This is a genomic window from Anaerococcus cruorum (genome assembly GCF_046365495.1).
Taxonomy (GTDB): domain Bacteria; phylum Bacillota; class Clostridia; order Tissierellales; family Peptoniphilaceae; genus Anaerococcus; species Anaerococcus cruorum.
On record NZ_JBGMEH010000006.1, the window covers coordinates 1 to 56,790 of the forward strand.

General features: G+C 32.3%; 70 protein-coding genes, 1 tRNA gene and 1 other RNA gene (1 of these 72 only partly in view). 66 read left to right on the top strand and 6 right to left on the bottom strand.

Translation table 11 applies throughout. The annotated features are described in order from the left end of the window. Positions 1-241 precede the first annotated feature (241 nt). Entirely contained in the window at positions 242-1,537 is a 1,296-nt protein-coding gene (locus tag ACCQ40_RS04580; protein WP_410032803.1) for a putative glycoside hydrolase, read from the top strand. Between the two features lie 110 nt (positions 1,538-1,647). After that, positions 1,648-2,991 carry a DUF438 domain-containing protein gene (locus ACCQ40_RS04585; protein WP_410032804.1) on the top strand — a complete coding sequence of 448 codons (1,344 nt, stop codon included), beginning with the start codon at positions 1,648-1,650 and terminating at the stop codon, positions 2,989-2,991. Between the two features lie 47 nt (positions 2,992-3,038). Here ACCQ40_RS04585 and ACCQ40_RS04590 read toward each other — a convergent pair whose 3' ends face one another. Further along, a complete protein-coding gene (locus ACCQ40_RS04590) occupies positions 3,039-3,893 on the bottom strand; it encodes an AraC family transcriptional regulator (protein ID WP_410032805.1) in 855 nt (284 codons plus the stop codon). Between the two features lie 225 nt (positions 3,894-4,118). Between ACCQ40_RS04590 and ACCQ40_RS04595 the strand changes: the two genes are divergently transcribed. The 11 genes from ACCQ40_RS04595 (at position 4,119) to ACCQ40_RS04645 (ending at position 16,947) form a co-directional block, all read left to right on the top strand. Next, positions 4,119-4,805, top strand: a complete 687-nt coding sequence (locus ACCQ40_RS04595; RefSeq protein WP_394011630.1) for a DeoR/GlpR family DNA-binding transcription regulator — start codon at positions 4,119-4,121, stop codon at positions 4,803-4,805. Continuing rightward, positions 4,805-5,710 carry a 1-phosphofructokinase gene (gene pfkB / locus ACCQ40_RS04600; RefSeq protein WP_394011629.1) on the top strand — a complete coding sequence of 302 codons (906 nt, stop codon included), beginning with the start codon at positions 4,805-4,807 and terminating at the stop codon, positions 5,708-5,710. The genes ACCQ40_RS04595 and pfkB overlap by 1 nt, the downstream gene beginning before the upstream one ends. After that, positions 5,700-7,625, top strand: a complete 1,926-nt coding sequence (locus ACCQ40_RS04605) for a PTS fructose transporter subunit IIABC (protein WP_410033147.1) — start codon at positions 5,700-5,702, stop codon at positions 7,623-7,625. The genes pfkB and ACCQ40_RS04605 overlap by 11 nt, the downstream gene beginning before the upstream one ends. 115 nt (positions 7,626-7,740) lie before the next feature. After that, on the top strand, positions 7,741-9,411 hold the full coding sequence (gene dnaG / locus ACCQ40_RS04610; protein WP_410024281.1) for a DNA primase: 1,671 nt from the start codon (positions 7,741-7,743) through the stop codon (positions 9,409-9,411). Then, positions 9,404-11,224 (top strand): RNA polymerase sigma factor RpoD, encoded by a 1,821-nt coding sequence (gene rpoD, locus ACCQ40_RS04615; protein WP_410032806.1) that lies wholly within the window; start codon positions 9,404-9,406, stop codon positions 11,222-11,224. Before dnaG ends, rpoD begins: the two co-directional genes overlap by 8 nt. After that, entirely contained in the window at positions 11,224-11,907 is a 684-nt protein-coding gene (locus ACCQ40_RS04620) for a tRNA (adenine(22)-N(1))-methyltransferase (RefSeq protein WP_410032807.1), read from the top strand. Before rpoD ends, ACCQ40_RS04620 begins: the two co-directional genes overlap by 1 nt. After that, positions 11,898-12,668, top strand: a complete 771-nt coding sequence (locus ACCQ40_RS04625) for a Nif3-like dinuclear metal center hexameric protein (RefSeq protein WP_410032808.1) — start codon at positions 11,898-11,900, stop codon at positions 12,666-12,668. The genes ACCQ40_RS04620 and ACCQ40_RS04625 overlap by 10 nt, the downstream gene beginning before the upstream one ends. 42 nt (positions 12,669-12,710) lie before the next feature. Beyond that, positions 12,711-13,048, top strand: an RNA gene (gene rnpB / locus ACCQ40_RS04630) — RNase P RNA component class A. A gap of 239 nt (positions 13,049-13,287) precedes the next feature. Continuing rightward, complete coding sequence (locus ACCQ40_RS04635) at positions 13,288-15,120, top strand: NlpC/P60 family protein (RefSeq protein ID WP_410032809.1); 1,833 nt, start codon at positions 13,288-13,290, stop codon at positions 15,118-15,120. A 45-nt stretch (positions 15,121-15,165) separates the two neighbouring features. Next, on the top strand, positions 15,166-15,951 hold the full coding sequence (locus ACCQ40_RS04640; protein ID WP_394011622.1) for a bifunctional 5,10-methylenetetrahydrofolate dehydrogenase/5,10-methenyltetrahydrofolate cyclohydrolase: 786 nt from the start codon (positions 15,166-15,168) through the stop codon (positions 15,949-15,951). A gap of 9 nt (positions 15,952-15,960) precedes the next feature. Continuing rightward, complete coding sequence (locus ACCQ40_RS04645; protein ID WP_410032810.1) at positions 15,961-16,947, top strand: lipid II:glycine glycyltransferase FemX; 987 nt, start codon at positions 15,961-15,963, stop codon at positions 16,945-16,947. Positions 16,948-16,979: 32 nt separating this feature from the next. Here the strand turns inward: ACCQ40_RS04645 and tpx are convergent, their stop codons facing one another. Beyond that, complete coding sequence (gene tpx / locus ACCQ40_RS04650) at positions 16,980-17,501, bottom strand: thiol peroxidase (protein ID WP_410032811.1); 522 nt, start codon at positions 17,499-17,501, stop codon at positions 16,980-16,982. Positions 17,502-17,627: 126 nt separating this feature from the next. Here tpx and ACCQ40_RS04655 point away from each other — a divergent pair, with 126 nt between their 5' ends. The 6 genes from ACCQ40_RS04655 (at position 17,628) to ACCQ40_RS04680 (ending at position 21,191) form a co-directional block, all read left to right on the top strand. Next, the gene (locus ACCQ40_RS04655) at positions 17,628-18,287 is read left to right on the top strand and encodes a 50S ribosomal protein L25 (RefSeq protein ID WP_410032812.1); all 660 of its coding nucleotides are present in this window, start codon (positions 17,628-17,630) and stop codon (positions 18,285-18,287) included. Between the two features lie 68 nt (positions 18,288-18,355). Further along, entirely contained in the window at positions 18,356-18,979 is a 624-nt protein-coding gene (gene tmk, locus ACCQ40_RS04660) for a dTMP kinase (RefSeq protein ID WP_410032813.1), read from the top strand. Next, entirely contained in the window at positions 18,980-19,309 is a 330-nt protein-coding gene (locus ACCQ40_RS04665; protein ID WP_394011617.1) for a cyclic-di-AMP receptor, read from the top strand. Then, the gene (locus ACCQ40_RS04670; protein ID WP_394011616.1) at positions 19,306-20,091 is read left to right on the top strand and encodes a DNA polymerase III subunit delta; all 786 of its coding nucleotides are present in this window, start codon (positions 19,306-19,308) and stop codon (positions 20,089-20,091) included. The genes ACCQ40_RS04665 and ACCQ40_RS04670 overlap by 4 nt, the downstream gene beginning before the upstream one ends. After that, positions 20,091-20,903, top strand: coding sequence for a PSP1 domain-containing protein (locus ACCQ40_RS04675; protein WP_410032814.1), 813 nt, complete (start codon positions 20,091-20,093; stop codon positions 20,901-20,903). The genes ACCQ40_RS04670 and ACCQ40_RS04675 overlap by 1 nt, the downstream gene beginning before the upstream one ends. Positions 20,904-21,017: 114 nt before the next feature. Further along, positions 21,018-21,191, top strand: a complete 174-nt coding sequence (locus ACCQ40_RS04680; protein ID WP_262122347.1) for an indolepyruvate ferredoxin oxidoreductase subunit alpha — start codon at positions 21,018-21,020, stop codon at positions 21,189-21,191. 235 nt (positions 21,192-21,426) lie between these two features. On the opposite strand, the gene ACCQ40_RS04685 is transcribed toward ACCQ40_RS04680, so the two are convergent. From ACCQ40_RS04685 to ACCQ40_RS04700, 4 genes are all read right to left on the bottom strand, one after another. Next, positions 21,427-22,518 carry a tyrosine-type recombinase/integrase gene (locus tag ACCQ40_RS04685; RefSeq protein WP_410032815.1) on the bottom strand — a complete coding sequence of 364 codons (1,092 nt, stop codon included), beginning with the start codon at positions 22,516-22,518 and terminating at the stop codon, positions 21,427-21,429. Positions 22,519-22,769: 251 nt separating this feature from the next. Next, positions 22,770-23,516: a type II toxin-antitoxin system PemK/MazF family toxin gene (locus ACCQ40_RS04690; protein ID WP_410032816.1), complete on the bottom strand. Its 747-nt coding sequence runs from the start codon at positions 23,514-23,516 to the stop codon at positions 22,770-22,772. Positions 23,517-23,630: 114 nt separating this feature from the next. Further along, positions 23,631-24,269: a hypothetical protein gene (locus tag ACCQ40_RS04695; RefSeq protein ID WP_410032817.1), complete on the bottom strand. Its 639-nt coding sequence runs from the start codon at positions 24,267-24,269 to the stop codon at positions 23,631-23,633. Positions 24,270-24,282: 13 nt separating this feature from the next. Next, positions 24,283-24,894, bottom strand: coding sequence for a LexA family protein (locus ACCQ40_RS04700; protein WP_410032818.1), 612 nt, complete (start codon positions 24,892-24,894; stop codon positions 24,283-24,285). Positions 24,895-25,022: 128 nt separating this feature from the next. Here ACCQ40_RS04700 and ACCQ40_RS04705 point away from each other — a divergent pair, with 128 nt between their 5' ends. The 47 genes from ACCQ40_RS04705 to ACCQ40_RS04935 all read left to right on the top strand — a co-directional run. Further along, positions 25,023-25,268: a helix-turn-helix transcriptional regulator gene (locus ACCQ40_RS04705; protein ID WP_410032819.1), complete on the top strand. Its 246-nt coding sequence runs from the start codon at positions 25,023-25,025 to the stop codon at positions 25,266-25,268. 67 nt (positions 25,269-25,335) lie between these two features. After that, positions 25,336-25,557, top strand: a complete 222-nt coding sequence (locus ACCQ40_RS04710; RefSeq protein WP_410032821.1) for a hypothetical protein — start codon at positions 25,336-25,338, stop codon at positions 25,555-25,557. 13 nt (positions 25,558-25,570) lie between these two features. Continuing rightward, complete coding sequence (locus ACCQ40_RS04715) at positions 25,571-25,741, top strand: hypothetical protein (protein WP_410032822.1); 171 nt, start codon at positions 25,571-25,573, stop codon at positions 25,739-25,741. Positions 25,742-25,827: 86 nt separating this feature from the next. Next, positions 25,828-26,016 carry a hypothetical protein gene (locus ACCQ40_RS04720; protein ID WP_410032823.1) on the top strand — a complete coding sequence of 63 codons (189 nt, stop codon included), beginning with the start codon at positions 25,828-25,830 and terminating at the stop codon, positions 26,014-26,016. Beyond that, a complete protein-coding gene (locus ACCQ40_RS04725) occupies positions 26,000-26,272 on the top strand; it encodes a hypothetical protein (RefSeq protein WP_410032824.1) in 273 nt (90 codons plus the stop codon). Before ACCQ40_RS04720 ends, ACCQ40_RS04725 begins: the two co-directional genes overlap by 17 nt. Then, a complete protein-coding gene (locus ACCQ40_RS04730; RefSeq protein WP_410032825.1) occupies positions 26,269-26,472 on the top strand; it encodes a hypothetical protein in 204 nt (67 codons plus the stop codon). The genes ACCQ40_RS04725 and ACCQ40_RS04730 overlap by 4 nt, the downstream gene beginning before the upstream one ends. A 21-nt stretch (positions 26,473-26,493) precedes the next feature. After that, entirely contained in the window at positions 26,494-26,961 is a 468-nt protein-coding gene (locus ACCQ40_RS04735) for a siphovirus Gp157 family protein (protein WP_410032826.1), read from the top strand. Further along, positions 26,961-27,593 (top strand): ERF family protein, encoded by a 633-nt coding sequence (locus tag ACCQ40_RS04740; protein WP_410032827.1) that lies wholly within the window; start codon positions 26,961-26,963, stop codon positions 27,591-27,593. Before ACCQ40_RS04735 ends, ACCQ40_RS04740 begins: the two co-directional genes overlap by 1 nt. 15 nt (positions 27,594-27,608) lie before the next feature. Then, on the top strand, positions 27,609-28,652 hold the full coding sequence (locus tag ACCQ40_RS04745; RefSeq protein ID WP_410032828.1) for a hypothetical protein: 1,044 nt from the start codon (positions 27,609-27,611) through the stop codon (positions 28,650-28,652). Between the two features lie 5 nt (positions 28,653-28,657). Continuing rightward, on the top strand, positions 28,658-29,392 hold the full coding sequence (locus ACCQ40_RS04750) for an ATP-binding protein (RefSeq protein WP_410032829.1): 735 nt from the start codon (positions 28,658-28,660) through the stop codon (positions 29,390-29,392). Positions 29,393-29,633: 241 nt separating this feature from the next. Beyond that, positions 29,634-30,023: a nucleotide modification associated domain-containing protein gene (locus tag ACCQ40_RS04755; protein WP_410032830.1), complete on the top strand. Its 390-nt coding sequence runs from the start codon at positions 29,634-29,636 to the stop codon at positions 30,021-30,023. Next, positions 30,020-30,478, top strand: a complete 459-nt coding sequence (locus ACCQ40_RS04760; protein ID WP_410032831.1) for a hypothetical protein — start codon at positions 30,020-30,022, stop codon at positions 30,476-30,478. Before ACCQ40_RS04755 ends, ACCQ40_RS04760 begins: the two co-directional genes overlap by 4 nt. Next, positions 30,478-30,894 carry a DUF7448 domain-containing protein gene (locus tag ACCQ40_RS04765; RefSeq protein WP_410032832.1) on the top strand — a complete coding sequence of 139 codons (417 nt, stop codon included), beginning with the start codon at positions 30,478-30,480 and terminating at the stop codon, positions 30,892-30,894. The genes ACCQ40_RS04760 and ACCQ40_RS04765 overlap by 1 nt, the downstream gene beginning before the upstream one ends. Positions 30,895-30,903: 9 nt before the next feature. Next, a complete protein-coding gene (locus ACCQ40_RS04770) occupies positions 30,904-31,092 on the top strand; it encodes a hypothetical protein (protein WP_410032833.1) in 189 nt (62 codons plus the stop codon). Further along, the gene (locus ACCQ40_RS04775) at positions 31,089-31,253 is read left to right on the top strand and encodes a hypothetical protein (protein WP_410032834.1); all 165 of its coding nucleotides are present in this window, start codon (positions 31,089-31,091) and stop codon (positions 31,251-31,253) included. Before ACCQ40_RS04770 ends, ACCQ40_RS04775 begins: the two co-directional genes overlap by 4 nt. 10 nt (positions 31,254-31,263) lie before the next feature. Further along, positions 31,264-31,386 carry a hypothetical protein gene (locus tag ACCQ40_RS04780; RefSeq protein ID WP_410032835.1) on the top strand — a complete coding sequence of 41 codons (123 nt, stop codon included), beginning with the start codon at positions 31,264-31,266 and terminating at the stop codon, positions 31,384-31,386. Then, entirely contained in the window at positions 31,383-31,871 is a 489-nt protein-coding gene (locus ACCQ40_RS04785) for a hypothetical protein (protein ID WP_410032836.1), read from the top strand. The genes ACCQ40_RS04780 and ACCQ40_RS04785 overlap by 4 nt, the downstream gene beginning before the upstream one ends. Then, entirely contained in the window at positions 31,861-32,370 is a 510-nt protein-coding gene (locus ACCQ40_RS04790) for a MazG-like family protein (protein ID WP_410032837.1), read from the top strand. Before ACCQ40_RS04785 ends, ACCQ40_RS04790 begins: the two co-directional genes overlap by 11 nt. After that, positions 32,360-32,542 carry a hypothetical protein gene (locus ACCQ40_RS04795; protein ID WP_410032838.1) on the top strand — a complete coding sequence of 61 codons (183 nt, stop codon included), beginning with the start codon at positions 32,360-32,362 and terminating at the stop codon, positions 32,540-32,542. The genes ACCQ40_RS04790 and ACCQ40_RS04795 overlap by 11 nt, the downstream gene beginning before the upstream one ends. Continuing rightward, positions 32,539-32,979, top strand: a complete 441-nt coding sequence (locus ACCQ40_RS04800) for a single-stranded DNA-binding protein (protein WP_410032839.1) — start codon at positions 32,539-32,541, stop codon at positions 32,977-32,979. Before ACCQ40_RS04795 ends, ACCQ40_RS04800 begins: the two co-directional genes overlap by 4 nt. Before the next feature lie 8 nt (positions 32,980-32,987). After that, positions 32,988-33,359 carry a RusA family crossover junction endodeoxyribonuclease gene (locus tag ACCQ40_RS04805; RefSeq protein ID WP_410032840.1) on the top strand — a complete coding sequence of 124 codons (372 nt, stop codon included), beginning with the start codon at positions 32,988-32,990 and terminating at the stop codon, positions 33,357-33,359. Between the two features lie 30 nt (positions 33,360-33,389). Further along, the gene (locus tag ACCQ40_RS04810; protein ID WP_410032841.1) at positions 33,390-33,881 is read left to right on the top strand and encodes a hypothetical protein; all 492 of its coding nucleotides are present in this window, start codon (positions 33,390-33,392) and stop codon (positions 33,879-33,881) included. A 260-nt stretch (positions 33,882-34,141) separates the two neighbouring features. Then, positions 34,142-34,747 (top strand): ParB N-terminal domain-containing protein, encoded by a 606-nt coding sequence (locus ACCQ40_RS04815; protein ID WP_410032842.1) that lies wholly within the window; start codon positions 34,142-34,144, stop codon positions 34,745-34,747. After that, the gene (locus ACCQ40_RS04820; RefSeq protein ID WP_410032843.1) at positions 34,723-35,430 is read left to right on the top strand and encodes a Mom family adenine methylcarbamoylation protein; all 708 of its coding nucleotides are present in this window, start codon (positions 34,723-34,725) and stop codon (positions 35,428-35,430) included. The genes ACCQ40_RS04815 and ACCQ40_RS04820 overlap by 25 nt, the downstream gene beginning before the upstream one ends. A gap of 415 nt (positions 35,431-35,845) precedes the next feature. Next, complete coding sequence (locus ACCQ40_RS04825; RefSeq protein WP_410032844.1) at positions 35,846-36,031, top strand: hypothetical protein; 186 nt, start codon at positions 35,846-35,848, stop codon at positions 36,029-36,031. 104 nt (positions 36,032-36,135) lie between these two features. Continuing rightward, on the top strand, positions 36,136-36,654 hold the full coding sequence (locus ACCQ40_RS04830) for a hypothetical protein (protein ID WP_410032845.1): 519 nt from the start codon (positions 36,136-36,138) through the stop codon (positions 36,652-36,654). Then, entirely contained in the window at positions 36,644-37,942 is a 1,299-nt protein-coding gene (locus tag ACCQ40_RS04835) for a PBSX family phage terminase large subunit (RefSeq protein WP_410032846.1), read from the top strand. Before ACCQ40_RS04830 ends, ACCQ40_RS04835 begins: the two co-directional genes overlap by 11 nt. Positions 37,943-37,960: 18 nt before the next feature. After that, positions 37,961-39,337: a phage portal protein gene (locus ACCQ40_RS04840; RefSeq protein ID WP_410032847.1), complete on the top strand. Its 1,377-nt coding sequence runs from the start codon at positions 37,961-37,963 to the stop codon at positions 39,335-39,337. Next, positions 39,337-40,479, top strand: a complete 1,143-nt coding sequence (locus tag ACCQ40_RS04845) for a phage minor capsid protein (protein WP_410032848.1) — start codon at positions 39,337-39,339, stop codon at positions 40,477-40,479. Before ACCQ40_RS04840 ends, ACCQ40_RS04845 begins: the two co-directional genes overlap by 1 nt. A 15-nt stretch (positions 40,480-40,494) precedes the next feature. Then, complete coding sequence (locus ACCQ40_RS04850; protein ID WP_410032849.1) at positions 40,495-41,067, top strand: WDGH domain-containing protein; 573 nt, start codon at positions 40,495-40,497, stop codon at positions 41,065-41,067. 45 nt (positions 41,068-41,112) lie between these two features. Further along, a tRNA-Trp gene (locus ACCQ40_RS04855) sits at positions 41,113-41,188 on the top strand. 84 nt (positions 41,189-41,272) lie between these two features. After that, complete coding sequence (locus tag ACCQ40_RS04860) at positions 41,273-41,842, top strand: phage scaffolding protein (RefSeq protein ID WP_410032850.1); 570 nt, start codon at positions 41,273-41,275, stop codon at positions 41,840-41,842. A 9-nt stretch (positions 41,843-41,851) separates the two neighbouring features. Further along, positions 41,852-42,940, top strand: a complete 1,089-nt coding sequence (locus tag ACCQ40_RS04865; RefSeq protein WP_410032851.1) for a phage coat protein — start codon at positions 41,852-41,854, stop codon at positions 42,938-42,940. A 20-nt stretch (positions 42,941-42,960) separates the two neighbouring features. Further along, a complete protein-coding gene (locus ACCQ40_RS04870; RefSeq protein WP_410032852.1) occupies positions 42,961-43,371 on the top strand; it encodes a head-tail connector protein in 411 nt (136 codons plus the stop codon). A 29-nt stretch (positions 43,372-43,400) separates the two neighbouring features. Beyond that, positions 43,401-43,721 carry a hypothetical protein gene (locus ACCQ40_RS04875; protein ID WP_410032853.1) on the top strand — a complete coding sequence of 107 codons (321 nt, stop codon included), beginning with the start codon at positions 43,401-43,403 and terminating at the stop codon, positions 43,719-43,721. Beyond that, complete coding sequence (locus ACCQ40_RS04880; RefSeq protein WP_410032855.1) at positions 43,721-44,071, top strand: hypothetical protein; 351 nt, start codon at positions 43,721-43,723, stop codon at positions 44,069-44,071. Before ACCQ40_RS04875 ends, ACCQ40_RS04880 begins: the two co-directional genes overlap by 1 nt. Continuing rightward, entirely contained in the window at positions 44,068-44,496 is a 429-nt protein-coding gene (locus tag ACCQ40_RS04885; protein WP_410032856.1) for a hypothetical protein, read from the top strand. The genes ACCQ40_RS04880 and ACCQ40_RS04885 overlap by 4 nt, the downstream gene beginning before the upstream one ends. Beyond that, the gene (locus tag ACCQ40_RS04890; protein WP_410032857.1) at positions 44,496-45,122 is read left to right on the top strand and encodes a hypothetical protein; all 627 of its coding nucleotides are present in this window, start codon (positions 44,496-44,498) and stop codon (positions 45,120-45,122) included. The genes ACCQ40_RS04885 and ACCQ40_RS04890 overlap by 1 nt, the downstream gene beginning before the upstream one ends. Positions 45,123-45,270: 148 nt before the next feature. Next, positions 45,271-45,708, top strand: a complete 438-nt coding sequence (locus ACCQ40_RS04895) for a hypothetical protein (RefSeq protein WP_410032858.1) — start codon at positions 45,271-45,273, stop codon at positions 45,706-45,708. Then, the gene (locus ACCQ40_RS04900) at positions 45,683-46,312 is read left to right on the top strand and encodes a Gp15 family bacteriophage protein (protein ID WP_410032859.1); all 630 of its coding nucleotides are present in this window, start codon (positions 45,683-45,685) and stop codon (positions 46,310-46,312) included. The genes ACCQ40_RS04895 and ACCQ40_RS04900 overlap by 26 nt, the downstream gene beginning before the upstream one ends. Positions 46,313-46,406: 94 nt before the next feature. Continuing rightward, positions 46,407-47,027 (top strand): phage tail tape measure protein, encoded by a 621-nt coding sequence (locus ACCQ40_RS04905; RefSeq protein ID WP_410032860.1) that lies wholly within the window; start codon positions 46,407-46,409, stop codon positions 47,025-47,027. A 263-nt stretch (positions 47,028-47,290) separates the two neighbouring features. Then, entirely contained in the window at positions 47,291-53,323 is a 6,033-nt protein-coding gene (locus ACCQ40_RS04910; RefSeq protein ID WP_410033148.1) for a phage tail tape measure protein, read from the top strand. Beyond that, positions 53,320-53,985 (top strand): hypothetical protein, encoded by a 666-nt coding sequence (locus tag ACCQ40_RS04915; RefSeq protein ID WP_410032861.1) that lies wholly within the window; start codon positions 53,320-53,322, stop codon positions 53,983-53,985. The genes ACCQ40_RS04910 and ACCQ40_RS04915 overlap by 4 nt, the downstream gene beginning before the upstream one ends. Next, positions 53,979-56,279: a phage tail protein gene (locus tag ACCQ40_RS04920; protein WP_410032862.1), complete on the top strand. Its 2,301-nt coding sequence runs from the start codon at positions 53,979-53,981 to the stop codon at positions 56,277-56,279. Before ACCQ40_RS04915 ends, ACCQ40_RS04920 begins: the two co-directional genes overlap by 7 nt. 58 nt (positions 56,280-56,337) lie before the next feature. Further along, entirely contained in the window at positions 56,338-56,466 is a 129-nt protein-coding gene (locus tag ACCQ40_RS04925; protein WP_410032864.1) for a hypothetical protein, read from the top strand. Beyond that, a complete protein-coding gene (locus tag ACCQ40_RS04930; RefSeq protein WP_410032865.1) occupies positions 56,456-56,629 on the top strand; it encodes a hypothetical protein in 174 nt (57 codons plus the stop codon). The genes ACCQ40_RS04925 and ACCQ40_RS04930 overlap by 11 nt, the downstream gene beginning before the upstream one ends. A gap of 61 nt (positions 56,630-56,690) precedes the next feature. Beyond that, positions 56,691-56,790, top strand: partial view of a hypothetical protein gene (locus tag ACCQ40_RS04935; protein ID WP_410032866.1) — the 5' end (the start) only. The gene runs 2,042 nt beyond the window's last position; the window shows 100 of its 2,142 coding nt (coding positions 1-100); it begins with the start codon at positions 56,691-56,693; its stop codon lies beyond the right edge, outside the window.

Here is a 56,790-nt window from a genome sequence, read left to right on the forward strand (position 1 = left end):
TGAGTCCGAAAAACTAAGCGAGAAGAGTTGCAGACTCATCAAGAGGAAAGCATCACAGATGAAAAATCTCTCGGATTTTTCATTTTCGAGATGAGAACCTCATTTAGCCGAAAAGGCTTTGTAATGAGTCCGAAAAACTAGGCTCAAAGAGCTAAAACCATTTAAGTATATTATTAAAATATAAAATTTATAAAAAAGAGCGGGCAAGCTTGCTCGCCTTTTTTTATTGTAAGGAGAGTATATGAATATAAAAAGAAAAATTATCTATATTTTCTTATCATTTATGTTATTACTAACTTCCTGTACATCCACAAATAATACTGATGAAGCTTCAAAGGTAGAAGATAAAGATATCGATCAAGTAGCAGAAGATATTTTAGATGAAAATGGGTTAATAAATGAAGCTGTAGAAAAGCCAGTAGGCGAGCCCTATGAAGTAGGTGTAACTCCAGATGACTATAATATGGACTATGATACATCTAGACTCCTATCTTTAGAAGAAAAAAAATCTAAATTTTATCCAAAAGATGGAGTAAAAGGTTTATACTTTAATACTTATAGTATAAATACTCCAGAAACCTATAATAAAATCGTAGGGTTAATTGAAGATACAGATTTAAATGCTGTCGTAATTGATATCAAAGATGACTGGGGTAATGTAACTATGAACTTTGAGACAGATGATGAAGATGTATCTTACTCAAAAATAGATATAGTTGATCCAGAAGCTTTAATTGAAGATTTTCATAGCAAAGGTATTTATGTAATAGGAAGGGTCACTACCTTTAAGGATAGTATTATAACAGAGAAACATCCTGACTGGGGATTTACCCTTGAGGATGGAACATTATGGAAAAATGGTCATGATGAAGCATTTATGAATCCATTTTTAAAAGAAGTGCAGGATTATGATTTAAAAATTGCAAAACTTGCAGCAGAAGCAGGTTTTGATGAAATCCAATTTGACTATGTAAGATTTGCTGAAGGTTTTGAGACATTTGGAGATACTCTAGATTATTCAAGAGGCGAATTTGAAAATGAAACTGAAATGGATGAAGGGGAAAAAAGAGTAGCTGCAATAACTGGCTTTGTACAAAGGGCTCGTGAAGAATTACAAGCTTATAATGTACCAATTTCTATAGATGTATTTGGTTATGCTATGCAAGTAAGACGTGCTGAAGGTATCGGTCAAGATTTTGATAAAATGGCAAATCAAACAGATGTTATGTCATCTATGATTTATCCTTCTCACTGGGGTAGCTGGTCTTTTGATATAGAAAAACCAGATTTAGAGCCTTATGAATTAGTTTCTAGATATTTAGAAGAAGAGAAAAAAATATTTAATGAACTAGAACATCCACCAGTATCTCGCCCATGGATACAAGATTTTACTGCTTCATGGATTGGTGAAGGTAACTGGATGGAATATGATGGTGATGCTGTACAGGCTCAAATAGATGCAATTTATGATCAAGGATTAAATGAATATTTAATTTGGAATGCAAATAGTGAATACTCCTCAGGTGTAGATTACTAACAAAAAACTGTAGTAAAATTTTACTACAGTTTTATTTTTTTGAATTTTTGTAACAATTGTTACTGATAATGATATTCTTTATATGTTAAGATAATTGTGGAGGATGAACTATGAAAATAGATATAAATGAAAACATTGCTGAGTTAATAAATACTAATGAAACTTTAAAAAATGATTTAATAAATATTGGATTTATCGGATTAGATAATCCATTGATGATAGAAAATATGGCAAGTAAAATGTCAATAAAGCGTGGAGCTAAGTTACTAGGAATTTCAGATGTAGAATCAAAGCTTGAAAGTCTTGGTTATGAGGTTATGGATTCATCCATGAATGATGAAGTTGTAGAAAGACAAAAATTAATTAAATCTTATATAAGAAGATTATCAGATGGGGAAGATATCGAAAAAGTCAGAAAAGATTTTAAAGAGAATTTTGATGGTGTATCCTCATCTGAAATTATGGATGCTGAGCAAGCGCTATTAAGCGAAGGTATGGATAAAGAAGAAGTAAGAAAACTGTGTGATGTCCATTCAGCGCGTTTTCACGGAATGACTGAAAATGAAAATATCACAAAAACCTATGAAAATGATGTTTTAAAATATTTTCACCATGAAAATAACAACATCAAGAAAGCTTTGGAAAAATACGAAGAATTATCTTTGGAAGAAAAATTTACAGAAAGTAAAGAATTAAAAAAATTATTAAATAGTCACTATAGAAAAAAAGGTGATTTAATCTATCCTCTGCTTAAATCAAAATATAATAAGCCGGGACCTTCAGAAGTAATGTGGGGTGTGGATTATGAAATCTTAAAAAACTTTAGCAAGGCTATTAAGAAAGAAGATGCAGACTTGCTTGAAAATACTATAGCTCGAGCAGAAGAAATGATTTATAAAGAAGAAAATATATTATTTCCCATGTTAGAGGAAAATTTATCTGATGAAGATTATTCAAATATATACAATGATTTAAGTGAATATGACCGAAATATAAACATCAATCAGGCTGAAGATTCTAATAAAGAATTAAAACAAGAAGAAAATATAGATGGTTATATATATTTTTCAAAAGGTAGATTAAGAGTAGATCAACTTGAAGCGCTGCTTGATACAATGGACATTGAAATAACCTTTGTAGATGAGAAAGATATAAACTCATATTATAATGATCATAATGGAGATAAAGTTTTTAAAAGACCAAAGTCCTCTTTAGGTAGAGAGGTGTACTCTTGTCATCCACCTCAAGCTGAACGCAAGGTTAGAAAAATTATTGCTGATCTTAAATCAGGAGCTAGAGATAAAGTTGTAGTGATAAGAGATATAGCTGGCAGTGATTATACAGTAACCTACTATGGTGTTTGGGATAAAAATGGTAATTACAAGGGAATATTAGAAACTGTACAGAACATGGACTTTTACAAAAATTATCTAAAAAAATGGAATAAGATGTAGCTAAATAAAAAGTCGAGTATTTAATTACTCGACTTTTATTTGTTAGATTACAATCTATGTTTTTTTCTAAATTGGGATGGAGTTTGTCCGACTTTCTTTTTAAATACCTGGTTAAAATAAGATTGGGAATTAAAACCTACTATTGATGAAATTTCCTCCATAGAATGATTAGTAGAAATTAGTAAATTTTTAGAAATTTCAATTCTTTTAAGAATCAAGTATTCGATAGGGGTGACCCTATATGATTGTTTAAATTCTGATATTAAGTGAAATTTATTCATATAAGCCATTGCTGATAATTGCTCTAACTTGATATCCTCAGAATAGTTACTATCTATATAGTTTTTTATATAGTCAATCTGCCTATTAACTTTCCTGTCATGTTTTACAGTAATAGTATTTTCAAATTTTCTTAAAAACTCTACTATAAATATTGCAGCCTTTGAATTGGCCATAGCTTTTGAAAATATTTTTCCAGAATGAAATTCATCAAAAATTTCATCAAAATATGTTGCATCTAGCTTGTTTTCCTCAATATTTGCTGAAAAAAAGTTAGTAGACTCAACTTTCCCATTTTTCTTATTTATTTTGGATAAAGATAACGATTCAACTCCAAAACCTATTATTTCACAAGTACCGCATGCACCATCAACGTAAATTGTATGACCTATATTAGAATTAATCACAATTATATCATTTTGGTGAACACTTAAAGTTTCGTTTTCTACAGAGAGCTTTCCAAATCCTTGTTTGACATAGTAAAAATAAGTAAAAGGGTGAAACTGAATCCTTGAAGAATAATTTCTGCTGTAAATATTTTTTTGAGCATCTAAAACCTTTATATCTACATTTGATATGTCATTTTCTTGTTCTATATCTCTAAAATAAGTGTTTTCAATCATAATATTAGTTTCCTTTAATTCCATCCTTTATTAACATTATAATATATCTAATTATATTTTTAAAGTCATTTTAATAATTAGATATTTTTTCAATTTATTATTAAATTAGTTAAATATATTTATACCCAATAAATTCTTATAAAAATTCATTTTCAATTTAATAAATATTTAACAATTATGACTGTTTTTGATTGATAATGATTGAAGCTGAAGTATATTATTTTTATGATTCTAGAAGAAAGATTAAATCTTATAAGAAATATACTAAAAAAAGAGGGAACAGTTTCTAATTCTCTTTTATTAGAAGAGCTAGATATTAGCGAATCAACATTAAGGCGAGACTTAGATTATCTTCAGGATAAGGGAGAAATAAGACGAGTCCATGGAGGGGCTACCTTAAATAAGCTGCTTGAAGAGACAAACTTTCATTTTAATGAAACAACTAATATTGAAGCAAAGAAAAATATTGCAAAAAAAGCAAGTCTATTAATTGAAAATGGTGCTTATATATTTTTAGATGCTGGAACTACCACTCATAGCTTGATTGACTTCCTACATGATAAAGATGTCACAGTGGTAACAAATGGTCTGATGCATTTAGAAAAATTAAGTGCTCTAGCTATTCCTACGATTTTACTAGGAGGCAAATTAAAGGCATCTACATTTATAAGTTACGGTGAGCAGACTTTAAATGAAATAAACGATTTGAATTTTGACTTAGCATTTATAGGTGCCAATGGTGTAGAAAATAAAACTTATACTACTGCCGATATAAATGAAGCCTTGATAAAAAAATCAGCCATAAGGCAAGCAAATAAAGCTTTTGTTCTAGCTGACTCTTCTAAAATAGGTAAAAAATATTTTGCAAATATATGTACTTTTGAGCAAGCGATGCATATTAAGGAGGATTAATGATTTATTCACTTACATTAAATCCATCTATAGATTACATTATGAAACTTGATGAGTTTAAAGATGGAGCAACAAATAGGAGTTATGAAGACAAAAAATTCCCAGGTGGTAAGGGAATAATGGTTGCAAAACTCCTTAAAAATCTAGGGGAAGATCCTATAAATTTAGGTTTTATAGGTGGATTTACCGGTTCATATATTGTAGATTCGTTAGATAAACTTGGTATAAAAGAAGAATTTACTAAAATAGATGGGGACTCACGTATAAATGTAAAACTTAAATACGATGAGGAAACTGAAATAAATGCTGGTGGGCCAGAGATTAATGAAGATGAAATTAATAGTTTTTTAGAAAAAATATCTGAACTTAATTCCACAGATACTTTAATACTATCAGGATCAATTCCAAAATCGCTTGGCCTATACTTTTATAAAAAAATTCTGGATAAGAAAAATCTAGAATTTACTATAGATATAGGCGGCAAAGAATTGCTAGATTATTTATCTTATAAACCCTTATTAGTTAAACCAAATATCGATGAACTTGAGGCAATATTTGAAACTAAGATTGATGATAGAAACATTTTAACCTATGCTAAGAAACTTTATGAACTCGGTGCTCAAAATGTAATTATTTCACTAGGTAAAGATGGATCTATTTTTGTAAGTGATGATATTAGTTTAAAGGCTAAACCTATCGAAGGAAAATTGATAAACTCAGTAGGAGCTGGCGATAGTATGGTGGGTGGTTTTATCTATGGTATAAAAAATGGTTTATCTAAAGAAAAAGCCTACAAACTTGCAGTAGCTTGTGGAACAGCAACTGCCTTTAGCGAAGATATAGCAAGTAAAGATTATATTTATGAAATATTAGAAAAAGTAGAGGTAAATGAATATGGAAATTAAAGACCTACTAAAAAAAGAGCTGATGCTTTTGGATTTCAAGGCTGATAATAAAAAAGATGCTATAGAAGAATTAGCTAGTAAATTTTATGAACACGGATATGTAAATTCTAAAGAAGAATTTGCAGATGGTTTAAGGGCTAGAGAAGAGCAGGGTTCCACAGCCCTAGGAGATGGGGTAGCTATTCCTCACTCAAAAAGTAAAACTGTTAAAGAACCTGCAGTTTTATTTGCTAGAAAAAATGATGGACTAGACTACGAAGCCCTTGATGGTGAAGATACCTTTATATTTTTTGCCATTGCAGCTCCAGATGGAGAAAATAACCTTCATGTAGAAACTCTAGCAGAATTATCAAAAATGATAATGAAAGCTGGTTTTGTAGATGATCTTAAAAAAGTAAATAGCCCAGATGAAGTATACCAAGTAATAGATAAATATTCTGAAAATAAAGAAAAAACTGTTGTAGAAAATACCTATACATCAGAAACTACTACATCAAAAACTGAAAAAATATCAAATGAATCACCAAAAGATTTAATAGTAGCCGTAACTGCTTGTCCAAATGGTATAGCTCATACTTATATGGCTCAAGAAGGTCTTGAAGAAGCTGCACGAAAAGCCGGAGTTGATATAAAAGTAGAAACAAATGGATCAGATGGTATCAAAAATAAATTAACTGATGAAGATATAAAAAATGCCAAGGCTGTAATAATAACTGCTGATAAAAAAGTAGAAACTGACAGATTTGACGGTAAAAAAGTAATCCAAAGACCAGTATCTGATGGTATAAGAAAAGCTGATGAATTAGTAGATCGCGCGTTAAAAGGAGATGCAAGTATCTTCCACAGCCAAAATAATGCTAGTGAAGATTACGCAAAAAGTTCTGATGATTCCCAAACCATATGGCAAAAGATATATGGTGATTTGATGAATGGTATCAGCCACATGTTACCATTTGTAATAGGCGGGGGAATACTTCTTGCACTTTCTTTCTTATTTGAAAGATTTATGGGAGATAGTTCACCAGTATTTACAGTTTTAAATGATCTTGGTTCTGATGCGATGAGTTTCCTAATACCAATTCTTGCTGGATATATAGCAATGTCTATTGGTGATAGACCAGCATTAATGCCTGGTATGGTGGCAGGACTTATGGCAAGTCGTGGAGCTGGATTTATAGGTGGGTTAATCGGTGGTTTTGTTGCAGGTTATATAATTAACTTTATTAAAAAAATCACTAAAAACTTACCAAAATCAGTTGAAGGTCTAAAACCTATGTTAATTTACCCAGTATTAGGTTTACTATTAACAGGACTTGTAATGTATCTTGTAGTAGATCCTATCTTTACTGGAATAAATACAGCAATAAATAATTGGTTACTAAATTTAAGTGGATCAAATAAAATCTTACTTGGAGCATTACTTGGTGCTATGATGGCAATAGATATGGGTGGTCCAATAAATAAAGCTGCTTATGCCTTTGCTATTGGAGTTTTTACAGATACAGGTATTGGATCATATATGGCAGCTGTAATGGTTGGAGGTATGGTGCCACCAATTGCTATAGCCCTAGCATGTACTTTATTTAAAAATAAATTTACAGATAAAGAAAAAGAAACAAAAATTACAAACTTTATCTTAGGGTTAAGCTTTATCACAGAAGGAGCAATTCCTTTTGCAGCTAGTGAACCACAAAGTGTTATTCCATCAGTTGCCATTGGTTCAGCTATAGCTGGTGCTATAGTTGGAGCCTTTAATGTACAATCGCCTGCCCCACACGGAGGAGTATTTGTTCTTCCTGCTATGAGTAGCTTAAACCAAGCCTTATTCTTCCTTTTAGCAGTAGCTGTTGGATCAATAGTAGGAGCTTTAATTTTAGGAAAACTTAAGAAAAGACCAGAAGAAAAAATATCATAAATTATTCATAAAAGAGATTTTACAAAATAAGATTGTAGAATCTCTTTTTATTTTGAAGGTCTAAAATTGATTACAAAATTATTATAAGTATAATTTAGGTAATAGAGGTGATTATATGGCTATGATTTCAGAGCAAAAAATTGATGAAATTAGAGCAAGTTCTAACATTGTAGATATCATTGGAGAATATGTTGATCTCAAAAGAGCAGGTTCATCATATAAGGGCTTATGTCCCTTCCACAATGAAAAAACACCTTCTTTTACTGTTGATGAAAAGAAACAATTATTTCACTGCTTCGGCTGCGGAGTAGGAGGAGATGTTGTTTCTTTTATTATGCAAAAAGAGGGTTTATCATATCCTGAAAGTTTGGAATATCTAGCAAATAAAGCAGGTATAAGAATGGAATATTCTAATAACTATGAGGCCAATCCTAGAAACAAAGAACTTTATGAAATTAATAAAGATATTATGATGTTTTATTATAAGAATTTATTGACTAACAAAGAAGCTATTAACTACCTAAAAAATAGGGGACTTAGCGGTAAAATTGTCAATAGATTTATGCTAGGGTTTGCTAAAAATAGCTGGCAAGACTTGTGTGATTATATAGAATATAGGGGCTATGATAAAAAGGATTTAGAAGATATAGGACTTATAAAAAAATCTAGCAAGGGCAACTATTATGATAAATATAGAAATAGGATAATTTTTCCGATTATAAATCACTATGGTAATGTAATAGGTTTTGGTGGTAGGGCCATAGGTGATGAGATGCCAAAATACCTTAATTCACCAGAATCAGATATTTTTAAAAAAAGATTTAATCTTTATGGTCTAAATATTTATAAAAAGCAAAAAGGGACTGATATTATCCTTGTAGAAGGCTATATGGATGTAATTGCTCTAAATAATTTTGGTATCGATTATGGTGTTGCAAGTCTAGGAACAGCCCTTACACCTGATCAAGCTAAACTTATAAAACGTTATGCAGAAAATATTTATATCTGCTATGACAGAGATAGCGCTGGAATAAATGCAACTAATAAGGCCATAGAAATTTTTTTAGATGCTGGTGTTAAACCAAAGATAATCACCTTGGAAGAAGGGCTAGATCCTGATGACTTTATAAAAAAATATGGCAAGGAAGCCTTTCTAGAAAAAAAAGAAAATGCTTTGGATGCCTATAATTATAAGTATAATCAGATATTGGATTTATATTCAAAGGCCAATCCAAATGAAAAATATGAAAAACTTGATTTATTCGTAGAGTTTCTTGCAAGTATCGATTCAGATCTTACTCGTGAAATATTTACAAATAATGTATCGACTCTATTTAAGATAGACAAAAGCACTTTAAATCAAGCAGTCGACAAGTATAATACTAATATTAATGAAAAAGAAAGCCGCAAGAATTATTATAAGCAAAAAAATGATTCTAAGGTTATAGTAAAAAGCAATCCTCAAAAATTTAATTTTCTTGAGCTAGAAGTTTTAAGACTAATTTTTAATCAAAAAGAAGATTATTTGAAAAATCAGGAAATTTTTGATAAAAGTCTTACAAATTCTAAGCTTATAGATATGAAAGACTTTATTGTAGATAAAAATCTAGAAAAGTTTAATAAAAATGATGAGGATCATATATACATTTTAAATTATATAAGAGATAATACTAATCCTATTTATCCAAGTGAACTAGTCGATAAGATAGAATACTATGAAAAAATTAAAAAGCTGGATAAGTTAAGGTCTCTTAAAAATGAAGCTAAGGGGAGTTTTAATGAGTAGCGATAGCGATAAACTACTTGATGAAGATGTTTTAAATGAGATAATAGAAGAATTTCAATCTATCAGTGAATCTCAAGATGGAATGATTACCTATAGTCAAGTATATACATTTGAAACATTTAAAGAAATAGAAGATGATGGCAAAAAATATGTTATCTCACAAATAATCAGCAGGGGAATCGAGATAGTCGAAAAATCTGAGGCAAGCACTGATGATGATATAGAAGATGACAAAGATTTAAAAGATGATTTAGATGATGATATATCAGAAGAAGAGGATATCGACGAATCAAAATTTGAGGAAGAAGTAGTCGATGATGATGTCGATAATATCTCAGGTATAAAACTAGATGACCCTGTAAAAATGTACCTAAAAGAAATTGGTAAAGTTTCTTTACTAACAGCTAAAGAAGAAATTCACCTAGCCCGCCAGATGGAAATGGGAGAAATAGCTAGAAAAAAATTAGAAGGTACTAATCTTAATAAGCAAAACAAAATGAAATTATCAAATGATATTTTCTTTGGAAACCTAGCTAAAGTTATAGAAATAGCCAATGATGAACTAGTAAATAGTGGGAGAATATCAGAAAGTTCCATAAATAATCTTGATGGTATAATTGCCATGGGTAAGTTATTTGATGAAATCATGGTGGAAAATCCTGATGTTGAAAAAATAGAAGAATTAAAAGCTAAAGTTTTAATTTGTAAAATTGCTAGCCAATCTATAGAAGAAGAGGAGCTATCAATAAGTGATGCCAACTCCTTATGTGATCTTTTTGATTCTTTTGATCATTTGATCAACTTAGATGAAGATGAGGATGTTGTAACTTATAACTACGAATTTTTCACCAATTTACTATCTACAGCTGCCAACAATGAATATATTAAAACTAATGATAGGATGATTATTGATAATTTTAAGGAAGCAGCAGCAGTTTCACAAAGTATAAAAGATGGTAAAGAAGTAAATGATGAGTTTAAAAAAGATATAAAAATCTACCTAGCTGATAGTAACCTAGCTCATATGATTTTAGGATCTGAGCAAATAAGCAGTGAAGATGAATTAAATTTAAAAAGAGCTATACTAAAGGCAAAAAGAGCTAAGCAAAAACTTGCAGAAACAAACCTAAGATTAGTAGTTTCAATTGCTAAAAAATATGTAGGCCGTGGCATGAGCTTCTTAGACCTTATTCAAGAGGGTAATATGGGTCTTATGAAAGCAGTTGATAAATACGATTATAATCGTGGTTTTAAATTCTCAACCTATGCTACATGGTGGATAAGACAAGCAATTACCCGTGCTATAGCTGACCAAGCCAGAACTATAAGAATACCAGTTCATATGGTAGAAACTATAAACAAACTTGTAAGGACTCAAAGACAACTTGTCCAAGACCTAGGACGTGATCCAACAAACGAGGAAATAGCAGAACAAATGGGCATAGAAGTTTCTAAAGTTCAAGAAATCAGAAAAATTGCCCAAGAACCTGTTTCCCTAGAAACACCAATTGGTGAAGAGGAAGATTCTCACTTAGGAGACTTTATAGAAGATGAAACAGCAGTTAATCCTGATGATGCGGCAAATTATACCATGCTACGTGAACAGTTAAATGATGTTTTATCATGTCTTGGCCAAAGAGAAAAAAGAGTTTTACAATTAAGATTTGGTCTTATAGACGGTACTCCTCGTACCCTAGAAGAAGTAGGAAAAGAATTTGATGTAACTCGTGAAAGAATTCGTCAAATTGAGGCCAAGGCCTTAAGAAAGTTAAAATCACCAAACAAAAGCGAATCACTGAAAGATTTTTTATAATGAATGATAAAAAAAGATTAATGGAAATTGTAAATATAATTGACAGCGGAAAAAGTGTCATAGATGTAGGAACCGATCATGGATTGGTTCCTTTATATTTGGCAAAAAATGAAATAAGCACAGATATATTAGCAACAGATATATCAGCCCCATCTTTACAAAAACTAGAAGATAAACTAGATGATGATTTAAGGAAAATAATCAAAACGAGGGTAACTGATGGTTTTAAGGGTATAGAAAAAAAAGAAAATCAAGTCGCAATTATTGCTGGTATGGGTGGAAATACTATTATAGACATAATAGATGCTAGCCTAGACTTTGTAAAAAATCTAGATTATATGGTACTTGCTTCAAACATTGCTACTGAAAAGCTTCGTGCATATTTAAATCGAAATAATTTCGAAATAACTAGAGACTTTCTAACCTTTGAACATGGCAAGTATTACGATATTCTTAAAGTTGGCTATGACAAAGCTCAAGAGCTTTCTCTAGGAGATTTGTATTATGGTTACGAAAATATTCAAAATAAAAGTAGACTGTTAGAAGAAAAATTAGCAATCGATTATAAAAAAAATCTATCATTTAAAGAGGACATTATAAAAAAATCAGCTAATAATGATGGTCTTGAAAAAATAAATGAAAGACTAAAAGCTATAGATGAGGTATATAAAAGATGGAAATAAGATATTTAATTGAAAAACTAAATGAAAAATACCCCTTAGATCTTCAAGAAGATTGGGATAATTCTGGTTTGCAGATTGGAAATTTAAATAATGAATTAAAAAACATCCTAGTTAGCCTTGATTTAGAGGATGAGGGAGTGGATTTAGCTATTAAAAATAATTGTAATCTAATAATAACTCATCACCCATACTTATTTAATGGCACAAAGTCTATAGATTTATCTGATCAATTTTATAAGCGCTTAGAAAAAGTAATTAAAAATGATATTACAGTTTTTGCTATGCATACTAACCTTGATATAGCAGATGATGGATTAAATGATAATCTATGTAATATTCTAGAGATAAAAAATCCTAGAGTTTTAGAAGTAGGCAAGGAAGTAGGACTTGGTAGATTTGGGGAAATAAATCCAACTCAGGCTAAAAACTTTGCAAGTATTGTTAAAGAAAAATTAAAAGCAGAAGAATTAATCTGTTATGGGGATATGGAAAAAACTATTTCTAAGATTGCAGTTTGCGGTGGGTCTGGATCTTCACTTTTAGATGACGCCCTTGAACATAGCTGTGATCTTATGCTTACAGGTGATGTTTCTTATCATATGGCTATGGATTACTCAAATAGAGGTCTTATTATAATAGATGCAGGTCATTTTGCTAGCGAAAACCATGTTATTTATAAATTAAAGGATGTAATAGCAAGTATGACAGAAAAAGATGTATACACTTATTCTAAAGAAGATAGTTTTAGAACCTTTATCTAATATAGATTTTACAAAAGTTTAATAAACGGTAAAATAAAGCATGGAGTAAATCAGACAATCGCGGCTAAGTACGAGGAAAGTCCGTGCACCACAGAGCAAGGATGCTTGATAACGTCAAGTAGGAGTGATCTTCAGGCTAGTGCAACAGAAATATACCGCCGAGTTTACTCGGTAAGGTTGGAAAGGCGAGGTAAGAGCTCACCAGCTATATGGTGACATATAGGCTATGTAAACCCCATCCGGTGCAAGAACGAAGGGATGATAAACAAAGCTTGCTCGGCTTTGATCCAGAATGGTTGTTCGCTTGAGCTTATTGGCAACAATAAGTCTAGATAGATGATTGTCTAATACAGAACACGGCTTATAGATTTGCTCCTTACATAAATATTACAAAATGTAATTATTTTGTTTATCATATTATAAAATCTTACACTTTTAATTCATTTTTTTAGTTATATTTATAATTTACAAGATATTTTAACAATATAGCTAAATATTTCGCTTAAAAGTGTAATTTTTTTGTAACTTTTTCTTGACACATTTGTTAAGTTAGTATAAAATTAACACAGATTTAATTTCAGGACTATTTAATACAGTAAAGAAGGGAATCTATTTACCAATGAATAAGAAGAAAATTGGAGCAGCTTTTTCTTTAGTTGCTGCAGTAACTGCAGGAGCTACAGCCTATGCTTCAACTATAAATAATTTAGAATCAGATAGAAATACTAACGCTATGTTTACACCAAACTATAGTGATAATACATATGATTACAACTTAGTAAAATCAGATTATACAAATGATCTTAAAAATACTGCTATTGCAAACGAAACACGAGTAGTACAAAATACAGCTGAAAAAGAAGAAGCTGTTGCAAAAATAGAAGAAAATGCAAAAGAGATACTTAAAACTTCTGTAATCAATGTTGTTGCTAAAGAATCTGTAGAAGAAGAATCTCAATATGTTATAGCAGATGAAGAAACAGAATCAGAAGAAACAACAGAAGTAGCTGATGAAGAATTAAACACTTCTGATGATGAAGTTATTTTATACGATGACTCTAAGTTACCAGAAGTTAATGAAGAAAATGCTGAACTTGCAAGCACTGAAAAAACAGAGGAAGAGCAAACAAGTGAGGAAGTAGTTGATGATCAAGGCGATGAAGTTTTAGCCTATGATGATACCAAATTAGATGAAGCTTTAGCTGACCAAAATGAAGAAGATTTAGAAGTAGCTGAAGCTGACGATGAAGTAGTAAATTATCTTGATAATAATGCTGAAGAAGTAGAAACAGAAGAAAAAGAAGAATCTAACCAAGTGGTTAGTAAATTCGTAAATGTAGAAGCTTTATACATTAGATCTTCAAAATCAATGGATGATAACACAAATGCTATAAGAACTCTAGCAGCCGGAGATAAGGTAGAAGGTGTTATTGAAGGGGATTGGTTAAAAATAGAAGAAGGATATCTAAACTTAAAATATCTTTCAAATGAGTATCCTCAAAATTTAGTTGACACTATCCAAGCAAGAAAAGCTGCTGAAGCTAAAAAAGAGGAAGAAGCAAGAAATGCTCAACAAGTCCAAGCCAAAAAAGAAGAAGAATCTAAAGCCGCTCAACAAGAACAAATCAAAAAGGAAGAAGAGGCTGAAGCTACTCAACAAAAAGAAGTGAAAGAAGAAAAACAAGAGACTCCAGCAAAATATGGAACTCCATTTAGTGGATGGGTTCATAATACAGCCGTAATTAATGTAAGAGATAAGGCTAAAACAGGAAATATCATCGGTACTTTAGCAAAAGGTGCAAAAGTAGAAGGTGAAATAGCTGATGGTTGGGTTAGAATAAATTACAATGGAAAAACAGCTTTCGTTTCTTCATATTATCTAACAACTCAAGCTGCTCAAGAAGCTGAAAAACAAGCTTTAGAAAATGCAAAAGCTCAACAACAAGCACAACAAGCAACTGTAGTTGAAGAAAATAAAGAGACACCAGCTGAGGCTCAAAAAGCACAACAAACCGTGGTTGAAGAAGTAGTTGATGAAGAAGAGATAGTAGCAGAACAAACAGCTGCACCAGTAGTAAATCAAAATGGTCAACAAGCTGCAAATATAGCAAGTAGATTTGCGGGTAGCCCATACGTATGGGGTGCATCAGATCCTTCAGTAGGTTTTGACTGCTCTGGTTTAGTAACTTATGCTTACAGACAACTAGGAGTAAGCTTACCTCACTCATCACAAGCACAATTTAATAACGGTTATGCTGTTGGTATTAATAACTTACAACCTGGGGACTTAGTATTCTTCTCAAATCACAGCAGTATAGATCACGTTGGAATAGTTACAAGTTCTGATGGTACATTTATCCATGCATCAACACCAAAATCAGGTGTAAAATACGATAATGTATATAGCAATTACTATCAAAAAGTATTTGCTGGTGCTAGAAGAATATTCTAATTAATAGAGATACGCCCAAATGGGCGTTTTTTTATTGGAGTAACTATGAAAATACTTGATACAAAAAATGATAAAAAATATTTAATTGACAAACTAAAAAATAATAAAATTCAAAATAAAATTTTATTATTAACCCATGATCCTAGTGATGAAGAACTATCTTATAAAAACTTTATTATCAAAAGATGTGAAGAATTTGATATAAGCTATATTGACCATGAGTTTGATGAAAATGTATCAGCTAGTGAAATGGTTAAATATATTAATAGCTTTAATGAAGATGATGGTTTTATAATATTTCTACCTTTTGGTGACTTTGAGGATATGAAATATTTGCGCAAAAATATCAATATAAAAGACCTAGATGGGTTTACTTATAAATCAATGGGCAAATATACAAGCGGGAAAATAGATTATCTACCAGCTACACCCAAAGCTGTAGCAAAATTTTTATTAAATAATTACGATTTGAAGTCAAAGAATATAGTTATTGCTAACAATACAAATTTAATTGGCCTACCTTTAGCAACTTTTTTATCCAAAAATCATGCTACTGTTACTATTTTAAATCAGCATACTACTGATGATAAAGAATTTATAAAAAATAGTGATATATTTATTTCCGCCATAGGTAAAGGGAATTATTATGACAAAAGTTACTTTAAAGATGGACAGGTTATAATAGATGTTGGAACTTCCTATGTAAATGGTAAGATAATAGGTGATGTCGATTTTAATGATTTAAAAGATTTAGACTTAGAAATATTAACAAGTAAAAATGGAATAGGGTCAATAACTACATTGACCCTTTTAGAAAGTTTGATAGAGTAGGGAGAGGCAATGCCATTAGTAGAAACTAAGGAAGAGTTAGAAAAATATAAAGAATTTGTAAGAAATTGTGAATATGCAAGACCAATGCAGGACCCAGCGTGGGCTGATGTTAAGGAAAATTGGTCTAGTGACTATATTTATATAGAAGAAAATAAGCAAATTATAGGGGCTATGAGTGTAATCGGAATTAAAAATCCTAATGGAAAATATTTTCTATATGCTCCACGTGGGCCAGTGTGCGATTTTAAAAACTATGAGCTTGTAGATGCTTTGATAAAAGAAGCAGATGTATTAAAAGAAAAATACGATGCTTTTTTACTAAGGATGGACCCAGAAGTATCATTTGATGAAAAAGCTATATATGAATACGAAAAAAGAGGCTATGATTTTAGAACCTATGGTGCTGATCCCCATTCATTTACCCAGCCAAGATATAATATGATTTTACCTATCTCAGGGATGAGTGAAGATGATTTGTTTGAAAGTTTTTCATCAGCTACCCGTAGAAATATTAGAAAATCATATAGAAATGATATAAAAACGGTAGAAGAAACTAATGATAAAACTCTAGACCAATTTTATAATTTGACGAAAATAATGGCTGAAAGACAAGAAATAGGTCATAGACCAAAAGAATATTTTAAAAGATTATTAGAGCATATGAATGGGAAGATTTTTACTTCTTACTATGAAGATGAGGCCTTATCTGCTTCACTTCTAGTTCCATACGGTAATAAAGTTTATTATCTATATGCAGCTAGTTCAAATGAGAAAAGAAATAAGATGCCAAACTTTAATATGATCTGGGAAGAAATTAAATGGTCACGTGAAAATGGCTATGAGTACTTTGACTTCGGTGGTACATTTTCATTAGACTCCAAAGATGGTTTATATCGTTTTAAGGAAGGTTTTTGTTATCCAGATAGTTATACAAACTTTATTGGAGAACTAGATGTGGTCTATGATAGAGAAAAATACGAAGAATTTTTAAAATAAGAAAACCCTTAAGATTTTAAAATCTTAAGGGTTTATTTTTCGTCTGTAAGACTTAATGCAACTTCCAAAGCCTTCTCAACATTAGGTAATTCTGTATTGTGATCCAAATACTCTACATGTCTTATAACATTTTTTTTATCCACAACAAACATAGCTCTATTTACAAGTTTTAATTCATTTATAAATAGAGAATATTCTTTGGCAAAGTCTTGGTAAAGGTAATCGGAAGCAAATACTAAGGTTGATATTTCTTTATCCTTTACAAAGCGTTTTTGAGCAAAAGGCAAATCGTTTGAAACTGTAACTACTGATAAGTCTTTTGGAAAATTCTCCTCATTTTTAGATAGCAAGAATGTCTGTAGTTCACAAACAGATGTATCTACAGAAGGAACGGCAGATATTATTTTTACCTTACCCTCTTCATTTTTATAAAAATCATAGTCTGATAAATCTTCTAATTTAGCTTTAAAATTTGGAGCAGTGTCATTTACTTTTAGCTTCTCACCATCAACTGTTAATTCAAGTTGTCCAAATTTTACAACTCTATTTGTCATATTATTCTCCTTACATTACAGAACATGTTATTTATCTATTTTATATCTTATTATAAAAACTAATCATTGTAAAGCGTGAGATTTTAGGGTATAATTAGTCAGTATGAAAATATAAAAGGAGGGAATATGGCAGACTTAGTATTAAATGCAAATAACAGAGAATTTACTGGAAAAAACAAAGTTAATAAATTAAGAGCTGAAGAATTAGTTCCAGGAGTTGTTTATGCCAAAGGTGAAGACAATCTTAATGTTCAAGTAACATCTAGAGACTTCGATAAAATTTTAAGAAAAGCTGGTACATCTACAATTATCTCATTAGATGTTGATGGAGAAAGCAAAGATGTACTTATTAAAGATTACCAAACACATCCATACAAAAATCAATTTTTACACGTTGATTTCCAAGCTATTAACCAAAATGAAGCAATTAGGGTTAATGTACCAGTTGTACTATTAGGTAGAGAAGATTTAAATATCGAATCAGCAGTATTAGTACAAAATATGGATAGTGTTGATGTAGAATGTTTACCAAAATACATTCCACAAACAGCTGAAGTAGATATTACTGAAATTGAAATCGGTGATGCTAAAACTATCGCAGACCTTGATATCTTTGGAAATGAAAACATCACAATTCTTGCAGAAGAAGATGAAGTTATCTGCTCACTACAAGAAGCAACTGAAGAAGAACTTCCAGAAGAAGATGAAGAAGCTGCTGATGTTGACGCTGCTGACGTACCAACTGTTGAAGAAACAGAAGGCGAAGAAGCTGAAGACGCTGAATAATAATAATTTAAAGGCCTTAGGGTCTTTTTTTATTGCCATAAAGTAATCATATTTGCTATAATAGATTTATGAATGGAAAACTCATTGTATTTGAAGGGCCAGATGGATCTGGAAAAACTACGATATTAAAAAAAGTTAATGAAAAGCTGACTGATGAAGGCTATAAGTTAAAACTAGTTAGAGAACCTGGTGGCACTGACATCTCAGAAAAAATTAGAGAAATCATTATCGATAATGATAATGTAAATATGGCTGCAAAAACTGAAAGTTTACTTTTTGCTGCCAGCAGGGCCCAACTTGTCGATGAAAAATTAAGACCAGCCTTAGAAAATGGTGAAATAATCCTATGCGATCGTTTTGTCCTAAGCTCACTTTTATATCAAGGAGTGGGACGTGGATTAGGTATTGATGAAGTGAAGGCTATAAATGATTTTGCTATAGGAGATATAAAACCAAATCTAACTATATTTTTTAACATAGATTATAAAACAGCTTTAGTACGTAAAAGAGCAAATTTTTCAGCTGATAGGTTAGAAAATGAAGACTTTGATTTTCATAAAAGAATATTTGATGCCTATATAAATATAGCTGATAGATATAAAGATGATATAAAACAGGTAGATGCCACTCGTTCCATAGAAGAAGTTAGCACTGATGTTTTAAAACTTATAAAAGATTTATTGGAGGATTAGATGAAACTATTAATTGCAATTGTACAAGATGCAGATGTAAATTTCTTAATGGATGCGCTTACAGAAAGTAGCTACAGAGTTACTAGGTTATCTACAACTGGTGGATTTCTAAAAAAAGGTAATACAACTCTTTTAATAGGTGTAGAAGAGGAAAATTTAGATGATGTGCTATCTATTATAGAAAATAACTGCAAAAGAAGAAACACTACTACAACAATCATTAATCCATCAGCAGAAAGTTCACTTTTATCAAATACAGTTCCTGTAGATATAACAGTAGGTGGAGCAACAATATTTATTCTAGATGTAGACCAATACATTAGATTATGATTGATTTAGATACACAAATTAATCAAAATTCCCTATCGCACGCCTATATTTTCGAATCAGCAAATGAATCTTATAACTTAGATTTTGCAAATGACTTTGCCAAAAAAGTGTTTGAAAGTAAAGGCGTTTACATAGAAAATAACATAAATCCAGATTTATACATAATAGATAAGGGAAATGAAATAATCGATATTGAAAGTGTAAGAGCCTTACTAAAAGATACAGCCTTAAAGCCTTCTAATAATATAATTAAAATTTATATAATCCATAATGCTCATAATATGAGAACAGAAGGTTTCAATGCTATGCTAAAGACTATAGAAGAGTTAAAAAACTATAACATAGTAATCTTTACTACAAAAAATAAAGATTTACTCTTGCCTACTATAAGGTCTAGGTGTCAGATTATTAGACTAAATGCTGATGAGATAAAAAGTGATATTGATTTAGATAGATTATCAGAAATCCTTGCTGAAACTTATAGGGGAAATATTAGCCAGTTTTACCAAAACAAGGCTTTTTTCGATAGCTATAAAAATGATAAGTCTTTGATGTTTGATGGGCTAATTGATATATTTGAAATGGTTGTAAAAGAAAAATATATGCCGGGGTTAGTAAATTCAAATTTAAACATAAAGAAATTAGCGGATATTAATCTAAGTCAGATAGAAGAAATAATTAACTTGATATACACTATTAAAATTGGTTTAAAGAATAATATTAACTATGATTTAGCTATAGAAGAGGTAATCTTTAGTGTATACAAGGGAGGGATAGGATAGTGAATGTAATAGGAGTTAGATTTAAAGAAACGGGTAAAATATATTACTTTAAAGCTAACGATGAAAAATATAACTACAAACAAAAAGTAATTGTAGAAACAGAAAATGGAATAGAACTTGGTGAAGTAGGTCTGGTTAATGTAGATAAAGAAAAAGAAAATTTTGACCAAGATTTAAGAGAAGTTATAAGACTTGCTACAGATGAAGATATGGATCAGCATTTTAAAAATGAATTAGATGCTAAAAATGCCCAAGAAATTTGCCAAGAAAAAGCCGATGAATATAATCTAAATATGAAGATAGTAGATTGTAATTACACTTTTGATAGGTCAAAACTTACTTTTTATTTTACTTCAGCTAAAAGAGTTGACTTTAGAGAATTAGTAAAAGACTTAGCCAGTACTTTTAAAAGCCGCATAGAACTAAGACAAATTGGTGTAAGAGATCATGCAAAACTTATAAAACATTATGGATCTTGTGGCCAAGAGTGTTGCTGCTCTAGATACTTAACAGAGTTTGAACCCTTATCTATAAAATGTGCCAAAGATCAAAATATAAGTCTAGACCCCTCCAAAATTTCTGGAGTGTGTGGTAGACTTATGTGTTGTCTAGCCTATGAAGAAGACCATTATTTAGAAGTAAAAAAAACTATGCCAAAATACGGGCAAACAGTTGCTACTGAAGACGGTGAGGGTGTAGTAATTGCAAATAATATGGTTCGTGAATGTTGTAAGGTAAGAATTCAAAAAGATGATGAAACTATAGAAAAACACTACAAGATATGTGACTTACATAATACTAATAACAATTGAGACTCATTATCATTTTGAATAATTATTTAAAACGATATACTAAAAGAATAATTATACTTGACAAAAATTAGGAACAATTGTACAATTTTAATATAAAATAAATAGGAGGTAATTATGGCATACGTAATAGACGAAAATACATGCATTAGCTGTGGAACATGTGCAGGAGAATGTCCAGTAGACGCAATCTCAGCTGGAGATGATGCATACGTAATCGACGCTGATACTTGCATTGATTGTGGAACATGTGCTTCTGTTTGTCCAGTAGACGCAATCGATCCAGAATAAAAATAATACATACAACTTAGACATATTATTATAAATAAAAGATGTTAGCCTTAGCTAGCATCTTTTTTATTTTATAGAATAAAAATAATTATAGACTGATTAGCTTCATAATAAAAAACCCTTGCAAAGTATACTTGCAAGGGATAAGTTGGAGCTTCAAACAGGATACAGGTGTACTCTTAAAATCAACATTCTTTAGATTTGTGTTGCCAACGAGTTACCAGTAGGCCCTTTTTTATTCAATTTTTCTTACTTCTCCAGTAATAAATTCTAGGTAGTCTTTTAAATAATTATCGGTAGTTGTTTTTAAATCTTCGTGACCTAATAAATTCATTAATGCTATATTATCTATACCAAAATTATGTGCCATAGTTGTAAATGTAGAGCGACAAGATTTTGGAACATAGATTGGGAGATTTAATTCTTCCAATGTAGCATAATAATCTTCATAGAATGTTGTCTCTGATACTCTTTGTCCATTCTTTTCATAAATATACCCAGTTTGACTATTGTCGGCAAATTCCCTTAAATATCGCTCTATTTTAGGGTGTATAGGTACTACTCTTTCTTTACCTTTCTTTGTTTTAATTCCAAAGTTTTCAATTAGCATCTTGTCAAAGTCTATTGATTTAACTCTTAGGCCTCTAAATTCTCCAGGGCGCATACCTGTATATATCATAATTAGGATATACTTTAAAAATGGTAGTTCTTCTGCATTATCAAGCATTCTTTGCACCTCATTTAATGTGAATACTTGTTTTTCAGGTATTGATTCTCGGCCGTCAACTTCTAGAAAGTCTCCTAAATTCTTTTTTACTAAATCGTGTTTTATTGCCTCGTTATAAATACGTTTAATTACTATTTTTAATCGTGTTATATATTCGGCAGTGTATTGTCTTTCTTCTCCTGCGTATACATAACCCTCGGTTACCATCTCATCGATCACGGCTTGCAAATGATATAACTTAATATCTGCTATATTTTTGTTATACAGTCTTTCAAAACGCCTGAATGAACGGTCGTAACGCTCCTGACTTTTTACTGTAATTTTTTTATAATATTTACCATTTTGCCATAATCTGTATACATCGATTAATTTTTGGTCTGAGGGCATAATACCGTCGTATTGTGCTAGTGCATCAAATGCTTCTTCATATGTTGGATAGCATCCCAGTATTTGGCGCACTACCTTTCCATTACTATCATAGTATGCTGGTAATCTAGCAAGATAAGGGGAGACCCTTTCTCTGCCTGAGGGCGTTTTACCTAATTTAGTTATAGAGCCTCTGCCATTGGGTAATTTTCTGTGTTTTTTTCTCCTAGCCATATTATCCTCCTTATGTTATAATGACACTAGATGAGGCATTATATAAAAAAGAAGTCGTTTAGAGTCTTGTCTATAGGTTTTTTATAGCACCAGCGTAAACTGGTGCTTTTTAAATATAAAAAAAAGAGGAGCTCTTTCGAACCCCTCAAGTTTAGTCACCTTTCTAGAAAAGGCTTGTCAATAATTTTAATCAGTGCTACATGCACCTTGTATTAAAATATTACTTCAAAACGAGTAAGTTGTCAAGACATTTATTTCATATAATATTTTGTTATATTATGATATATGTCATTTAAAATAGCATCTGAGACAATTATGTCATGCATAACTGAATTAGGATTTATAGGGTCTTTAACCCTCACTTTGGAAACTGTTGTTATTTGATTACAAATTGCATAACTTCCTGATTTTAAATTCTCGATTTTTTTTATGCATCTATCTGCCAGATTTATATCATTTTTAGCACTTTTAATATTTTTTTCTATCGATTTACTATTTTCTCCATATGCGTTGCTCGAGTTAATATCTGCTAAAGTTTCTTCTAATATATCAAGAGTTTTATTTGCTCTATTTTGTATTGTTTTTGCCTTTGAACGAACTAAATCATAAATCTCGGTTTTTAAATCAACATCTGTCGGATACCATTTCTTATTTTCCTTTACAGAAGATAGAGGAACTACTGTTAGTATAGGATTATCTTTTGTATCTTTCTTGTTTAAAACTATACAGTAATGCATACCGCCTTCTTCACTACCAATATTAAATCCTAAATTAACTAACACTACTGCACCTTGCTTATATACTGGTCGATATTGTGGTTTAAATGTGACCTCTTGTTTTAAAAATTGCCTATACTCATCTAACCAGCTTGTGATGAGATATGATCTTTTATAATTCCTCTCTATCTCATCATCTATATAATCTTCTAGCATATTCAAAACTTTGGATTTTTCAGTTTTGAATTCTTCTTTGTGTTTTTCATCCTTATACTTTCGCACTAATACTCCTATTCTTAAACAATCTATTACTCTCATATTATTCTCAGAGACTTTTTAAGACTCATTATTAACTATATTAAAAGAGGTCTAATTTATAATGATTAATTAATAATATTATTGGTTAATAAGTTCAGCAAATACAATATGCTCGCCTAATCCACTAACTAATTTAAAGTCCATATCTTCTTTTTCAACCTTGTATGCTAGATAGTAATCCATGCTACCTCCAACCTTAATTTTTGTAGTAATGTCGTTTTTGAATTGATCAGGAGGGGTGACGCCAGATGTACATTGGTAGATACTGTTTTTGTCTTCTTGAATTAATCTTAACTCTGTAGTTGTTAAAGTAGAAATTGTAGTTGCTTCCTTATATTTGTTAGTTACTTTTACAGGTATCAAAATGATTTTGGTTTCTGGCTCGTATTTATGAGTTGTTATAAAAGCATCGCCTGTTTGTTCATAGTCGCCTAATAAACCGTTAATATTGAAATAATTACTTTGTTCATTTGTACCCGGTTGGTCTTGTACAGATTGTGTTACAGAATTGATGACTTGTGCGTATTCTGGTATGTAATTAGGGTCATTTTCTTCACTTACTTCTTTATCGTTATCTTCTATTGATTCTATATTTTCAACTTCTTCTATTGATTCATTTTCTATTACCTCATTTTCCTGAATTGGTTGCTGAGATGATTCGTTTGCACATGATGATAATGTAAATATAAGTGCGAATGTTATTAATGTTTTTTTCATTACTAATTACTCCTTAAAATTTTGCTCTTAATTCTATAACTTTTCCTATAATCTCTACAGGAGTGCTTTCTATTTGTTCGTTACTATAAAATGTTGGTAAATAAACATCGGGGTTGGTTGCTACTAATGTAATGCCCTCGGGTGATTTTTTTACTATTTTCATCGTAGCCTCATCTCCATTTACTCTTACTATGGCAATAGAGCCTGAATCCACGTCCGATTGTTTTCTAACTATAACTACATCACCCTCATTAAAGCGAGGCTCCATTGAACGCCCTTTTAATCTTAGGCCGAAGTGATCTCCTTGTGATTTTAATCTAGGGTCTATATCCTCATAATCAATAATATCTTCATCCGCAATAAAGGGGTTACCACAAGAAACTGCTCGATACACTGGCACCTCGTAGCTATCGTTTGATTTATTTTTTACGTTTTCCGTACCTAATAAATAATTGGGGGACACGCCAAATATATCTGCCATTCTTACAAGAGTTTCAAGGTCAGGGCTTGATACTCCATTCTCCCAAGCTGAAACCGTGGTTTTTCCTACGTGCAATTTTTGTCCTAGTTCGGATTGACTGAATCCACAATCTGCACGTAAGCTTTTAAGTCTTTTTTCAAGCATTAAATTCTCCTATTAGTTAATTTATTCTATACTATAATACCCTAAGGGCTAATAAAAATGGACTAAGTACACGAAGATTATACAAAAATTTAAATAAAGACTTGACAGTCCATAATAAATGGACTATAATGTATATAGGATATGAGAGAGGGGGAATATTTATAAGAATTGTAAAAACAGAAGTATTAAAAAAAACAAGATTACAAAAGAATTTAACTGGAGAAGATATGGCAAAATTATTAGGCTATAAGAGCAAACAATCTTATTACAACATTGAAAAAGGTTCAGTTAATCCTAGTGCAAAAATAATGAATGAAATATCCGAAATTTTTAATAAACCAGTACAATATTTTTTTAATCTAAAAGTACATTAAAAATGAACTTATAAATAATACAGTACAACTAGAAAGGACTAATAATATTTAGTAAATAGGAGGATAGATGCCAATAAAAGTTAGAAATGGAGATTTTATTGATAATTTAAAATTAGCTAGCGATGAATTAGATAAAAGCGAGCAGGAATTAAGAGTTTTAGCTCAGCAGGGCAAATTAACATTTGCTACTGCGATAAGAAATGAAAAAGATAGCGGTTGGAAATATTACACGGATGTGCAATGGCTAAAAAAAGTTAAAGCGGGCGAGGCGCCAAAATTTAGAGCATAAAGGAGATTTAGAAATGACATTAAAATTATTTACATTTGGTAAAGCAAATAAAAAAGAAAATGAAAAACAAAATCAAAGAGAAAAAGCAATAGCTGAGAGAATTAGAAAAAATCAAATCCAAGCTGAGCGCAAAGAAAGAATGAGAAAGATTTGCGAAGTTAGAAAATATTGCTTTGGAGAATAAAAAAAGCCCAATAGACTGAGGGGTCTAAAGGGCAAACAAAAATAATTTACATTATAATTATACCACAAAAAGAAAAGGATTAACAGATGAATATTTACGATAGTCAGGAGTTTATATCAAATATCAAAACTCTAGATGATGAACATTTGATGAGCTTAAGGGTTTGGATTGATAGTAAGAAAAATGAAAAAGATAAAGAAGACAAGATTTTATATATAGATTTGGAAATAGAGCGAAGATTAAAAGTGAGGAAATATTATGCAAATCAAATTTAGAAGAGCGATTTATCAAGAGTACGAATTAGAAATACCTTTGCAGGATTTAGAACTGAAATATCAAGGGAATGAGGAGGAAGCGATACTAAATAATTTACACAAATCATACAAGGTTGATGAAGAGGTGGAAATTAGAGATATACATCGCGGGTCATTAGATGATAACGACATTAATTGGCAATATTTTGAAATGGTAGAACGCAATGCTTTATATGAGGCGGAATTAGATGCATATAACGAGGCTATAAGGATATGATTATATATTTTAAAGAAAAAGTAGAAAAGGATTGTGCGGTTGAAATACCAATCGAATACCTAGAGGATTATGAAACATTAGAGGATGCTGTAAAGCATTTTAGAAGAGATAAAAGCAATTTTGAATTATACCATGAATTTTCTGAAAATATAACGATTGACAATGTAGTTGAAACTGATTGGGATTTTACAGAAGCATAAAAAAATTAAGGAGAATTTATTATGAATTTATACGAAATTACAGAAGCATATATGGCGCTTGATAATTTAGAGCCTAGCGAGGATATAAAACATTACCTAGAGGGCATTAGTGATGAATATGACCAAAAAATCGAGAATATAACATACGTTATTAAAAACAATGAGGGAGATATAGATGCATTAGCCAAGGAAATAAAAAGGCTTACAGATAAACGTAAGGCTTTAGAAAATAAAAATAAATATTTAAAAGATTATATGTTTGATAGCATGAAAATTATAGGAAAGGATAAGGTTAAGGCTGGTACGTTTGACCTTAGAATACAAAAAAATCCGAGATCTGTAAATATTATTGATGCCGATTTAATCAATGAAGAATATTTTAGAGTAAAAACTGAAATTGATAAATCAAAAATAAAAAAAGCGCTTGAAGAGGGATTGATAATCGAGGGTGCGGAATTGGTACAAACTGAGGGCTTAAGGATTAGATAATGGAAAAATTGAACGTACAAGCAAAATTAAACAGAATACAAACCGAATTAAAAGCACCTAAGGGGCAACGTAATGCATTTGGAAAATACAATTATAGAAGTTGTGAAGATATATTAGAGGCCTTAAAGCCATTATTAGATAAATACGAAGCTACTATAAATCTATCTGACAATATTATGCAAATCGGAGATAGATATTATGTGCAGGTTACGGCAAAACTTACAGATATAAAATCGGGTGAAACTGTAATGTCAACGGCATTTGCTAGAGAAGATGAAAGTAAAAAAGGAATGGACGCCTCACAATTGACTGGGGCGACTAGCTCCTATGCACGTAAATACGCCCTAAATGGATTGTTAGCGATTGATGATACAAAAGATAGCGACTTCCTAAATAATGGCGCTAATCATCAAAATAATGATTATAAAGGCAATTCAAATACTAGGAAAGGTAAATCAACTGTAACCCTCGATATGGCAAAGGATATTGAGGTAACGGGCGGAGAATATAAAGGCAAAACATTATGGCAGGTAGCAAATGAAGATATAGCGGTAATAGAAGAATGGCACAGATCAGCAAAAGGAGATAGGGAAGAGGCCTTGAGGCTGATATTAGATGAGATAAAAAAATAACCTAAAGGGGGTTATATGTCAAAATTCAGAAAAATTTATTCAAGTTTTTGGGAGGATGCAACCGTAGTAGAAGAATTTAGCGCGGAGGATAGATATTTTTATATTTATCTTCTAACCAATCCTTTTACAACGCAAATAGGTATTTACGAAATAACAAAAAGATACATTGCATTTCAAATAGGGCATAGCATTGAGTCGGTAGAGAATTTATTAGATAGATTTGAGCATCAATACGATTTAATTAAATACAATAAAGAAACTAATGAAATAGCTATAAAAAATTGGGGAAAATACAATCTTACAAGTGGTGGTAAACCTATGGAAGATTGTGTTACATCAGAATTGATGAATGTTAAAGATTTAAATCTAATTGAGTATGTCGCGAAATCTATACCTAATGATAATCTAAAATTGTTATTCTTTCAATATTTAGACGACCCGACTACGAGTGGTATACGAGACGTACTACGAGACGTACCACGAAACGGGGGGAAGAATAAGAATAAGAATAAGAATAAGAATAAGAATAAGAATAATACTGATACTATTACTAATAATAATACTAATACTAATACTACTTATACGCCTACCGATACGGCAGACGATTCGGTAGAAGATGATGAAATCAATACTTCCATTAATAATCACGATAGGGATAGCGATACGGTAACGAGTCGTGGTCGTAACGATGAAGATAGTGAAAAAGATATAGACAATATAAGCAATCAAATAATACCTGCAGATAAAATAATAAATAAATGGAATGCCTTAGATAATAATATACCAAAATTACAAACCATTAATTCTGGTACACAAAGATATAACCTACTAAAGGCTAGAATTAATCAATATGGGGAGGAAACGGTAATAGAGGCAATAGATAGTATTAATCAATCAAATTTTTTAAAGGGTTATGTATCGGATTTTAAAGTTACATTTGATTGGTTTATAAAGCCTAATAATTTTATAAAGGTATTAGAGGGCAATTACTTGGATAGGGATACCCGTAATAGATATGACCGAAGTCGAGATGACTTTATGAAAGGGCTATCGGTTTAATCAATATGGAAAAAATATCTAATACCATAGAAAAGGTAATGAGATCTAAGGGAATTGTATATGATGATGAAAGGGCAAATAAAGAATTACTACGTAGAGAAGCGGAATTACAAAAAATAATTGATGAGGCAAGTATAGCTTATTACAAACGCAAGGGTGGTCTTAAATATTCTGGTATGCCTTTAAAATATAGGGATATGAAGTTATCGGATTTAATCAATACAAAAGAGAATGGGCAGATGATAAAATCGATGGCGTATTATATAAAGAATTTTAAGCAAATGACAAAGGGCGTTGGTATTGTTGGAGAAATGGGGGTAGGAAAAACAACCTTAATTGCTGTAACTTGTAAGGAAATAGTTGAAAGATATGAAAAAACTTTATATTTTGCGAGCGAGGCCACGATATTAAATGAGATTAAAAACGCGATTGATGATACCTCATTCGATACGCCTGAGGATATAATTAGAAGAATTGCTGGTAATGATTTAGTTGTAATCGATGAATTTGGGTCTACTACAAATCAATGGGAAATATTGCAAATAAAAAATGTAATTGATGCGGTGTTAAACAATAATAACAAATTATTTATAACATCAAATTACAATACCGAAGAATTGTTAAATAGGTGGAAAGACGGAAATACGAATAAAACGCCTAGACAAATTAGAGATAGAATGGAGGAGGCTATGAATATGTATGCCTTATCTGGAGAAAGTTTTAGAAGAAAGGATAAGTGAAATTGCGACCTAGTGCAATATTTAAAGAATATGAGGAGATTGAAAATGATGTAAGTATATCGTTTAGCGGTGTACTTCATCAAAAATATGTATATATACCAAAAAGTCAGTTGGCGTTTAGTATATCGGGCAATAAGGAGTGTATAAAATATAGGATTAATCGTAGTGATCAAAATGTTAGTGGCATAATAATTAAATTAAGTCCTGAATACACAAATAATGAATTGAATAAGGAAAAGAGATGAATGAAAGATACGAAATATTTAAAAAATTGAATGAAGAAAGTCTAGAATTGTACAAGGCTAAAAATGCTGATTATGGTAATAGTTTTTCAAAATCATATAAGGAATTTGGTTTGACCGCTCCTATTATTCGTATGAGTGATAAGCTAGAAAGATTAAAGACATTATCTAAACAAGATGCAAAGGTAAAAGATGAAAGTATTAAAGATACCCTTATAGATTTATCAAATTATGCATTTATGACAGTTATAGAAATGGAATGCGAGTCTAATGATTTTATTTTTAGCCCTTTAACTGATTATGAGAAAACTCTAATAAATCTTAATAGAAAGGGCATGGAATATAAGCTAAATGAAGAATACACAGAGGGGAGAAAGCTTAATATATGAAGACTAAGGAATTTATTGAAAGAGTTGAGGATTTGGGGTTTGAAGCAGAAATTTATAGCAGTGGAATTTACGTAAAGGACAGTGATGGAGATTGTGTGACATCGGTAGGCTCGAAATGTGAATATATGGTTGATTGTTCCTGGACTGGGTTTATGTTTGTAGGCGCAACTAAACGCAAATCTTTGCTTGAACTTGCTTTCGCATACGCATCGACCCCAATCAAAGGACGTCAGGAAGAGAAGAAGTACTACTTAAGACACAGATACTTAAACAAATATACTCAAGATAATTACCTGAATTGGGATTTAACACTATTACCAACACACTCTATATTCTTAGATGATTACAAAGAAGATGCGGATACACAAACCCAATTTACAAAATCGGAAATAGAAAAGTTAAAAATGGACTTTGATGTAAATCTTGACGAATTTGATGAAGAGAAGGTGGAGTAATGGGATTTTGGAAAGAATATAAGACAGATAGCGGATTAGCTGAAAGATTAGTTGGAAGAAAAATTATTGAATGGGAGGAAGACTATTTAAAGCTAGATGACGGCTCGATTGTAACAATTGAAATGACAGAATACGAATGTTGTGCAAGTGCGGGCGGAGAATTTACAGATATTACATTAGAAGCTGTTATAACTGATATAAGATTTGGAGTGCCTGAAGAAGAAGTTGATGAGGATTGGTATAGCGAAACAGAAGCAAAGCGTGAGGTTGTATTTATTCATAATTACAATCAAATAGGTAAAGCTAATATGTGGGCAAACAATGGCAACGGTAATTATTATTACTCAGTTTGTGCTTTTAAAATTAACGATATATATTATGCTCCGCTTGGTAGTCGCGGGGAGACTTTGGATTGAGGTGGAGGAATGAATAAAAAAGACATAGCTACGCTAGCTGCAATGATGATAGCAAGGATTGTAAAGGAATTTAATTTTGGTTTAGAGGTGCACAAAGATGGTAGTTTAGTATTTGTTGATGTAAATACTGGAGATAGATACAAGATTAGTGGAAAGGAATTTCAGAATTTATACGATGAAATTGAGGTGGAGGAATGAGTAAACCTAATATTTTACAAACTTTTAATTTAGCTGGAGTGTCAATTTTATTGATGACACAATTAGAATTAAAATATTTATTTATAACAATTGGCTATGCCATATTGTTATATGTTATAAGCGGCTTTATCAGTGATAAAATAAAAGATTATTTTTTGTAGAGGTGGAGGGATGAGAACAGAAGTGATTTTTATAATATGTTATATAGTTTACAATTTGTTTTGTTACTTAGTTTCTAAGGCTTGGGCAGAAGAAGTTCTTAAAGAATATGAGCATATGGAGTTTGAGGAATGAGATACTACGTCTATGGAACTAAGAAACAATGGAAGAAATATGGCGACCACCCTGAAGGATACTTAAGTGAAGGTAATCCTTTATATAAAAATATCATTGCACTGATGAAAGCTGCGGAATATAAATACAAGGCCTATTTAAAAATAGGGATTATAAATGACTTTAAATATACTTTAATATACGAAGATAGAAAAAGTGATGAGGATATAGAGAAATTTGAATTAACTTATATAGGGATAATTAGGTATTTTCCTGAAAATGAGGGAACTCTCCCGTCTTTAGGATTAGAAATAAGCAAGGATTTAAAAGCTGATACGATACAATTAGAGCTTACTGATATAGAGTGTAGAAACCTACTAAGATGTTTTAGAGATTATAAAATCCATGCAAGCAAATCTGTTTATTTTGAAAGGGTATGTTTGGGAGATCATAGAATGATAGATGATACATTGTTTAAAATAGATGAGGTGTTAGATGACAATTAATGAATTAATTAAACTTATCGAACAATGGGCAATAGATAGAGAATTAGATACAAAAGCAACGGTAATTGGACAAATTCAAAAAACTGCTGAGGAGGGTGCGGAATTACTAATAGGGATTAGTAAGGAAAATAGAGAGCTTATTAAAGACGGTATCGGAGATGTATTTGTTACATTAGTCATTGGCAATATGATTAATCGAAATCACGATTTATTAAAAATATATACGGGCGCAAATGCTTTTGTTAAACAAATAAATATTAAAGATAATAAGACTTATTATATGTCAAATGTATCAAATAGGATTTGGGATTTGTTTTTATTTGGAACGTATACTCAGAATTATTTATATGAAACTATTCAAATTTTGATTATGACCGCAAAATATTATGGATTTACATTTGAGGAGTGTGTAGAGAGCGCTTATAACGAAATCGCTAATCGCCGTGGAAAAATGATAAATGGAACATTCGTAAAAGAAAGCGAATTGAATGTTATATAAAATATTGGATTGGATAAAGAGGAAAAATAAAGAAATAGCTAAAATCATCGAGGATAAAAAAGCTATATCTAATAAAATTAGAAATAGTAAAAAAGCTATTGAATATAAAGAGCATATGGATTTAAAGCATAAAAAATATAAAAGAAAGTATGAAGAAAAGAGGGGCAAATGAATTATTTTAATTTAGTAGGTAGATTAACAAAAGATCCTGATGTAAAGCAAACGCAATCGGGTACATCGATTTGTAATTTTACCCTAGCGGTAGATAAGAATTTAGGTAAAGAAAAGAAGGCTGAGGCTGAAAGAAATAATAAGCCTACTGCAGATTTTATTAGAATACAGGCGTGGGGCAATAGAGCTGATGTATGCGGTAGATATTTAAATAAGGGTAGTCAATGCGCTGTATCGGGGAGGATACAAACTGATAATTATCAAGATGATAATGGAAATACAATATTTGCAACATACTTTATAGCTGAAAATGTTGAATTTTTAGGCGGTAATAAATCGGGAAATAATTCAAATAATCAAAATAAAATATCTGATAATGACAGCTTCTTTGATGATGATTTTGAGGAAGTTGAGGATAAGGGAAATATACCATTTTAGGAGGTAATTTGAATTTAACTTTATATGGCAGGCCGATAACAAAGAAAAATTCATCTAGGATTATTAGATGCGGTAATTATCATAAATTGATACCTAGTAAGCAATATGTGGCGTATGAGAAAGATTGTTTAAAACAAATTACTGGCAAATATAAGGAGCATATAGATTATAGGGTTAATGTAAAATGCTTATACTATATGCCCACCCGCCATAAAGTGGATTTAACAAATTTATTAAATGCTACAAATGATATATTAGTAGAGGCGGGAGTGCTGAAAGATGATAATAGCAAAATTGTAGTTTCGCATGACGGATCACGTGTTTTTTATGATAAAGAAAATCCTAGGGTTGAAATAAAAATTGAAGAAATGAAGAACTAATGCAAAACATCTTACATAGAAAGGGGCGAGATGAATAGGTATAAGTATCAACGTGATAAGAATAAAAAGTGGGAGCGCCTAACCACTATAAAAGCGAGGCTAAAAAATTATAAAAATGATTTAATTATTGCAGATGAAATTATGCAGGATATAAAAATACTTAAAGACGGGATAATAGATTTATCTAGTGGCTTAGGTAATACGGAATTGATACAGGGTGGTGGTACTAGTAAAGAGGATAGGTACTACAATGCCTTTGATGATATATTTGAACTTGAAAAAGAATTGAAGCGTATAAATTTAGATAATAGAGCATTAATTAATGCCATGAATGAATTACCCGATGATGAGGATAGGGATATTATAAAGCATTTATGGATTTTAGATGATGAAACTATGAGAAGTATAGGGCAAAAATATAATCTATCTAAATCGGGGGTACAAAGGAAAAGTGACCGAGCATTATTAGAATTGCACGAAAAATTATATATAAGAGTGCCGAATGATTTAGACCCTAAATAATGGGACAAGATTTGGGACAAAAAAGTATACCAAAAAAAATTGAAAGTACTATAATATGAATAGGAGTTAGAATTGCATTCTAAACTCCTTCCTAGTCAGATTAAAGGCAATAAATTCTCTGATGTCCATAACGCCACCCATTATGCACCTATTTATATTTGAGTACCGCGGGCGTTATGGATTTTTTTTGTCTTTTAAATAATCAAAATATTATTAGCACCTTAGGGTGCTATTTTTATGTAAAATAAGAAAGGCAATCAATGGATAATAAAGTAAATATTGTATATAAAAATATAGATGAATTAATACCATATATAAATAATCCTAGAAATAATGAAAATGCAATCGATGCTGTAGCTTCATCAATTAAAAACTTTGGTTTTAAGCAGCCTATTGTGATAGATAGTAAAAATGAGGTAGTAGCAGGGCATACACGATTATTAGCTAGCAAGAAATTAAGATTAGAAGAAGTACCTGTTATAATTGCTAGTGATCTGAGCGATGCTAAAATAAGAGCATTTAGATTAGCGGATAATAAGGTAGCGGAATTATCCGAATGGGATTATAACGTTTTAGGATTAGAGCTTGAGGAAATATCTCTGGATGATTTAGATTTTGAAATGTCAGATTTTGGATTTGAGGAAGTTTCAATTGATGAATTTGATGAGGATTTTGAGCTTGAAAATAATGATGAGCCTTTATATAAAACAATGAATTTTACTTTTTCAAATAGCCAATACGCAATTATAGATTCCGCCTTAGATTCAATAGATTTAGAAGATAGTGATATAGTTGATAATACCAATAAAAACGGAAATAAATTATATAAGTTGGTGACCGAATGGGCAGAAGCGCAAAAGATTTAATTGTAAAGGTAATACCTAGCAAAATTGCCAATCCTTTTATAAAAAAACATCATTACTCTGGTAAGGTTGTAAATAATTCAAAATTACATTTTGGCGTATTTATGGATAATAAATTACATGGGGTAATGAGTTATGGCCCGCCTTTAGATAAATCTAAGGTATTAGGATTAGTCGAAAATACGGGCTGGTCTGAAATGCTAGAACTTAATCGAATGGCGTTTGATGAGTATCTCCCAAAATATAGTGAAAGTAGGGCAATTAGTCAAAGTATAAGATTAATCAAAAAGAATGCTCCGCATATCAAATGGATATTATCATTTGCAGATGCTACTATGTGCGGTGATGGGACTATATATCGTGCTAGTAATTTTTTATTAACGGGCATAAAGCTAAATGCGAATATTGCAGAGTTACCAAACGGAGATAAAATTCATAAAATGACATTAGCCTCTAATCCTAATCAAAAACGCGATGAATTAGGCGGTAAATCTTTCTATGATGTTACAAATGGGAAATATGATTTTAATAAATATGTAGAGGCGGCTGGAGCAAAAGTTTTAGAGGGATACCAATTAAGATATATTTATTTAATTGATAAGAAAGCAAAATTAACTGTACCTATAATACCATTTAATAAAATCAAAGAATCGGGTGCGGGTATGTATAGGGGCGAGAAAAGATAGTCCCTATTATATGCGGTTATAGTTTATTAGTAAAACGCTATATATCCAATATAGAAAAGGCGGTGCGAGTCCGACCTAACCGCTCCAAAACGGCTAAAAATAGACAAAAAAAGACCTTCAAATGCTTGCTCTTATATACTTTATGATGTATACTGTGAGCAGAAAGGAGGTAGTAATGGATTTAATAGAAAAAATAATTAGCCTTATAACAGCGATAATCAGTTTAGCAGCTGCGATTATAGCGTATAAGGCTAGTAAAAAAGAGGATAAATAATTATCCTCCCCCTAATAGGGGTTACTAATATTATATTAAATTCATTAAAAAAATCAATGATAATTAGAGTGATAGCATTGATAATTGCTATAATTGCCTTAGTAATTTCTATTAAGGCATATAGCAATACAAAAAATAACAATGACAGAAAATAAAACTAGTGATGCCCAAATTAAAGCTAGTAAAAAGCGGAATACCAAAAATCCTGAGATTGTAAAAAAATCTAGATACAAATCAAGTACTAAAATTTACATTAGGGATTGGGCAGACGAAGAAGATTTGAAACAAATTGAAGAATGGATTAGGCAAAGAAGAATTAATAAATAGTAAATTAAGGCGGGAATAAAAACCCGTCTTTTTGCTTTAATATAGATTATATGTAGATGATATATAGTTTATAAATTGTTATAAAAAAGGAGGTGTGCATTAATGTGGCTATTACCAATCAACAAGAAAAATTTATTGAAGAGATAATAAAAGGGAAAAGCTACTCAGATGCATATCGTTCCGCTTATCCTAAATCCAAAAAATGGAAAAATCAATCTGTAGCCTCTAAAGCATATCAATTAAGAACGAAATCAGAAGTAAGTAAAAGAATTGAAGAACTTAGGGAAATTAAAAGAGCTGAATTTGAAGAACATTTTATATATGACCCTGCAGAAAGTCAAAAAATGACATATAATGCGATGAAACTTTCTTATCAAGATATGCAAATAAATGGAATACGCACTGCAAATACACAATTATTTTTAGGTGCTAGAAAAGATTTGGAAGATAGGGAAGAAGCTCGAATTAGCAGGGAGGCATACCAATCATTGGAAATCAAAAAACGTGAGGTGCAAATTGCTAAATTACAAGCGGAGATTGATAAAATAAAAGGTATAGCTGAAGAGATTGAGGATTTATCCGAGATCGAGGAGGAAATCTATGGTGGTATAGATGAAGAGTAAAAAGACTATAGATTTTAAATTTTCTGATAAGCATAAATATTATATACGTAATGCTAGTAATAGCGCCTATAACATCGCTGAGGGGGCTGTGAGGGCAGGAAAAACTGTAGACAATATATTTGCATTTGCATATGAATTAAAGACCACAGAGGACAGAATGCATTTAGCTACAGGGTCAACGGTGGCCAATGCTAAATTAAATATTGGAGATGCAAATGGATATGGATTAGAATATATTTTCCGTGGTCAATGCAGGTGGGGTAAACACAAAGGCAATGAAGCATTAATAATTAAAGGTAAAAGTACCAAATATAAAACGAGGGTAGTTATATTTGCGGGTACTTCAAAGGCTGATAGTTACAAATCAATCAGGGGTAACTCTTATGGGATGTGGATTGCTACAGAAATAAATTTACATCATAAAGATAGTATAAAAGAGTGTTTTAACCGTACTGCTGCTAGTAAAAAGCGTAAATTCTTTTGGGATTTAAACCCTAGCAATCCAAATCATTTTATATATACAGACTATATTGAAAAATATAGAGGATTAGATAATGCAATTGGTGGTGTAAATTATGAGCATTTTACAATTAGAGATAATGCTACATTATCGGCGCAACGTATTGAAGAAATAGAGTTGCAATACGACCCTGATAGTGTTTGGTATAAACGCGATATATTAGGTCTTAGGGTAGTAGCTGAGGGATTAGTATATAAGCAATTTGCAGATAATCCTGAAAAGTATTTAAATACCAATAGGATTACGGGATTACAGTTAATTCAAATCGGCATAGACTTTGGAGGTAATGGGTCTAAGCACGCAATGGTAGCTTCTGGATTTACGGCGGATAATGAAGTAATAGTTTTGAAATCGGCATTATATGAGCCTGATAAGCCTACAACTCTAAATAATCAGTTAATAGATTTTATACGAGAAATCCATATAAATTATGGGGAGGTATCGGTAATATATGCTGATAGTGCGGAGCAGGTATTGATTAAGGGAATGCAGAAGGCTTTACTAGATGAAGATTATAATATAAAAATTAAAAATTCTATAAAAAACAAAATTAATGACAGAATACGATTAGTTAATAGCTTAATAGCTACTAATCGTTTTTTTTATACTAAGGATTGTAATACATTAGTCGAGGCTTTATGCCTTGCGGTATATGAAGATGATAAAATCGAAGATGTAAGGCTTGATAATGGGACATCTGATATAGATACCCTCGATGCATTTGAGTATTCGATTGAAAATCATATTAATTTACTTATGAAAGTGTAGGAAAGGAAACTTAAATAAATGCTAAATAATGATATAACAAAAGCTTTAGGTGTAGAATCCTACACCGTAGATAATAATGTAAATGTATGGCTAAATTGCTATAACGGCAATAGTTACTGGCTACAGGATAAATATAATACATCTGATAGAAATAACATAGATGAAATTCAATCATTAAATTTATGCGCTGGCATACCTAGTGAATTAGCTAGGCTTACGGTAATGGAATTAAAAAGTAGTGTAGATGATGATATTATAAATGGATATTACCAAGCATTTTTAAAGCATATAAGAAAATTTACCGAGCATGGATTAGCGCTAGGCGGCATTATTGTAAAACCATATGTAGAAAGTTTTGAAAGTAAAAAAATAGAAATAGATATAGTACCTGCTGATCAGTTTATTATATTAGGATTTACTAGCTTCGGAGCGGTTAATCATGCGGTATTTATAGATAGGATAAAGAAACAGGATAGAAAAGGTAATCCAGTATTTTTTACTAGATTAGAGGAGCATTTAATAAATGATGTGTATGTAATCAATAATACCGCCTATATATCGGATAGAGCCGAGGAATTAGGAGATAAAACAAATTTAGGTGTAATTAGCGAATGGGAAAATATTGAGCCTAGTATTAAGCTTGATGATAGAAACAAACCTCTATTTGCATATTTTAAAAATCCGCAGGCTAACAATTTAGATTTAAATAATTTTGAGGGCATTAGTTGCTTTGCCCGCGCCTTATCATTAATTCAAGATGCTGATGAACAATACCAAAGATTGATGTGGGAATTTAAAGGCTCGGAATTAGCAATCGATGCTGATATAACCGTATTTAAAAAAAGCGGTGAAATACCTGTAGGAAAAGAAAGACTATTTAGAAATTTAGGTTTAGACTTAGGTGGAAATAATGATAGTTTTTACAATGTTTTTAGTCCTACAATTAGAGACCAATCAATTTTAAATGGATTAAATAATATATTAAGAAAAATTGAATTTGCGTGCGGTCTAGCCTATGGGACTATATCGGAAACGGAATACTCGGCAAAAACGGCGACGGAAATAAAGATGAGTCAGCAAAGGTCATATAGTACCGTGATTGATATACAAAATGAATTGCAAGATGCATTAGAAGAATTTGCTGAGATTATCGAATATTGGTTAATAAAATTAAAATTGCCAGTATCAAAAGAATGGGGCGTATCGTTTGATTTTGATGATAGCCTAGTTGTAGATACTACCGAAGAACAAAAAATCAGGTTGCAAGAAGTTGCATCTGGAATTACAAGCGCTGAGTCTTATTTAAAATGGCGCTATGGGGCTACGGGAGAAAAAATCGAGGATATGATGCCTAGATTTAATGAAAGCTTTGATGATATAGCTGAGGAAGAGTAATGCTTACTCCTAAGTATTTATCAACGGTAGCTAGCAATGTAATAAATCTATATGAAGATGTTGAGGATGAAATCTTAAAAGATATAGCTCGAAGAATTAGAAAAGAAAATAAAGTAACGGCTACTGCAGAGCGCCAAATGGAAGTGCTAATCGAGAATGGTTATTCTTATGAAAAGCTAGAGGAAAAGCTTGAGCCCTATTTAAATGATATAGAAAACGAATTAGAAAATGTTTTAAATGAATCGGGCATCAAACATTATGCCAATGAGAAAAAAGCTTATGAGAGAGCGAATAAAAACTTAATAGATTATACAAAAAACGATAGAGCTCATAAAATTACGCGACAGATCAGGACGGAATTACTAAATAATAATAAAATACTTACAAATTCTATTGGATTAGCCTATGACGGAAAAAGTTTTAAGCTAAATGATTTTTATAAAAAACAATTAAATAAATCGATATTAATGGTTGGCTCGGGTGCGTTTGATAGAGAAACGGCTACACGTAAATTAATTAATAATTTAGGTGATAGTGGCATTAGGGCTATTAATTATAATCAAAGTGGTCGTAATTATAGTTTAGAAAGTGCTAGTAGAATGTTAGTCCGTACCGCCGTATCGCAAATGACGGGCAAAATATCATTGATGAATGCCGAGGATATGGGGCAGGACTTAATGGAATTGACGGCGCATTCGGGTGCTAGGCCTAGTCATTCGGTATGGCAAGGTAAAATTGTTAGTTTATCGGGAAAGAATTCGAAATATTTATCATTAGAGGACATAGAATATGGTGAAGTTACTGGATTTAAGGGAGCGAATTGTAGGCACGACTGGTATCCATTCTTCGAGGGAATATCAGAAAGGTCTTACTCAGATGAGGAACTTGAGGAAATTGACCCGCCACCATTCGAGTATGAGGGCGAAACCTATACGCAGTATCAGGCTACACAGAAAGCAAGACAAATGGAGCGAGGAATAAGGAAATATAAAAAACGTTCGATTATGTATAAAGAGATGGGAGATGATGATGCACTACTAGTTAATAAATCTATGATGAAGCAACAATATAATAAATATAGGGACTTTATAGATGTAGCAGATTTAAAACCTAGATACGGGAGTATGTATGTATATCAGTAAGGGAGGAAAAAAAGTATGGACTTACATATTTTAAGTGATGAAGAAAAGATAAAAGCTATCAATATAGAAATAGAAGAATTAAAGGCTAAAGGTGTATCAAGAAAAAATATATCCGATGGTTGGCATACGTTTGATGAATTATATTATCATAGAATGATATTATTTGCTATAATCCTGAATCAGAATAAAGATATATCGTGGAAAGCAAAAAAGCATCACGACGGGACAATGTTTGATGATGATAGTTTTATATGCGGTATAAAAACACCAGCAGGGCAATACACTTATCATTATCATTTAGATTATTGGGATAAGTTTGATGTTAAAGAGTTGCAGTATGCACCCGAATGGGACGGAAATAAACCTAAAGATATTGATAGATTGTTTAGTATCCTAGATAAAGATAATTTATATGGGGATAAAGTATTAGCATTAGATAATTATTGTAAATTTTTAGTGGTAAATGAAAGTAATGAGTTAATAGTTAGTATTGAGGACAATAGCAACTATCCAATTATAGTAAAAGACGGATATAAAGTTATCCTAAACCCTAAAGATATAACAAAAAATTTAGAAGAATATAAGTAATATATAGTGGTAATTGCAGATAAAAGCAAACGCCACTTTTTTTATGGGTTGATAATTCAATTAGGCAGAAGAACGGTCTCCAAAACCGTTAATTTAGGTTCAAATCCTAATCAACCCGCCATGGGTCGGCAGACCTAAAATAGCAAAAAATGAAAGTTACTAAAGTCATAGCAACGACTTAAAACGCTTAGGTAAGGAGTAATCAATGAAGACAGAAGAGCTTAAAGAATTAGGTCTATCAGATGAGCAAATATCAGGAGTATTTAAATTAAGAGGTTTAGAGGTTGAACAATCAAATGCTATTAAGCAAGCTTTAGAGGCTGAGCAGGCGGAGAATAAAGCATTAAGAAATCAAATTGAAACCGCAAATAATCAAATAAAAGAATTTAAAGACTTGGATATAGACTCGATTAGAAAAACGGCGGAAGATTATCAAAATAAATTTGAAGAATCCGAAAACAAAAGACAAAGAGAAATCGAGGATATGAGTTTATCGCACGCGGTCGATTTGGGATTGATTAAGGCTGGGGCTAAAAATACAAAAGCTACTAGAGCCTTATTAGATTATGAAGCTTTAAAACAATCTAAAAATATTGATAGCGATTTAGAAAACCAAATAAACAACTTAAAAGAAAGTGATAGCTACCTATTTAAAAGCGAGGAGCAGGAAGCGAAACAATCAATCGCGAAAGGCAATAGCATTACAGATAAGAAAGATGTTAGCGAAATGACATATTTTGAAATGCTAGAGGCCAATAAGAAAGGACTTTTATAGGAGTATTAAATGGCAGAAACAAATAAAGTAGGAATTTTTGATAAAACTGTATTTAATCCTGCAGTTTTTGAACAATATGTAGATATTATTGAGAGAGAAAGAACAAATGAGCTTTTAAATTCAGATGCTATTGTAAAAAGAGATGATTTAAAGGCTAGAATGCAAGACCAAGTGGGCGGAAATATTATAGTTACTCCAATTAGTGGATTATTAACTGGAGATGCTGATAATTACGATGGCCAAACGGATATAAAGGCAGATTCAACTACTACTATGTATCAAAAAAGAGTTGTAATTGGTAGAGCGCACGGTTGGACTGAAAAAGATTTTGCATTTGATATTACAGGTGGTCATGACCCAATGAGATCAGTGGCAAATCAAATACTTGATTGGTGGGCTGATTTAAAACAGGATTCATTATTAGCTATTCTTGAGGGTATTTTCAAGATGTCAAAGGCTAAGGATAAAAAGTTTGTGGAGTCACATACTTATGAAGATAATGTTTTTGGTCAAGTAACATTAAATAATGCGTTACAAAAGGCTTTCAAAGCGCATAAAGGAAACTTTGCGGCTGCGATTATGAATAGTGCGGTTGCTACACAATTAGAAAATTTACAATTAATCCAATATGCAAAATATACCGATGCTAGAGGTATAGAAAGACCAATGGCGCTTGCAAATCTAAATGGTAGGCCAATAATTATTGATGATTCATTGCCTGTAAATGGAGATAAATATACATCTTACATTCTAGGTAAGGGTGCGTTTGAATATACTGATGCTGGTGCAAAAGTACCTTATGAAACTGATAGAAATCCTGCTAGAAATGGTGGTGAGGATACTCTATACACTAGAGATAGATGGTGCTTTGCCCCTAGAGGTATTAGTTTTACTGAAAATTCAATGGCTAGCCTTTCTCCAATTGATTCTGAATTAGCAAAAGGGGAGAATTGGGAAGTTGTATCTGATGTTGACGGTAATACTTTCCCACTTTCACAAATACCAATTGCTAGGGTTATTACTGGAGTAGGTGATCTTACAGGTGCTGATGTAGAAATCAATGCCGAAAATGTTAATGTAGAGGGCGCGGGAGCGTAAAAAAAGAAAGTAGGTTTTAAATGATAACCTATGAAGAATATATTGCGGAGGGTTTTGGGGAGAATATCCCTGAATCTGAATTTAATTATATAGAGCGTATTGTAAAGCGCAGAATAAAATATTTAACCTTTAATCGCTTTAATTATAAAGATGAAATGCACGTTTATTATTTTAACGAGATTATGTTATCCGTTATGCTTGAATTGGCACGCAATGGCCTTTTAAATGAAACAAAATGCGAAGATGATACAAATATATCAAAGGCTATAAAATCGGAGAGCGTGGGACAATATAAGATTGAATACGCAATCGGTAATAGCTATCAGGATATGACGCAGGATAAAAAAGATTATATTATAGAAAATAAAATAAATAGGATAATTAAAGAATATTTAGGTCATACGGGATTGATGTATAGAGGTATCAAATGATTACGGATACTTATGTTACATTAATCAAAATGAAAAAGGAAAATCGTGTAAATACCTATTATATATATGGCACGTATCCAGCGCATTTTGAAGAAACTAAAGGTATAAATGTAAATGTTTCAAGTAGAGATAGGGGAGATGTAGATGCGGTAACGGTCTATATACCCGAGGTCTTAAATACTATCGATGTTGAGGATATTATTATAAGAAATCCTAATCAAGGGGCAGTAAAAGAAATGAAATCGCTAAGGGAATACCAAGAGCATTACGATGCTTATATGGTTACCTCTAGCGATGTTTTTGATTTTGGTAGTCCTAGTATGAGACATACGGTTGTTAGGGGTAAATAATGATATTTTTTAAAGATTTTGAATATAGCCCTGAGGAAATTATAAAGAAAAGAGATTTAAAAGAGGGCGGAAAAGTACAAAAGCATATTGATAGCGAATGTTTAAGATTAATGGCGCCTTATACGCCTCACGATGGGGGAGATCTTGAGGGAGCTGCTACCAAGGGAACTACTTTAGGTAGTGGCAGGATAGTGCAACAAATGCCATATGCTAAACGTTGGTATTATGAGCCTGCAAAATTTCAGGGAGCACCAACGAGAGGCAATAGATGGTTCGAGCGTATGAGAGATAGCCATAGAGAAACAATATTGCGAGGTGCTGCGAGTATAGCGGGAGCAAAGGTTAAATGAAATCAATAATTGAAAGTATTAGGGACTATTTTTTAACTTGTCCCTATTTAAAAGATGATGCAAGGTTAAATATAGATTTTTTGGGAGATGATTATATTGAATACGGCATATATACTGAGCCTACTGTGCCAGTATTAAAAAAATATGTTGACGGTGATGAATTGAAACAATTCAACTTTATTTTTGCAATTCGTAGTCCTATGAGTGGAGATTTAATTACACAATTAGAGAATAGTGCATTCTTTGACAATCTAATCGAATGGGTGCAATTGCAGAATAAAAATAAAAACTTCCCAGAAATCGAGGGTAACCGATACCCGATTAAAATGGAAATTAATAACAACGGCTATATATCAAGCAATAATACTGATAATGCCGTTTACCAAATACAAATGAGTTTAAAATATATGGAGGTATATGTTTAATGGAAAAAGTGCAAGCATTAAAAGAATTTAGGGGTCTAGTACTTAGAGCTGATGTCGTTTCTTTTATGGAGGTTGACGGAAAAATTTATAGAATGAAAGGTTTTACCGATTTACCAACATCAAAAGAAACTGAAGAATATTCAAGAAAATATGTAGATGAAAAATCTGAAAGAACTGCGACTACTGGGGTTACATCAACAATCGATTTTACCTTAGATAGATATAAAGATAATCCAGTACACGATAGAATTCAAACAGTTTTTGATGATGAATTGCTAGCTGATGATGCTACAAATAATATTTATGTAGTAGATTTTGCTAATGAAATAGAAGAGGGTAAATTTGCGTGTAAAAAAAGAAATTACACAATTAACCCAGATACTGAGGCGGACGGTACAGATGCTTATAACTATTCAGGAACATTTAATGCAAATGGTCCAATTATTAAAGGATATGCGGAGCTTGAAGAAGGAGATTCTGAATGGTTAACAATCAAATTTACAGAAAGTGAAGTACTAGAAGATAATAGACCAAATGCTTCTGGAAGTGATGATGTAACTGATATTGGTACAGATTTAAATACTGAGGCTGATGCAGGTACTGAAACGGAAGAAGAAACAGTTTAAAGAGAATAAAAAAACATAGGCGGGGCGGATTTTATATCTTCCCCGCTTTTTTTATTAATTAAATTATCTTAGATATAACTTTATATAGTTAAAGTGTTCGGAATTTCCGAATAGTTGTAAAAATTAAAAAATTTAAGGAGATGTAACAATGGCATTTAGAAGAAAATCAAGAAAAGCAGTTAAGTTGGAGTTTTTAGGCGCAAATGATGAGAAATTAGTTTATGAAGTGGAATATTCTCCAAGTTTAGGAGATAGATTAACAAAAATCGGAAAAGATTTAGAAAATTCTGATAATAGCGAAGAAGAGCAGAAGAAATATTTAATAAAGGCCTATGACGAAATGTTAGGTCAGGGGGCAATGAAAGAAATTCAAAAGGTTATTTTTGAAAATGATGAGCTTTTAATAAGTGATCTGATTGATATTGGATTTTATATTATTACAGAAGTTGAAAAGAAAAATAAAGAGATTGATGAAGAATATAAGCTTGATACTGTAATTGCCCAAGATAAGCAGGCAGTACAAAACGGTTTGACAATCGAGCAAATCCAAAGACTTATAAATGGACAAAACCAATTACCTAACTAATGGATTGCCTAAGGGTGTTCAGTTATACGATTATTTTTTAGAATTTAATACGGATTTTAGAAATTGGATTAATTATGAAGAAACGATGATGAATGAGGAGAATAAGCCCGAAGAATTAATAATCAAAATAATAGAATTATGCTTTAAAGATGGATTAGATATTTTAAATTACATTGAAATTGACATCGCTATTAATCAGATTTTATGGTTTTTTACAATCGGAACATATGAAGATAAAGATGTAGAAAAGCAAGAAGAAGATAGTGAGGAGACGGTGGTAAAACGTAAATCCAAGGTAGTATATTCTTTTATCCACGATTGGGGTTATATCTATTCAGCATTTATGCAATGTTATGGCGTTGATTTATTTAGCGTTGATTTGCATTGGTGGAAATTTAAGGCAATGTTTGATGCGTTAAGTGATGATACCTTATTTTCTAAAATCTTAGGTTATAGGTCGGTTGTTATATCTTCAAAAATGAGCAAAGAGGAGAAGAAATTTTATCGAAATATGAAAAAAATATACGGCTTGCCAGATACTAGAAGCGAGGAAGAGAAAGAGCTTTCATTCGCAAGGTCTATGTTTGCAAGTATGAAAGATTAATTAAAGAAAGTGAGGTGAAATAATGGCGAGTGACGGAAAATTAGTCTTTGAAACCGGACTTAACACCTCAGGATTTGATAAAGGCGTCCAGGGTTTGGCGGGTAAGGCCAAATCTGTGGGGAGTGGAATATCAAGTGTAGCTAATGTTACAAAAAATGCGGTTGTTACTGGTGCTAAGGCAATGACTGCAGGATTAGGTGCATTTGGTGCTTATAGTTTGAAAGCTGGAGCCGATTTTGATGCTGGTATGAGTGAGGTACAGGCTATATCGGGTGCTAGTGGTCAAGACTTAGAAGCCTTAAGAAGTAAAGCGAAAGAAATGGGGGCTACTACAAAATTTAGTGCTACCCAATCGGCAGAAGCCTTAAAATATATGGCCATGGCAGGCTGGAAATCTGAGCAAATGATTGCAGGATTGCCTGGAATTATGAACTTAGCAGCTGCCTCTGGTGAGGATTTAGGGCTCGTATCTGATATTGTTACAGATTCATTAACCGCCTTTGGATTAAAGGCTGAGGATACTGGAAGCTTTGTTGATATTTTAGCATCGGCTTCCTCTAATGCCAATACTAATGTATCAATGCTGGGAGAATCTTTTAAATACGCAGCTCCAATTGCTGGCGCATTAGGATATTCGGCAGAAGATACTGCTTTAGCGTTGGGATTAATGGCAAATGCTGGAATAAAGAGCTCGAGTGGGCTCCCTATTAAGTAATTAATAGGCATAGACACCTTTTGAATTCGGGGAAGGCTAAGTTATATTATATAATAAGCTAATCCCGAGCTAAGCCTATATAGAAATATTAGGAAAGTGTAACGACTAGATAAAGTAAGCTAAGTAAACAACACGATGAAAGTCGTGTTTTTTATATGCAGAAATATCCACGAGCGGAAGGCGCCGTAATATTAAGTTAACGGTGAAGATATAGTCTGAACTTATAGGAAACTATAAGAAGTAAGAGATAAAGAACTTTTACGATAACATATGCACAAGCAGGTACATCTCTTAGAGGTGCATTGACTAGATTAGCAAAACCTACGGGCGAAGTTGCCGACTATATGGAAAAACTCGGAGTAAGCGTTACCGATAGTCAGGGCAATATGTTACCTTTTAGAGATGTAATGATAGACCTTAGGGCTGCGTTTGCGGATTTAACTGAGGAACAACAAGCGCAAGCAGCTACCGCTTTATTTGGCAAAAACGCAATGTCAGGAATGCTGGCGGTAATAAATGCTAGTGATGAAGATTTTGATAAGCTAGCAAATGCTATTGATAACAGTAAAGGCTCGGCCGAGGCTATGGCTAAGGTTATGAATGATAACCTTAAAGGAGATTTTACTATAATGATGTCCGCCCTAGAGGGATTAGGAATATCGTTATATGAAAATTTTGATAAGCCAATGAGATCAGTAGTGCAAAGCGTTACTGGTCAATTAGATATTTTAAATAAAACCGTCCAAGATGATTTGACATCATTACCTGAGGTAATGGGCGGAATGATTGCTGACGGCGCGGTAGCTATCGCTAGTAAAGCGCCAATAATGATTGATGCTGGCAAAAATATACTTTTATCATTTATCAATGGATTAGATAATAATCAAGATAAATTAGCAAATTCTGCCGTTACAATTATTACAAGTTTAGTTAATGCAATACTTGAGGTAGGTGGTCGATTGCTAGAAGTCGGCGGAGAGTTAATCCTTAAAATTGGCCAAGGATTAGCGGATAATGCTTCAACTATTGCGCCTAGAGCGTTAGAGGTAATAGGTAAATTATCTGACGGATTTTTAAAGGCTTTGCCACAAATGGTAAAAATAGGGGTGGATATTATAAAAGGTATTGCCCAAGGATTGAAAGAAAATCCGCAAATAGTGGCCGAGGCTGTACCTGCTATATTAAAAGCATTTGCAACTGCAATGCTACTTTTCCAAGGGGCGGATATAGCTAAGGGCATGTTAGGGTCAATCGCAAAAGGATTTACAACTAACGGGTCTTTAATGGACGCTCCCGCTAAGGGTGTATTAGGCCATTTAAATAAGGCCTTTATGTCGGGCGGTAATAAATTACAATCAATAGGTACAAATTTAATTGGAAAATTTTCTAATGGCATATCAAAAGCAACATCTCCAATATTAAAAGCGGGAAAAGATACTGTAGATTATTTAGGAATAGCAATTCTTGAGGGTAAGGATAAATTACTTGCCCCTGCGAAAGGCTTAGTTGATATAATTGGTAATACAATTAGTAAAGTCGGCGGATCTAGCCTAGTACAATCGGGGGCTGGTCTAGTATCTAAAATTAGTACTGGATTTTCAAATGGATTTGGACATTTAACCGCTATTGCTGGCAAAATAATTCCCTTGTTAACAACTGTCCTTTCAAATCCTGCGGGTCTAGTAATAGTAGGCGGTCTTTTAATTGGTGCAATAATTAAAGGATTTAATATAGATGTGCCAAAATTAGCACATAGTGCTGGAGAAATAGTCGGAAAAGTTGCTAAAGCAATTGTAGATGGGGCAGGAAAGCTACTAGATGTCGGATTAAATCTAATTGGTAAAATTGGTGAGGGATTTAAAAATGGTGTAGATGCATTTATAAATCTTGATGTCGCCCAAATACCAAATATGATTGGAAATGCTTTATCATCAGGATTTAATGGCCTAAAGGATATAGGTGGAAATCTAATCCAAGGGATTAAAGATGGGTGGAATGGCAAAAAAACGGAAGTAACTGAAGAAACTAGCCAATTGCCTAATGAGGTAAACGAAAGTATTGATACGACCGTTACCCAAGAAACTGGCCAATCAATGATTGAGGGGGTTATCGAGGGAATTAAGTACGGTCAATCCTCGGTAGCTGAGGCATATAGACAATTAATTCAAATGGGAATTAGTGAAACCGATGCAAAGGCTATTTTAAGGCAAGAGGGGTCATTATCCATACAAGAGTATGCCCAAGGTATTTTTGAGTCTACAGGCAGTGTAAGAGAAGCCTATGGGGCTTTAATGTCCGAGGGTTTAACCGAAATGGACGCGGCCGAGCAATTTTTTGAAATTGCAGGAATAAATATTGACTCTTTTGTAGGTGGTACAGAAGAGGGCGGAATAACCTATCGAGAAAAGCTACAACAAATAATCAACGAGGGTAAAGAGCCTTTACAAGCAATAGAAGAAATGTACGAGCTAGGAAAGGGCAATTCTGATAGCTTTGTACAAGGCGCTGATGCAGGCGGACAAGAATTAGCCAATACATTTAATCGTATGATTATGGCAGGCTTTACAGAGCTTGAAGTTATAGATCAAATGTATCAAAAAGGGCAATTAAATGTTAATGCCTTTGGTCAAGGCTCAGAGGCAGGAAAAGCTAATATAATTGCTATCTATGACAGTTTAGTACAAGCTGGAGTAAGTAAAGCCGATGCTATAGAAAAATTACATCAAATGGGTTTATTAAATGCCCAAGGTTATGCAGACGGAACTAGCCAAGGACAATTTGATGTAGAAAGTGCGATGGATACCTTAGTTCAGGCTGGCGTATCTAAAACCGATGCGAGCGAGCTAATGAGCCAAGCGGGAAAATCAAATATAGACTCATATGTAAACGGTGTAAATTCATCAGAGGGTGCAGTAAGTGGAGCGTATGATAATGCCTTTGCTAAACCTTTCAGCTTACTAGACTTTTTCTTAGGCGACCCAACCCAAAGAGAGGGTAGAAGAACTGGTGAAAAATACGCGACTGGTATAGGTGAGTCTAAAGAAACCGTACAAACCCAAGCGCAAAGTGTAATGCAATCAGCAGAGCAAGCATTTACACAAGAAACCCAAGCCCAAGCCCAAGGGCAAAAAATAGGTAATGAATTTGCTACTGGTATCACATCATCTAAAGCAGGAGTACAAAGCGCAAGTAAAGGCTTGGGAGATTCTGCTTATACTGGATTAAGTAATCAATCAAGCCAATTTAGAGGTGCAGGGGATAAGGCAATGTCAGCCTATGCCCAAGGCTTAGGACAACAAAAAGGTAATGTTATTAATTCCATTAATAATATGGGCAGTCAGATTAATAATAGTCTAAATAAAACCTCTAATCAATCTTCACAAACTGCTAGCCAAATGATGAGCAAGATTTCTAGCTCAGTAAGTAAAGGCAGTAGCCAAGTTACGCAAGCAGTATCACAAATGAGTAGCAAGGTTAATAGTGAAGTTAAGAAAATGGGTAGCCAAGCCCAACAATCCTCAACGGATATGATGAATAAAATGGCGCAAGCGGTTAAGACTGGTACTAATAAAGTTAATCAAGACTTTAAACAAATGTCTAGTCAAATCACAAGCACCATAAAAAATACATCAAATCAGGTTACATCAAGCGGTAAACAAATGATGAATCAGTTTACCAATTCCATAAAATCAGGTGCTAATAGCTCAGTTAGTGCTATAAGAAATATGGGTAGCCGAATGGTATCATCTGTAAATAGTTACAGAGGACAATTCCAAAGCGCAGGATATAACTTAATGGCAGGTTTACGCGTTGGTATCAATTCAGGTGCTAGTGGCGTAATAAATTCAGCTATCAGCGTAATGAATAGAGCGGTAGCCGCTGCAAAAAGAGCAGCCTCAATCCATTCTCCGTCAAGAGTATGGCGTGATGAAATAGGGGAAATGCTCCCATTAGGTATGGCAGAGGGTATCCGTAGAATGTCAGGCAAGGCGGAAAATGCAGCCGTTAAGATGATGGATAATGTCAGAGGTGTAGCATCTACAGAAGTCGATGTAAATTTAGCTAGCAACACAAAAACTACTGGCAAAAGAATTAGTAATACTGCTAAATATGTAAGTGATGAATTTGCTAGATCAATATCCGATGCAAGTATTTACACAGGACAACAAATAGGTAATGGATTAATAGGTGCTAGTCAATCAATTACAGGCAAAGCCTTAGAAGATATAGGCACTCTAACAGATGAAACAACCGAGACCCTAACGAATGAAATAACTCTATCAGCCGACCAAGTCGCAGGATATACAAGCCAAACTATTGAAGAATTATCTAAAAAGACTACAAATAGTGTCGGCAATAACCTAACTAATGCCAATGACTATATAGGCAATCACGCCGTAAACCTTATAGGCAATTTAAGTCAAAAAACTATTAATGTAATTACAAAAGAACTTGTAAAAAGTGCAAATGTAGTAGCAAAGACTGTAACAAAGGTTATCCAAGAGCTATCAAGACAAGTTAATGACTTAATCAAAAATTATGATAGAGCTATGGAAAAAATTGGGGCAGAGGGTGGAAGTACTAGCATATCTAACGACCCTAAAAGCATTGCAAATGAATTACAAGAAAAAGGCAAAAATCTATCAGCTGAACAACTTAAAAAAATAAATGACTTATCCAAACGTAATTTGGAAATTATCGACAAGCTTAAAAAAGTTGAAGAAAGCAAAAGACCTCTGTCAGATGCTCAGCTTAACAATCTAGAAAAACTTAATAAGAAGAATATTGAAATAGTTGATAAATTAAAAGATTTAAACGCAAAGCAAAGCAAAAAAGATGAATTGCCAGTAATCAATTATGACTCTAGCAATTTAGATGATGCACTAAAAATTGGTTTAGATGATATAAAATCAGGCAATCAAAGAATATCAGATGAACAAATCAAAAAGGTAAATTATTTATCAAAGCGTAACCTTGAAATCATCGATAAACTTAGAAAGGTTGAAGAAAGTAAACGACCTTTATCTAATGAGCAATTAGATAAATTAGAAAGCCTTAACAAACGTAATGTAGAGATAGCGGATAAGCTTAAAGATATTAACGCCAAACAAAATAAAAAAGATAATCCGCCAGTAATAGAGTACGACTCTAGTAATCTAGATGATGTTTTTAAAGATAATTCTCAATCAAAAGATAATAACTTATCTTACGACCAATTAAAAAGGTTAAACGATTTATCTAAAAGTAATTTAGATGTTATTGATAAATTAAGAAAAATCGAAGAAGATAAACGCCCTTTATCTAATGCACAACTTGATAATCTAGAAAAGCTTAATAAACGCAATATTGAAATTGCAGATAAATTAAAAGAAATAAAAGATAAACAAAACGATAAAGATAATTTATCAGTAATCGAATATGATACTAGCAGTTTAGATGATGTATTTAATAAAAGCTTAGATAATTCCCAATCAAGCAGTAGAAACCTCTCTGATGAACAACTTAAAAAGATTAATGATTTATCAAAGCGTAATGTAGAAATCGTAGATAAACTTAGAAAAGTAGAAGAGAGCAAGAGACCAATTACAGATGCTCAGCTTGATAAATTAGAAAGCCTTAATAAACGCAATGTAGAGATAGTCGATAAACTTAAAGATATAAAAGAGGGTACAGAAGATAGGGTAGACGATAACCCTATAAAGATACCAAAAGCAGAAAAAGCTTTAATGGACCTAAAAAGTGGTCAAGATGAAGTTATTGACTTAGTCGATGATGCTCCTTTTAAACTTAATAAAGAATTAAAAGAAAATCAGGCTCCGACCGAATTTAAAAGTAAAGTACCAATGTCAGATGATACTTTACGCAAAATGAAGTTATTATCCGATGATAACCTTGATATACTTGAAAAATTAGGCAAAATTGATGAAAACAATCGAAGTATAACAAATGAGCAGATACAAAAGTTAGAAAAACTTAATAGCCGTAATGTAGAGATAATCAAAGAATTACAAAGGATACAAAAGGTTGAAAAACAGCTTAATTATGACACACTTTTTAATAAGGCAAAGAGTGCAACAGAGCAAGCAGTACTAAAAGATATGTCAAACTTAAGTAATGAGTCCCAAAGCGAGTTTGAAATTTTAGGTTATTCAGGCGGTAAAATAAATAATGAAGTATTTATAAAAAACGGAGACCTAACAACCGTAGTAGAAATTGACGGCAGAGAAGTAGGTAGAGCAGTAACGCCAATGGTTAGTCAAGAGATTAGCAAAGAGAGGAGGCGCAGGCAAGAATGATGCAAAAATTACAGACAATACTTGAAGAATATGATGCACACGTTTTAGCGTATCCTAATATATATAATACCGAGCTAATCCGTGATGACTTTATAAGTGATACGGGCAATGTATTTTATAGCGGGCTTAAGGCAAGACCTAGCCAAATAGAGTTTCAGATAGAATTTAAAGGGGATAAGTGCCAAATCAGAGAAAATCGTGCAAAGGTAAGTAAAATCTTAGAAATGGCGACTATATCCTTTGATGATGAAGTATTTTATAAGGGCAGATTTTTAGAGGCGGGTATAGATACACGCTACTTTTATCAGGTGGTAACCTATAAGGGTAGCGCTACCGCTTTCTTATATACTCAAACCTATGAAGTAAAAAGAAATGAAGTTAAAGAAATATTTAATAACGGAGATTTAAAAACGCCAGTTAGAATTGTGTTAAAAGGCAATGGATCTAATATAAAAATAACAGGCTTTGAGTCAACAATAGATATAAAGGAACTAAACGACGAATTAGTAATCGATGCTGAAAAGGGTATATCAGATAGCCGAGGAGTAAATAATGTAAAACTTTATGCTTTTCCATATATCGAGGATAAGGCAGAAATAAGGCTATATGGTACGGGTAGTTTTAGATGCTTTATAGAATTTGAGGGGCGTGTAATATGCTAATACAAGATTTAAAAGGAAATATAACGCCGTTTGATGCTTATAAAGACTTATTGCTGGAGCAAGAAATAAATAAACTAGATATTCTTAGCTTTTCAATCCCTAGCAAATTCAAATCAGCCTTTAAAAATGAGTATATAATCAAGCTAGATAATCAAGATTATGTAATTAAAAATATAGAGCCTTACTATAATGACTACCTAATTGAATGCAAGCAAGATATATCCGATTGGTATATATTTAATGATAGCCTAAACTTCCCATACAAGCCCATAAACGATGTTTTAGAGGGTATTAAACCCAATGATTGGCAAATAGTAATCCTTGATGATATAACGCAAAAGAGAACTATTACAGCCGACCATAAAATGAGTAGTCAGGTAGTAGAAGAATTAAAAGACAAATACGGTGTAGAAATTAGATATGACAACCGAAAGAAAAAGCTTATTGTAGGCTTTCAGATAGCCGAGGATAACGGAGCGTATTTTTCAGAAGAATTAAACCTAAAAGATAAGGTAATAAAGACCGAAAGCTTTGAATTTGCTACCCGTATAATTCCCGAGGGAATGAACGGGCTGATGATTAATCAAGTCAATGAGGGCAAAGAATACCTAGAAAATAAGTCGTATAGCCCTAAAACTATAACCTACTACTGGAAAGATGAAAGATACACTAATATCCAAAACTTAAAAGATGCAGCGCAGGCAAAACTTGATATACTTTCTAAACCCTTTACAAGTATAGAACTTAAGGTGCAGGACTTATCCCGAGCTATTGGAGTAGCAAATCTCAAATTTGAGTTAGGGGACTATGTACACCACCTAGACAAAGATAATAAAAGCATAGATCTATATAGGATTATAAAATTAAAAAGATATGATAATGACCCTTTAAAGACTGAAATAGTTTTAAATAACAAACCGCTTGACTTAGTAGATGATGAAAAATCACTAAACAATAGAATAATAGAGCTAACTTCTGAGATGTGGGAAAAGACTCGAGTAAGGTTTGAAACAACAGAAGATGCAATTCGTGGTTATGTAGAAACCCAAAGGCGTGAAAGCGAAGAAGCTTTTAAAACCTATAAAGCAGAAAGGGAAATGACAGACCGTAGAATTTATGAAAAAATATCCGAGACCACCACCTATGTAGACCCAGTTACGGGACAGACTCAGCCGATAGTAGATAAACAATTAGAAATTGACAAAAGCCTAGATGGTATTAAAATCGAGCTAATCAATCAGCAAGAAACTAACGATGCTAATATACAAGCTAACTTTCAAGAGATTGAAGATTTTATAAAAAAAGTATTAGATAGCTTTGATGCTAGCTTATCAAGTATGCAAGGAGATGTGTTAGCATACAAACAAGCCTTTGATATAGCTAATGGCGAAGTTAATTCAGAAATAACTGCTTTAAGGCACGAGATAGACCAATCCGGCGACGATATAAAAAATTATATCCACTCTAACTATTCAACCCGTAATCAGACTGATGCCCTAATTGAAGATAAAATGGGTAATATACGCCAAGAAATAGGCAAATCAGAAGAGGGTGTAAAGAAATATGTAGAAGAAAATTATTCCACCCGTACCCAAACTTCAACAGCTATCCAATCCGAGGTTAGGACAATAAAAAATGATGTGGATACTGCCAAATCGGATGCTTCAAGAGCTAAAAGCACCGCAGATAGTGCCTATTCACAGGCTTTACAAACCGCAGGCGAAGTATCAGTAAAAGTAGGCAAGAATGATGTATACTCTATAATTCAACAGTTACCTAGCTACGTTAAAATAGATGCTAAAAATATCAATATGACTGGTGATGTAGATGTAGTAGGCACTTTTAAAACTTCATCTTACGGGAAAAGGATAGAGCTATCAGGTAGTCAGATTAATTTCTATAATCAAGGCGGAGAATACATTGGTAGGGTAAGTATGGAAGATTACGGTAGAGCTGTGTATATTGGAGGACCTTACGGACTTCATACGGGTATTAATATGGGTGGAAATTACGAAAGATATTACTCACAAATAATAAATGGATCAGTAGCCAATGAAATATATGGTGGATTAGCCCTAAATGAGTTACAAGCTATGAGTGTATTAACTGCTGGTATATCTATCGATAAAAAGATGACTAATTACGGAGAAACTATTCTAAAAGGCAAAACTCAATTTGGGGAATTTATAACCTTAACCGCAACTAGCACTGGACAACAATTGCAATTTAAAAGTGATTTCTTTTCAAAAAGTTTTATCATAGATTTTTCATCAAAAACTACATTCTGGGCTTAGAAAGGAGTATACAATTAACGAGAAAATCATATTAAAATATTCGAAGTTATTAAGTCAGATGACCTATGACAACTTTGTATTATCAGCAAGAAATGAAGAGCTAGAAGAAGAATTAACTAGACTTAATAAAGAGTTAGAAGAATTTAAAAACCCAAACAAAGAAGAGGAGCAAGAGAATGGAAAATAGAGAAAGACAACTAGACCAAGAAAAGATTAATGCGGTAGCTGATAAGATTATACAAGCAGCAGCCGAAGATGAACTAACAATGCTAGAGCTAGACCAAGCCGTATATAAAGTAAGACAATATTTTAGTGAAAATGCAACATTAAAAATTAAAGCCCAAGATTAAGAAAGAGTGTTTTATAACACTCTATTTTTATACTTAAAATTAAATATAGAAAGGATTATATATGAGAAATACAACTAGACTACAACAAGTTCAAGGTGGTAGGCAAGTAAAGCAATCAGATAGTTCATCAGCCTTTGCTTTTATCCTTAAAAATGCTAATG

Excerpts from the sequence above, each read along its gene's own strand:
- ACCQ40_RS04715 (WP_410032822.1), top strand. The coding sequence starts at position 25,571 with ATGACATTAAAATTATTTACATTTGGTAAAGCAAATAAAAAAGAAAAT.
- ACCQ40_RS04700 (WP_410032818.1), bottom strand. The coding sequence starts at position 24,894 with ATGCTTGAAAAAAGACTTAAAAGCTTACGTGCAGATTGTGGATTCAGT.
- ACCQ40_RS04820 (WP_410032843.1), top strand. The coding sequence starts at position 34,723 with ATGGGCAGAAGCGCAAAAGATTTAATTGTAAAGGTAATACCTAGCAAA.
- ACCQ40_RS04785 (WP_410032836.1), top strand. The coding sequence starts at position 31,383 with ATGAGATACTACGTCTATGGAACTAAGAAACAATGGAAGAAATATGGC.
- ACCQ40_RS04770 (WP_410032833.1), top strand. The coding sequence starts at position 30,904 with ATGAATAAAAAAGACATAGCTACGCTAGCTGCAATGATGATAGCAAGG.
- ACCQ40_RS04775 (WP_410032834.1), top strand. The coding sequence starts at position 31,089 with ATGAGTAAACCTAATATTTTACAAACTTTTAATTTAGCTGGAGTGTCA.
- ACCQ40_RS04680 (WP_262122347.1), top strand. The coding sequence starts at position 21,018 with ATGGCATACGTAATAGACGAAAATACATGCATTAGCTGTGGAACATGT.
- ACCQ40_RS04780 (WP_410032835.1), top strand. The coding sequence starts at position 31,264 with ATGAGAACAGAAGTGATTTTTATAATATGTTATATAGTTTACAATTTG.
- ACCQ40_RS04720 (WP_410032823.1), top strand. The coding sequence starts at position 25,828 with ATGAATATTTACGATAGTCAGGAGTTTATATCAAATATCAAAACTCTA.
- ACCQ40_RS04835 (WP_410032846.1), top strand. The coding sequence starts at position 36,644 with ATGAAGAGTAAAAAGACTATAGATTTTAAATTTTCTGATAAGCATAAA.
- ACCQ40_RS04710 (WP_410032821.1), top strand. The coding sequence starts at position 25,336 with ATGCCAATAAAAGTTAGAAATGGAGATTTTATTGATAATTTAAAATTA.
- ACCQ40_RS04590 (WP_410032805.1), bottom strand. The coding sequence starts at position 3,893 with ATGATTGAAAACACTTATTTTAGAGATATAGAACAAGAAAATGACATA.
- ACCQ40_RS04875 (WP_410032853.1), top strand. The coding sequence starts at position 43,401 with ATGAAAAAGGAAAATCGTGTAAATACCTATTATATATATGGCACGTAT.
- ACCQ40_RS04895 (WP_410032858.1), top strand. The coding sequence starts at position 45,271 with ATGGCATTTAGAAGAAAATCAAGAAAAGCAGTTAAGTTGGAGTTTTTA.
- pfkB (WP_394011629.1), top strand. The coding sequence starts at position 4,805 with ATGATTTATTCACTTACATTAAATCCATCTATAGATTACATTATGAAA.
- ACCQ40_RS04880 (WP_410032855.1), top strand. The coding sequence starts at position 43,721 with ATGATATTTTTTAAAGATTTTGAATATAGCCCTGAGGAAATTATAAAG.
- rpoD (WP_410032806.1), top strand. The coding sequence starts at position 9,404 with ATGAGTAGCGATAGCGATAAACTACTTGATGAAGATGTTTTAAATGAG.
- ACCQ40_RS04760 (WP_410032831.1), top strand. The coding sequence starts at position 30,020 with ATGAAGACTAAGGAATTTATTGAAAGAGTTGAGGATTTGGGGTTTGAA.
- ACCQ40_RS04605 (WP_410033147.1), top strand. The coding sequence starts at position 5,700 with ATGGAAATTAAAGACCTACTAAAAAAAGAGCTGATGCTTTTGGATTTC.
- ACCQ40_RS04725 (WP_410032824.1), top strand. The coding sequence starts at position 26,000 with ATGCAAATCAAATTTAGAAGAGCGATTTATCAAGAGTACGAATTAGAA.
- ACCQ40_RS04900 (WP_410032859.1), top strand. The coding sequence starts at position 45,683 with ATGGACAAAACCAATTACCTAACTAATGGATTGCCTAAGGGTGTTCAG.
- ACCQ40_RS04695 (WP_410032817.1), bottom strand. The coding sequence starts at position 24,269 with ATGAAAAAAACATTAATAACATTCGCACTTATATTTACATTATCATCA.
- ACCQ40_RS04885 (WP_410032856.1), top strand. The coding sequence starts at position 44,068 with ATGAAATCAATAATTGAAAGTATTAGGGACTATTTTTTAACTTGTCCC.
- ACCQ40_RS04670 (WP_394011616.1), top strand. The coding sequence starts at position 19,306 with ATGATTGATTTAGATACACAAATTAATCAAAATTCCCTATCGCACGCC.
- ACCQ40_RS04860 (WP_410032850.1), top strand. The coding sequence starts at position 41,273 with ATGAAGACAGAAGAGCTTAAAGAATTAGGTCTATCAGATGAGCAAATA.
- ACCQ40_RS04840 (WP_410032847.1), top strand. The coding sequence starts at position 37,961 with ATGCTAAATAATGATATAACAAAAGCTTTAGGTGTAGAATCCTACACC.
- ACCQ40_RS04730 (WP_410032825.1), top strand. The coding sequence starts at position 26,269 with ATGATTATATATTTTAAAGAAAAAGTAGAAAAGGATTGTGCGGTTGAA.
- ACCQ40_RS04745 (WP_410032828.1), top strand. The coding sequence starts at position 27,609 with ATGTCAAAATTCAGAAAAATTTATTCAAGTTTTTGGGAGGATGCAACC.
- ACCQ40_RS04790 (WP_410032837.1), top strand. The coding sequence starts at position 31,861 with ATGACAATTAATGAATTAATTAAACTTATCGAACAATGGGCAATAGAT.
- ACCQ40_RS04920 (WP_410032862.1), top strand. The coding sequence starts at position 53,979 with ATGCTAATACAAGATTTAAAAGGAAATATAACGCCGTTTGATGCTTAT.
- ACCQ40_RS04645 (WP_410032810.1), top strand. The coding sequence starts at position 15,961 with ATGCCATTAGTAGAAACTAAGGAAGAGTTAGAAAAATATAAAGAATTT.
- ACCQ40_RS04635 (WP_410032809.1), top strand. The coding sequence starts at position 13,288 with ATGAATAAGAAGAAAATTGGAGCAGCTTTTTCTTTAGTTGCTGCAGTA.
- ACCQ40_RS04735 (WP_410032826.1), top strand. The coding sequence starts at position 26,494 with ATGAATTTATACGAAATTACAGAAGCATATATGGCGCTTGATAATTTA.
- ACCQ40_RS04595 (WP_394011630.1), top strand. The coding sequence starts at position 4,119 with ATGATTCTAGAAGAAAGATTAAATCTTATAAGAAATATACTAAAAAAA.
- tpx (WP_410032811.1), bottom strand. The coding sequence starts at position 17,501 with ATGACAAATAGAGTTGTAAAATTTGGACAACTTGAATTAACAGTTGAT.
- ACCQ40_RS04890 (WP_410032857.1), top strand. The coding sequence starts at position 44,496 with ATGGAAAAAGTGCAAGCATTAAAAGAATTTAGGGGTCTAGTACTTAGA.
- ACCQ40_RS04915 (WP_410032861.1), top strand. The coding sequence starts at position 53,320 with ATGATGCAAAAATTACAGACAATACTTGAAGAATATGATGCACACGTT.
- ACCQ40_RS04845 (WP_410032848.1), top strand. The coding sequence starts at position 39,337 with ATGCTTACTCCTAAGTATTTATCAACGGTAGCTAGCAATGTAATAAAT.
- ACCQ40_RS04810 (WP_410032841.1), top strand. The coding sequence starts at position 33,390 with ATGAATAGGTATAAGTATCAACGTGATAAGAATAAAAAGTGGGAGCGC.
- ACCQ40_RS04620 (WP_410032807.1), top strand. The coding sequence starts at position 11,224 with ATGAATGATAAAAAAAGATTAATGGAAATTGTAAATATAATTGACAGC.
- ACCQ40_RS04740 (WP_410032827.1), top strand. The coding sequence starts at position 26,961 with ATGGAAAAATTGAACGTACAAGCAAAATTAAACAGAATACAAACCGAA.
- ACCQ40_RS04865 (WP_410032851.1), top strand. The coding sequence starts at position 41,852 with ATGGCAGAAACAAATAAAGTAGGAATTTTTGATAAAACTGTATTTAAT.
- ACCQ40_RS04640 (WP_394011622.1), top strand. The coding sequence starts at position 15,166 with ATGAAAATACTTGATACAAAAAATGATAAAAAATATTTAATTGACAAA.
- ACCQ40_RS04825 (WP_410032844.1), top strand. The coding sequence starts at position 35,846 with ATGACAGAAAATAAAACTAGTGATGCCCAAATTAAAGCTAGTAAAAAG.
- ACCQ40_RS04930 (WP_410032865.1), top strand. The coding sequence starts at position 56,456 with ATGGAAAATAGAGAAAGACAACTAGACCAAGAAAAGATTAATGCGGTA.
- ACCQ40_RS04795 (WP_410032838.1), top strand. The coding sequence starts at position 32,360 with ATGTTATATAAAATATTGGATTGGATAAAGAGGAAAAATAAAGAAATA.
- ACCQ40_RS04585 (WP_410032804.1), top strand. The coding sequence starts at position 1,648 with ATGAAAATAGATATAAATGAAAACATTGCTGAGTTAATAAATACTAAT.
- ACCQ40_RS04925 (WP_410032864.1), top strand. The coding sequence starts at position 56,338 with ATGACCTATGACAACTTTGTATTATCAGCAAGAAATGAAGAGCTAGAA.
- ACCQ40_RS04755 (WP_410032830.1), top strand. The coding sequence starts at position 29,634 with ATGAATGAAAGATACGAAATATTTAAAAAATTGAATGAAGAAAGTCTA.
- tmk (WP_410032813.1), top strand. The coding sequence starts at position 18,356 with ATGAATGGAAAACTCATTGTATTTGAAGGGCCAGATGGATCTGGAAAA.
- ACCQ40_RS04625 (WP_410032808.1), top strand. The coding sequence starts at position 11,898 with ATGGAAATAAGATATTTAATTGAAAAACTAAATGAAAAATACCCCTTA.
- ACCQ40_RS04665 (WP_394011617.1), top strand. The coding sequence starts at position 18,980 with ATGAAACTATTAATTGCAATTGTACAAGATGCAGATGTAAATTTCTTA.
- ACCQ40_RS04870 (WP_410032852.1), top strand. The coding sequence starts at position 42,961 with ATGATAACCTATGAAGAATATATTGCGGAGGGTTTTGGGGAGAATATC.
- ACCQ40_RS04685 (WP_410032815.1), bottom strand. The coding sequence starts at position 22,518 with ATGGCTAGGAGAAAAAAACACAGAAAATTACCCAATGGCAGAGGCTCT.
- dnaG (WP_410024281.1), top strand. The coding sequence starts at position 7,741 with ATGGCTATGATTTCAGAGCAAAAAATTGATGAAATTAGAGCAAGTTCT.
- ACCQ40_RS04815 (WP_410032842.1), top strand. The coding sequence starts at position 34,142 with ATGGATAATAAAGTAAATATTGTATATAAAAATATAGATGAATTAATA.
- ACCQ40_RS04580 (WP_410032803.1), top strand. The coding sequence starts at position 242 with ATGAATATAAAAAGAAAAATTATCTATATTTTCTTATCATTTATGTTA.
- ACCQ40_RS04705 (WP_410032819.1), top strand. The coding sequence starts at position 25,023 with ATGTATATAGGATATGAGAGAGGGGGAATATTTATAAGAATTGTAAAA.
- ACCQ40_RS04800 (WP_410032839.1), top strand. The coding sequence starts at position 32,539 with ATGAATTATTTTAATTTAGTAGGTAGATTAACAAAAGATCCTGATGTA.
- ACCQ40_RS04750 (WP_410032829.1), top strand. The coding sequence starts at position 28,658 with ATGGAAAAAATATCTAATACCATAGAAAAGGTAATGAGATCTAAGGGA.
- ACCQ40_RS04655 (WP_410032812.1), top strand. The coding sequence starts at position 17,628 with ATGGCAGACTTAGTATTAAATGCAAATAACAGAGAATTTACTGGAAAA.
- ACCQ40_RS04765 (WP_410032832.1), top strand. The coding sequence starts at position 30,478 with ATGGGATTTTGGAAAGAATATAAGACAGATAGCGGATTAGCTGAAAGA.
- ACCQ40_RS04850 (WP_410032849.1), top strand. The coding sequence starts at position 40,495 with ATGGACTTACATATTTTAAGTGATGAAGAAAAGATAAAAGCTATCAAT.